At 46.4% G+C, this 56,883-nt stretch carries 59 protein-coding genes and 2 pseudogenes; 25 read left to right on the forward strand and 36 right to left on the reverse strand.

The features are described 5' to 3' along the window. From EHQ17_RS01180 to EHQ17_RS01200, 5 genes are all read right to left on the reverse strand, one after another. On the reverse strand, positions 1-551 hold a 551-nt coding region (locus EHQ17_RS01180), incomplete at its 3' end, for a hypothetical protein (protein WP_135736119.1). A 488-nt stretch (positions 552-1,039) separates the two neighbouring features. Then, positions 1,040-1,750: a FecR family protein gene (locus EHQ17_RS01185; RefSeq protein WP_135593166.1), complete on the reverse strand. Its 711-nt coding sequence runs from the start codon at positions 1,748-1,750 to the stop codon at positions 1,040-1,042. Positions 1,751-2,169: 419 nt separating this feature from the next. Further along, a complete protein-coding gene (locus tag EHQ17_RS01190; RefSeq protein WP_135593164.1) occupies positions 2,170-2,715 on the reverse strand; it encodes a HAMP domain-containing protein in 546 nt (181 codons plus the stop codon). 60 nt (positions 2,716-2,775) lie between these two features. Continuing rightward, a complete protein-coding gene (locus EHQ17_RS01195) occupies positions 2,776-3,879 on the reverse strand; it encodes a FecR family protein (RefSeq protein WP_135593162.1) in 1,104 nt (367 codons plus the stop codon). Between the two features lie 56 nt (positions 3,880-3,935). After that, the gene (locus EHQ17_RS01200; protein ID WP_167881245.1) at positions 3,936-4,436 is read right to left on the reverse strand and encodes an RNA polymerase sigma factor; all 501 of its coding nucleotides are present in this window, start codon (positions 4,434-4,436) and stop codon (positions 3,936-3,938) included. Between the two features lie 561 nt (positions 4,437-4,997). On the opposite strand from EHQ17_RS01200, the gene EHQ17_RS01205 reads away from it, so the two are divergent. Together EHQ17_RS01205 and EHQ17_RS20350 are read left to right on the forward strand one after the other, a co-directional pair. Beyond that, positions 4,998-5,510 carry a hypothetical protein gene (locus EHQ17_RS01205; RefSeq protein ID WP_135593158.1) on the forward strand — a complete coding sequence of 171 codons (513 nt, stop codon included), beginning with the start codon at positions 4,998-5,000 and terminating at the stop codon, positions 5,508-5,510. Between the two features lie 370 nt (positions 5,511-5,880). Further along, positions 5,881-6,075: pseudogene (locus EHQ17_RS20350) on the forward strand (hypothetical protein); the annotation flags it as partial. Positions 6,076-6,273: 198 nt separating this feature from the next. Here EHQ17_RS20350 and EHQ17_RS01215 read toward each other — a convergent pair. The 4 genes from EHQ17_RS01215 to EHQ17_RS01230 form a co-directional block, all read right to left on the reverse strand. Next, a complete protein-coding gene (locus tag EHQ17_RS01215; RefSeq protein WP_135593156.1) occupies positions 6,274-6,555 on the reverse strand; it encodes a TIGR04454 family lipoprotein in 282 nt (93 codons plus the stop codon). Next, positions 6,552-8,516, reverse strand: a complete 1,965-nt coding sequence (locus EHQ17_RS01220; RefSeq protein ID WP_135593154.1) for a glycoside hydrolase family 5 protein — start codon at positions 8,514-8,516, stop codon at positions 6,552-6,554. Before EHQ17_RS01220 ends, EHQ17_RS01215 begins: the two co-directional genes overlap by 4 nt. Before the next feature lie 6 nt (positions 8,517-8,522). After that, the gene (locus tag EHQ17_RS01225; RefSeq protein WP_135593152.1) at positions 8,523-9,404 is read right to left on the reverse strand and encodes a patatin-like phospholipase family protein; all 882 of its coding nucleotides are present in this window, start codon (positions 9,402-9,404) and stop codon (positions 8,523-8,525) included. A 442-nt stretch (positions 9,405-9,846) separates the two neighbouring features. Continuing rightward, on the reverse strand, positions 9,847-11,058 hold the full coding sequence (locus EHQ17_RS01230) for an MFS transporter (RefSeq protein ID WP_135593150.1): 1,212 nt from the start codon (positions 11,056-11,058) through the stop codon (positions 9,847-9,849). Between the two features lie 114 nt (positions 11,059-11,172). On the opposite strand from EHQ17_RS01230, the gene EHQ17_RS01235 reads away from it, so the two are divergent. The 5 genes from EHQ17_RS01235 (at position 11,173) to EHQ17_RS01255 (ending at position 16,284) form a co-directional block, all read left to right on the forward strand. Then, complete coding sequence (locus EHQ17_RS01235; protein ID WP_135593148.1) at positions 11,173-12,450, forward strand: acetyl-CoA hydrolase/transferase family protein; 1,278 nt, start codon at positions 11,173-11,175, stop codon at positions 12,448-12,450. Between the two features lie 98 nt (positions 12,451-12,548). Further along, a complete protein-coding gene (locus EHQ17_RS01240) occupies positions 12,549-13,361 on the forward strand; it encodes a UDP-2,3-diacylglucosamine diphosphatase (protein WP_135593146.1) in 813 nt (270 codons plus the stop codon). A gap of 44 nt (positions 13,362-13,405) precedes the next feature. Then, the gene (locus EHQ17_RS01245; RefSeq protein WP_135593144.1) at positions 13,406-15,010 is read left to right on the forward strand and encodes an FMN-binding glutamate synthase family protein; all 1,605 of its coding nucleotides are present in this window, start codon (positions 13,406-13,408) and stop codon (positions 15,008-15,010) included. Between the two features lie 102 nt (positions 15,011-15,112). Beyond that, positions 15,113-15,841, forward strand: coding sequence for a Yip1 family protein (locus tag EHQ17_RS01250; protein WP_135593142.1), 729 nt, complete (start codon positions 15,113-15,115; stop codon positions 15,839-15,841). A gap of 11 nt (positions 15,842-15,852) precedes the next feature. Next, entirely contained in the window at positions 15,853-16,284 is a 432-nt protein-coding gene (locus EHQ17_RS01255) for an acyl-CoA thioesterase (protein WP_135593140.1), read from the forward strand. Between the two features lie 18 nt (positions 16,285-16,302). Here the strand turns inward: EHQ17_RS01255 and EHQ17_RS01260 are convergent, their stop codons facing one another. Together EHQ17_RS01260 and EHQ17_RS01265 are read right to left on the reverse strand one after the other, a co-directional pair. Next, complete coding sequence (locus EHQ17_RS01260; protein WP_135593138.1) at positions 16,303-17,250, reverse strand: hypothetical protein; 948 nt, start codon at positions 17,248-17,250, stop codon at positions 16,303-16,305. A 50-nt stretch (positions 17,251-17,300) separates the two neighbouring features. Next, the gene (locus tag EHQ17_RS01265; RefSeq protein WP_246057309.1) at positions 17,301-18,368 is read right to left on the reverse strand and encodes an aldehyde dehydrogenase family protein; all 1,068 of its coding nucleotides are present in this window, start codon (positions 18,366-18,368) and stop codon (positions 17,301-17,303) included. 194 nt (positions 18,369-18,562) lie between these two features. Here EHQ17_RS01265 and EHQ17_RS01270 point away from each other — a divergent pair, with 194 nt between their 5' ends. Beyond that, entirely contained in the window at positions 18,563-18,916 is a 354-nt protein-coding gene (locus EHQ17_RS01270) for an LB_289 family protein (RefSeq protein ID WP_135593136.1), read from the forward strand. Positions 18,917-18,977: 61 nt separating this feature from the next. On the opposite strand, the gene EHQ17_RS19670 is transcribed toward EHQ17_RS01270, so the two are convergent. After that, on the reverse strand, positions 18,978-19,154 hold the full coding sequence (locus EHQ17_RS19670) for a hypothetical protein (protein WP_167881246.1): 177 nt from the start codon (positions 19,152-19,154) through the stop codon (positions 18,978-18,980). Positions 19,155-19,508: 354 nt separating this feature from the next. On the opposite strand from EHQ17_RS19670, the gene EHQ17_RS01275 reads away from it, so the two are divergent. Both EHQ17_RS01275 and EHQ17_RS01280 read left to right on the forward strand, forming a co-directional pair. Then, complete coding sequence (locus EHQ17_RS01275) at positions 19,509-20,060, forward strand: PadR family transcriptional regulator (RefSeq protein ID WP_135593134.1); 552 nt, start codon at positions 19,509-19,511, stop codon at positions 20,058-20,060. Positions 20,061-20,139: 79 nt separating this feature from the next. Then, positions 20,140-22,695, forward strand: a complete 2,556-nt coding sequence (locus EHQ17_RS01280) for a histidine kinase N-terminal 7TM domain-containing protein (RefSeq protein ID WP_135593132.1) — start codon at positions 20,140-20,142, stop codon at positions 22,693-22,695. 4 nt (positions 22,696-22,699) lie between these two features. On the opposite strand, the gene EHQ17_RS01285 is transcribed toward EHQ17_RS01280, so the two are convergent. The 4 genes from EHQ17_RS01285 to efp are packed head-to-tail and all read right to left on the reverse strand — an operon-like array spanning position 22,700 to position 25,295. Continuing rightward, positions 22,700-23,398, reverse strand: coding sequence for an SDR family oxidoreductase (locus EHQ17_RS01285; RefSeq protein WP_135593130.1), 699 nt, complete (start codon positions 23,396-23,398; stop codon positions 22,700-22,702). Positions 23,399-23,408: 10 nt separating this feature from the next. Then, on the reverse strand, positions 23,409-24,176 hold the full coding sequence (gene mtnB, locus EHQ17_RS01290; RefSeq protein ID WP_135593128.1) for a methylthioribulose 1-phosphate dehydratase: 768 nt from the start codon (positions 24,174-24,176) through the stop codon (positions 23,409-23,411). A 1-nt stretch (position 24,177) separates the two neighbouring features. Then, positions 24,178-24,711 carry a 1,2-dihydroxy-3-keto-5-methylthiopentene dioxygenase gene (locus tag EHQ17_RS01295; RefSeq protein WP_135593126.1) on the reverse strand — a complete coding sequence of 178 codons (534 nt, stop codon included), beginning with the start codon at positions 24,709-24,711 and terminating at the stop codon, positions 24,178-24,180. A gap of 17 nt (positions 24,712-24,728) precedes the next feature. Next, positions 24,729-25,295: an elongation factor P gene (efp, locus tag EHQ17_RS01300; protein WP_135593124.1), complete on the reverse strand. Its 567-nt coding sequence runs from the start codon at positions 25,293-25,295 to the stop codon at positions 24,729-24,731. 228 nt (positions 25,296-25,523) lie between these two features. On the opposite strand from efp, the gene EHQ17_RS01305 reads away from it, so the two are divergent. From EHQ17_RS01305 to EHQ17_RS01330, 6 genes and pseudogenes are all read left to right on the forward strand, one after another. Beyond that, entirely contained in the window at positions 25,524-26,435 is a 912-nt protein-coding gene (locus tag EHQ17_RS01305) for a phosphate ABC transporter substrate-binding protein (protein ID WP_135593122.1), read from the forward strand. A 66-nt stretch (positions 26,436-26,501) separates the two neighbouring features. Continuing rightward, positions 26,502-26,828: a hypothetical protein gene (locus EHQ17_RS01310; RefSeq protein ID WP_135593120.1), complete on the forward strand. Its 327-nt coding sequence runs from the start codon at positions 26,502-26,504 to the stop codon at positions 26,826-26,828. Positions 26,829-27,119: 291 nt separating this feature from the next. Further along, entirely contained in the window at positions 27,120-28,265 is a 1,146-nt protein-coding gene (locus EHQ17_RS01315) for a KamA family radical SAM protein (protein WP_281276400.1), read from the forward strand. A gap of 145 nt (positions 28,266-28,410) precedes the next feature. Continuing rightward, positions 28,411-28,893, forward strand: a pseudogene (locus EHQ17_RS01320) (hypothetical protein); the annotation flags it as partial. Positions 28,894-28,947: 54 nt separating this feature from the next. Beyond that, positions 28,948-29,154 (forward strand): hypothetical protein, encoded by a 207-nt coding sequence (locus EHQ17_RS01325; RefSeq protein WP_135593118.1) that lies wholly within the window; start codon positions 28,948-28,950, stop codon positions 29,152-29,154. A gap of 11 nt (positions 29,155-29,165) precedes the next feature. Continuing rightward, on the forward strand, positions 29,166-29,921 hold the full coding sequence (locus tag EHQ17_RS01330; RefSeq protein ID WP_135593116.1) for a hypothetical protein: 756 nt from the start codon (positions 29,166-29,168) through the stop codon (positions 29,919-29,921). A gap of 233 nt (positions 29,922-30,154) precedes the next feature. On the opposite strand, the gene EHQ17_RS01335 is transcribed toward EHQ17_RS01330, so the two are convergent. The 7 genes from EHQ17_RS01335 to EHQ17_RS01365 all read right to left on the reverse strand — a co-directional run bounded on the left by EHQ17_RS01335 (position 30,155) and on the right by EHQ17_RS01365 (position 36,674). Next, a complete protein-coding gene (locus EHQ17_RS01335; protein WP_135593114.1) occupies positions 30,155-31,189 on the reverse strand; it encodes an SAM-dependent methyltransferase in 1,035 nt (344 codons plus the stop codon). An 81-nt stretch (positions 31,190-31,270) separates the two neighbouring features. Beyond that, positions 31,271-32,065 carry a DUF1295 domain-containing protein gene (locus EHQ17_RS01340; RefSeq protein ID WP_135593112.1) on the reverse strand — a complete coding sequence of 265 codons (795 nt, stop codon included), beginning with the start codon at positions 32,063-32,065 and terminating at the stop codon, positions 31,271-31,273. Positions 32,066-32,091: 26 nt separating this feature from the next. Further along, complete coding sequence (locus EHQ17_RS01345; RefSeq protein WP_246057331.1) at positions 32,092-32,622, reverse strand: DUF2062 domain-containing protein; 531 nt, start codon at positions 32,620-32,622, stop codon at positions 32,092-32,094. A 35-nt stretch (positions 32,623-32,657) separates the two neighbouring features. Next, positions 32,658-33,839, reverse strand: a complete 1,182-nt coding sequence (locus tag EHQ17_RS01350; protein ID WP_135593325.1) for an SAM-dependent methyltransferase — start codon at positions 33,837-33,839, stop codon at positions 32,658-32,660. A gap of 94 nt (positions 33,840-33,933) precedes the next feature. After that, positions 33,934-34,767: a DUF1365 domain-containing protein gene (locus EHQ17_RS01355; protein WP_135593108.1), complete on the reverse strand. Its 834-nt coding sequence runs from the start codon at positions 34,765-34,767 to the stop codon at positions 33,934-33,936. Further along, positions 34,713-36,023, reverse strand: a complete 1,311-nt coding sequence (locus EHQ17_RS01360) for an NAD(P)/FAD-dependent oxidoreductase (protein ID WP_281276468.1) — start codon at positions 36,021-36,023, stop codon at positions 34,713-34,715. Before EHQ17_RS01360 ends, EHQ17_RS01355 begins: the two co-directional genes overlap by 55 nt. Positions 36,024-36,221: 198 nt before the next feature. Next, positions 36,222-36,674, reverse strand: a complete 453-nt coding sequence (locus EHQ17_RS01365) for a YqaA family protein (protein WP_135593321.1) — start codon at positions 36,672-36,674, stop codon at positions 36,222-36,224. A gap of 356 nt (positions 36,675-37,030) precedes the next feature. On the opposite strand from EHQ17_RS01365, the gene EHQ17_RS01370 reads away from it, so the two are divergent. Next, positions 37,031-37,915: a hypothetical protein gene (locus EHQ17_RS01370; RefSeq protein ID WP_135736120.1), complete on the forward strand. Its 885-nt coding sequence runs from the start codon at positions 37,031-37,033 to the stop codon at positions 37,913-37,915. 32 nt (positions 37,916-37,947) lie between these two features. Here EHQ17_RS01370 and pyrF read toward each other — a convergent pair whose 3' ends face one another. From pyrF to speD, 4 genes are all read right to left on the reverse strand, one after another. After that, positions 37,948-38,763 carry an orotidine-5'-phosphate decarboxylase gene (gene pyrF, locus EHQ17_RS01375; RefSeq protein WP_135591937.1) on the reverse strand — a complete coding sequence of 272 codons (816 nt, stop codon included), beginning with the start codon at positions 38,761-38,763 and terminating at the stop codon, positions 37,948-37,950. 23 nt (positions 38,764-38,786) lie between these two features. Further along, entirely contained in the window at positions 38,787-39,629 is an 843-nt protein-coding gene (speE, locus tag EHQ17_RS01380; RefSeq protein ID WP_135591935.1) for a polyamine aminopropyltransferase, read from the reverse strand. A gap of 9 nt (positions 39,630-39,638) precedes the next feature. Next, positions 39,639-40,505 (reverse strand): S-adenosylmethionine decarboxylase, encoded by an 867-nt coding sequence (locus EHQ17_RS01385; protein ID WP_135591933.1) that lies wholly within the window; start codon positions 40,503-40,505, stop codon positions 39,639-39,641. A gap of 99 nt (positions 40,506-40,604) precedes the next feature. Continuing rightward, positions 40,605-40,991: an adenosylmethionine decarboxylase gene (speD, locus tag EHQ17_RS01390; protein WP_167881247.1), complete on the reverse strand. Its 387-nt coding sequence runs from the start codon at positions 40,989-40,991 to the stop codon at positions 40,605-40,607. Between the two features lie 146 nt (positions 40,992-41,137). Between speD and EHQ17_RS01395 the strand changes: the two genes are divergently transcribed. Then, complete coding sequence (locus EHQ17_RS01395) at positions 41,138-41,686, forward strand: hypothetical protein (RefSeq protein WP_135736121.1); 549 nt, start codon at positions 41,138-41,140, stop codon at positions 41,684-41,686. A gap of 205 nt (positions 41,687-41,891) precedes the next feature. Here the strand turns inward: EHQ17_RS01395 and EHQ17_RS01400 are convergent, their stop codons facing one another. Next, positions 41,892-42,380, reverse strand: a complete 489-nt coding sequence (locus tag EHQ17_RS01400) for a DUF2505 family protein (protein ID WP_135591927.1) — start codon at positions 42,378-42,380, stop codon at positions 41,892-41,894. A gap of 117 nt (positions 42,381-42,497) precedes the next feature. On the opposite strand from EHQ17_RS01400, the gene alr reads away from it, so the two are divergent. The 4 genes from alr (at position 42,498) to EHQ17_RS01420 (ending at position 46,567) form a co-directional block, all read left to right on the forward strand. Further along, positions 42,498-43,637, forward strand: a complete 1,140-nt coding sequence (gene alr / locus EHQ17_RS01405) for an alanine racemase (RefSeq protein WP_135591925.1) — start codon at positions 42,498-42,500, stop codon at positions 43,635-43,637. A 67-nt stretch (positions 43,638-43,704) separates the two neighbouring features. Further along, the gene (locus EHQ17_RS01410; protein ID WP_135591923.1) at positions 43,705-44,847 is read left to right on the forward strand and encodes a 1-acyl-sn-glycerol-3-phosphate acyltransferase; all 1,143 of its coding nucleotides are present in this window, start codon (positions 43,705-43,707) and stop codon (positions 44,845-44,847) included. A 20-nt stretch (positions 44,848-44,867) separates the two neighbouring features. After that, positions 44,868-45,779, forward strand: coding sequence for a hypothetical protein (locus tag EHQ17_RS01415; RefSeq protein ID WP_135591921.1), 912 nt, complete (start codon positions 44,868-44,870; stop codon positions 45,777-45,779). Beyond that, a complete protein-coding gene (locus tag EHQ17_RS01420) occupies positions 45,776-46,567 on the forward strand; it encodes a hypothetical protein (RefSeq protein WP_135591919.1) in 792 nt (263 codons plus the stop codon). The genes EHQ17_RS01415 and EHQ17_RS01420 overlap by 4 nt, the downstream gene beginning before the upstream one ends. Positions 46,568-46,638: 71 nt before the next feature. Here EHQ17_RS01420 and EHQ17_RS01425 read toward each other — a convergent pair whose 3' ends face one another. Continuing rightward, positions 46,639-47,328 carry a Crp/Fnr family transcriptional regulator gene (locus EHQ17_RS01425; protein ID WP_135591917.1) on the reverse strand — a complete coding sequence of 230 codons (690 nt, stop codon included), beginning with the start codon at positions 47,326-47,328 and terminating at the stop codon, positions 46,639-46,641. Between the two features lie 225 nt (positions 47,329-47,553). Here EHQ17_RS01425 and EHQ17_RS01430 point away from each other — a divergent pair, with 225 nt between their 5' ends. Continuing rightward, positions 47,554-47,754, forward strand: coding sequence for a YgaP family membrane protein (locus tag EHQ17_RS01430; RefSeq protein WP_135591915.1), 201 nt, complete (start codon positions 47,554-47,556; stop codon positions 47,752-47,754). Between the two features lie 118 nt (positions 47,755-47,872). Here the strand turns inward: EHQ17_RS01430 and EHQ17_RS01435 are convergent, their stop codons facing one another. From EHQ17_RS01435 to EHQ17_RS01455, 5 genes are all read right to left on the reverse strand, one after another. Beyond that, positions 47,873-48,538, reverse strand: a complete 666-nt coding sequence (locus EHQ17_RS01435) for a dienelactone hydrolase (protein ID WP_135591913.1) — start codon at positions 48,536-48,538, stop codon at positions 47,873-47,875. Between the two features lie 224 nt (positions 48,539-48,762). Next, positions 48,763-49,500, reverse strand: coding sequence for a LytR/AlgR family response regulator transcription factor (locus EHQ17_RS01440; protein WP_135591911.1), 738 nt, complete (start codon positions 49,498-49,500; stop codon positions 48,763-48,765). After that, positions 49,484-51,430 carry a PAS domain S-box protein gene (locus EHQ17_RS01445; RefSeq protein ID WP_135591909.1) on the reverse strand — a complete coding sequence of 649 codons (1,947 nt, stop codon included), beginning with the start codon at positions 51,428-51,430 and terminating at the stop codon, positions 49,484-49,486. The genes EHQ17_RS01440 and EHQ17_RS01445 overlap by 17 nt, the downstream gene beginning before the upstream one ends. 82 nt (positions 51,431-51,512) lie before the next feature. Further along, positions 51,513-52,199 carry an LIC_20245 family lipoprotein gene (locus EHQ17_RS01450; protein ID WP_135591907.1) on the reverse strand — a complete coding sequence of 229 codons (687 nt, stop codon included), beginning with the start codon at positions 52,197-52,199 and terminating at the stop codon, positions 51,513-51,515. Then, positions 52,196-54,493, reverse strand: coding sequence for an ATP-binding protein (locus tag EHQ17_RS01455; RefSeq protein ID WP_167881248.1), 2,298 nt, complete (start codon positions 54,491-54,493; stop codon positions 52,196-52,198). Before EHQ17_RS01455 ends, EHQ17_RS01450 begins: the two co-directional genes overlap by 4 nt. Positions 54,494-54,563: 70 nt before the next feature. Between EHQ17_RS01455 and EHQ17_RS01460 the strand changes: the two genes are divergently transcribed. After that, the gene (locus EHQ17_RS01460; protein ID WP_425460667.1) at positions 54,564-55,214 is read left to right on the forward strand and encodes a lytic transglycosylase domain-containing protein; all 651 of its coding nucleotides are present in this window, start codon (positions 54,564-54,566) and stop codon (positions 55,212-55,214) included. A 15-nt stretch (positions 55,215-55,229) separates the two neighbouring features. Here EHQ17_RS01460 and EHQ17_RS19675 read toward each other — a convergent pair whose 3' ends face one another. Further along, complete coding sequence (locus EHQ17_RS19675) at positions 55,230-55,379, reverse strand: hypothetical protein (RefSeq protein ID WP_167881249.1); 150 nt, start codon at positions 55,377-55,379, stop codon at positions 55,230-55,232. Positions 55,380-55,897: 518 nt separating this feature from the next. Further along, positions 55,898-56,032 (reverse strand): hypothetical protein, encoded by a 135-nt coding sequence (locus EHQ17_RS20235; protein WP_281276414.1) that lies wholly within the window; start codon positions 56,030-56,032, stop codon positions 55,898-55,900. Positions 56,033-56,290: 258 nt separating this feature from the next. Here EHQ17_RS20235 and EHQ17_RS01465 point away from each other — a divergent pair, with 258 nt between their 5' ends. Next, positions 56,291-56,500 carry a hypothetical protein gene (locus EHQ17_RS01465; protein WP_135591901.1) on the forward strand — a complete coding sequence of 70 codons (210 nt, stop codon included), beginning with the start codon at positions 56,291-56,293 and terminating at the stop codon, positions 56,498-56,500. The last annotated feature ends 383 nt before the right edge of the window (positions 56,501-56,883 follow it).

Consider the following 56,883-nt stretch of genomic DNA (forward strand, 5'->3'; position numbering starts at 1 on the left):
ATAATAAATGGATTATTTGCTTTATATTTAATTACAGAAGTATAAGTGTAATTAATAAAAAATTTATCCTGGAGTTTATGAACAAACCTCATAGTAAATTCATGCAATTTGTTTAAATCTTTATTTGGAAAGAATACGCGATTCATATGATTTAACGCATCCTTTTCATCCTTAAAGGGTATAAAAACATTTATACTGAATCCACTATACGAAAGTGTTTTAGCGCCAATGCAATCGGCTATTGAATAAATAAGTTTGAAATTTTTTGTTAGATATTCCCGACATTTAGACCAATCCGATTCCCATCCATTATCAAAATTTGTTACTAAACTTATGTTTGATTGGGCAATGTTCATTAAAGTATGATTTAATTTTGTTTTTGCTTGTATGCGAGGGATCTCTTCAAAAGCCTCATCGGGAATTTGTAGCAAAGTAAAGGGTTTCACAAATTGATCCCCTAACGATTCCTCCAAGGAAAACAATGTTTTTCGTATGGCCGGTATTTTCGGAAAAAACAAAGCAATTTGGCTATTTTCTATCTTAAAATCCATTTTTTTAACTATTATTGTGATTTTTTCCGATCTGTCAAGGCTTCGTTTTCGCCAAATTTCCTCATTAGGACTGAATTTCCTATCTTAGATTATTATTTAAGTTACCATTATCATTGCCTTATCGAAAAGCAAGATTCCCCTGCCTATTTCTCTTTTGACAGAAGTAAGATCCGGCCCTCAGCGAACCCATTTCAAATTATCGAGGGATATTCGAATAAAAATCTGGAGCCTTTCCCCTCTTCCGATAATATGTAATTCTGTCGCGATTCCCACTACCCTTTTGTGTATGTTCTGACACATCGGTAACACTCTAGATCGGAAGACGCGTTTGCAACTTGATGTGGGAACTCTTACATTTTTTGGTTGAAGGGCTTCTTCGTTGTAGTTGTGCTTCCATTTTCCTTTGCTTTCGAGTGTCACGTGCGCACCGCGAAGAAGACGCGGCGGCGCGCAACAAGAGCACATGCGTAACGGTTCCGACTTAAGAATTAGGATTTCGGAAAACCGTTCATCAATTCCTGATTCTTAAGTTTTTGGTCTTTGAGAAGTTTGTAATTTTCCGCCTTGATCGTTTTAAACGTCTGAATGATTTTCATCTTCTCTTTCATGAATTCCTGAAGAGGTCCCAAAAGCAGTTCCTTGCCGTTCCAAGAAGCCTGTTGTCCGGCGTTCACATTTATACTTCCCCCCGAGGAAGAATCCACTGCCACCTGGCCCTCGTTGACGAAAACTCCGTCGGGAATATCGGAATCCTCGTTTTTTGGAGATCCGTTTCCGGTTTCACCGATCACGAATTGTGTACCGCGCACGCCGGCCGTATACGAGGCGGAACTGATCTGCAAGTCCTCCTTCTGGCCGGATTTCTGGACGTTCGCAAACAGTTTTCCGGAAACCAATCGGACCTGCGTGGTGTTCTTCGAACCGTCCGATAAAAGTTCCGCGATTTCAATCTTCGTATAAGGAGCCAGACGAATCACGGCGTTTGCTCCGAGTTGAAGATCCGCTTTTCCGTCCGCGGTTTCCACCTTCGCGGACTTGGTAAGGACGGTATTTTTTTTAAGAGCTTCCGTCTTTGTACCTTGTGTGAACTGAACTTTCCCCGTGACAAAAAGAGCCACCGCAACTTCCTCTCCCGCCGATAACAACGAAGGAAAAGCCGTGACTCCGAATAAAAAAAGGACAGAAACTTGTCGAATCATAGAAAGACGACTAAATCATATTTTTTAAATAAATCCACAATTTATTTCCTACAAATCGACCGCATTCCTACGCGAAAAAAAACGACCGAGACGAAATACGATGATGAAAAAACGGGATGCGAGGAAACGAGCCGCTCTGCCACTCCCAATCTTCTACGAAGTTTTTTCGATTCTTGGAGGACAGTATTTGAGGATCACACAAAGAAACCGAGGCCTTCACTGCAAGTTCCAGATAAGAACATACGGAAAAAGCGAGAGTAAGGAAAAATGACGGACGAGGACAAGACGAGGAAATGTAAAAAAAGATAGGATTGAAGAGATACTCTTTCTCTCGCGCTCACTCACAATGTCATTGGACTTCCACTCCAAGCCGGCGGGCTACGACGAACATGAGTTCGACGAGGTTCTCCTATAAATTCTCAGGTAGGATCGTTCGGATGGATTCTCTTTTCGATCACCTCGTTGAGAAGGTCTGCGAGTTCCTGAAATTCATCTCCCTTGCGAATTTTTATCTTTTTGACGGTTTCTCCCGCGGCCAGTTTTTTGAGATGATTTTTGATGTTGTATACCGGACCGGCCATCTTGTGCGAATAGATCACGGTAAAAACCGCGGTCATTCCCAAAAACAATCCGGACAAAAGGAGAATTCCGTTCACCTGAATCGTAAACATGTCCAGACGATGATCGTAATCCGGCAGAAAAATTTCCCGTTCTACGAACTTTTCCTTTTCTACCCCGTTTTGATCCTCGAACCCTTTTTGATAGACTTTGACGGGATCGTTTCTCAAACGGAAAACCACACCCTTATCAAATTTGGTATAATTCAACCAATACAGAAAACCTACGGTCAGGATTAATCCGAAAACGATCAGAAGGGAATAATTCAATAAAAACTTGAGCTGAAAATCCCGGTCGATGATGTAATTGCTGAAGATTCTTTTTTTACCGGGGTCGTCTTTGATCATACGTGGTCCTCGAGAACTAAACTTCCCGATTTACCGACACGCTGTCAAAGAGAATTTCGATCAATGGATTTGAATCACTTCGGATACGGATTCTCGAGGTACTACGACTTCCTTTTCCAAGGTTTGCACATACATCGATGAATCGTCCATATCGACGATCACACCTTCCACCGATTTACCGTCGATCAGAACGATACGTTCCATTCTTTGAAATTCGTCAAAGAGTTCTTGTTTGCTGGTATACGCCCTGTTTTTATCGCGTGGAATGGATTCCACGGGAAGTTTTTCGAATTCCGCTGAAAGGGTTTCCTTTTCCGATTCGCTCAAAACACTTCTCACAAAACCTTTTTGGCTTACGAGAATACCCTGATTCGGCTCCAAAACCTGTTCTCCCTGTGGAACCGATTTTTGGGTTTCCTCCCGAGGGGTGACTGCAACCCTACCCTCCAAAACGCGGATACGAGTTCCTTCCCCGGTGATATTCTGAAAACTGAAACTTGTTCCACGGACCTCGGCGCGAACCGTTTCGGAGCGGACCGTAAACTCTTCTTTTTTCAGATTTTTATGGATATGCGCGAGAAGTTCCCCTTTCTCCAAATCGATTCCGATCTTATACTGTTCGGAAAGGTCGATCTTACTAAAGAAAATCTCGGAATTGGCCAACACACGAACCGCAATTCCGTCCGAAACCTTGAGATTCAAAATCGCGTTCTCGCCCGTTACCACCCTTTGTCCTTCCAGAATTCGTACGCCGGGTTTCAAAAGAATTTGATCCTTAGAATCGGATGATAGAACAAAGGCCGGGCCTTGGATTTGCGAAATTTCCACTCCACCCCGTTCCGCTCTTGAGGGAGTCTGATCTTTTAAAAAAGTATAATATCCTAATGTAATCGCCAGAATTAGGATCGCCGCGGCGGATAACGCTCCTGTCCATATTCTACCTTGCGACGAACCCGAAAAAAAGAGAACTTTACTTTCGGAGGGCTGGGAAAGGGCGCGGGAATACAAGGTCTCGAAATCGAGCGCTTTCGGAGAATATTCAACCCAAGTGCGATTGAGACTTTCGGAAAGCCAATCCACGGACGCACTGAGTTCGTTCGTCTTGCCTTGGAGCAAGATTGCCTGGATTTTTTCTTCCCTGTCTTTCATTCCCGATTCTTCCAACGTTTGTTCTCGTTCTTTAAATGTTTTTTCGTCTCTCGTCCAAATCTATTTTCATCTTACGGTTTTAAGTTCTTTCTTTCCGCGATTTCCGTGACCTTGGCCGTGGCCTTTACGATCAAACGAGAGGCCGTGGAAACCGAAATATCCATAATTTCCGCAATGGCAGTCAAGTTATAGTCTTCCATAAAACGGAGAATCAACGCATAACGTTCGTCCTCTTCCAATTCGTCCAAACAAACCAGCAGACGTTCTTCCAAATCCTTCAACTCCGCTTTTCGGACAAAAGACAACTTTTGTTCCTGGAAGTCCTGCATCTCCGGATTCCCGCTTTCCTTTACGGTCGAGAATTTGCGGGAATGGTTGATGGACCGATTGCGCGCGATCGTATAAAGTAGACGAATCGCTTGTTCCTTGTCCAGGTCCGAATCGGAATACTTTCTGAAAAAATTCAGAAACGTATCCTGCATCAAATCCATCGCCACATCAGGATTCCCGGAGCTATATTTATAGAGAAAGTCGAAGATCTTTCCGCTGTACTCTCGATAGAGAGCATCCATAAATTCTTTCCGGGAGGTCATTTGGGAACTAAAATGAAGAGGGGAAACCCGATTTCAAGTAAATTCCTCTAACCCTGTCTTCCTTACTATCCTCAGTTAACAGAATGATCCGTTTTTTTTTTCAAAATCTTCGCTTTTTTTTGAACTTTTTCGAATCTTCCTAAAAAACAAACCCAGATCGCTGTTTAGAAAATCATTCTTCTGCGGAGAAAGGAAGCGACGCCGCCCAGGAAGGAACGTTGGAATCGGCTTTGAGAACGGAAAATTGCCGTTAAACGTCTCCCAATCCGATGATTTTTTTTTGAAAGATTCGGGATTTTTCTAAAAGATTCAAAACTTGCGACGAGGTTTCGCGTAACGCCGCAAATCGGTATCGATTCCGCAATCACGAATACGCGCGGGTCTTTCACAAGATCGATTTCCAAACGCCGCCGATCCGGATCGACACGGGAAACGGATTCTGCCGACGTTTGGACGTTTGTCCGGCGTTTTTTTTGAATTCTATTTCGTTTTCCGGTAAGGAATGTATGATCGGTTTGTTATCCCCGCGAGGGGAAAAGGATGCAAATCGTTTATAACGGCACCGCCGGAATTTTGGGTTTAGTCGCGGTAGGAGTTTCGATTCTATTGAGTTTTTTGAATGTTCCTTGGAATCCTTGGGGAATGCTGACCTTCTGTTCGATTCTTGCGATCGCGGGAGGAATCCTTGAAATCACCCTCGGTCAAAAATTTCGACCCCGTTATTTTTATCTGATCCCTGCTTGGCTGACCGGTATTTGCGGGATCGGTCTGATCGTCTGGGAAAGAAACGAGTGGGCAGGATACGCGATTTTCGCGGGAACTTCGATTCCGTTTTATCTTTGGATTCGTGACGAAGTAAAACGTCCCGGTGGAAAATGGGTCTACGGTCTGTTAGGCGGTTTGAGTTCGATCCTACTGATCCAAATCTGGATGCAGGGAAAACCTTCGATTGCAAGTCATGTCCTGAACGTAGGTGCGATTTCGCTTTTTTCGTTCTCCCTTTTCAAAACATGGTGGGAAAGAAAAAAGGCGGTAGGGATCGAATCCGTATGATCGGCAAAACGGAAAACGATCGGCAACGAAGACGTCTTTGAAGTTTGTCTTTTTTCGGTTGGATCGGGACGGCGGGGAAATTTTCCCTCGTTTTCTTCGGTTGATTCTTCGATAAAATTCTTAAGCGATGTTTTTACGACCTAAGATCGATTGTACGGTTTCAGAGAAAAAGAATCCTCCCTCTCCTCTTTCTCTTCGGAGGAGAAGATCGTTTTTCCTCCTACGTTTTCCACGTTCTCTTTTATTCCAGCTTTGTGCCGTATTCTTTTTGTTTTTCGGTTTGCAGGTCTTAGAGAAGATTCCGTTTGCTCCTCGGTTATATTCTCAAACCGAAATCCGAAACGAATCGTTTTCCGAAAAATCTGCGGAATCCAAACCGCTTCTGCGCGTATTTCCCTCGTTTCGAAAAGAGGAATGTGATTGGGCGATCCGCTGGGACGTTTGTCTGCAATGTCTCAAATCGGGAAGGAGATACGCCCAGAAAATCCATTTCTTCGCTTCCGGCCCGTATCGGGAACACGGATGTTATTCGGACGAGGAAGGTTTCTTTTTGATGGAAGATTGAAAGCGGGCCGTTCGAGTTTTCTTCGATCCAGGTCCCGTGCTTTCTTTTGCGACACGTTTTGTCTCGGAAAAAAGAGTTTCAAGAATGGAGAAACGGATTTTAGAATCGAACGAAGGAAACGAAGAGGAACGTGGAAAAAAGCGGGAAGAAAACGAAAAGCGGGAAAGTAAAACCCTCCCCGCTTCTTTGCGAAATATCTTATTTCTTACAAGCCTGAATTGCAGGAATACTTTTTGCGGACTTAAGACAAGTGAGATCGAATTTTCCGGACATACATTCTTTTTGTAATACGGGAACCAAAGTCGCTTTCATAGTGGCGATATTCGCTGTGTCTTCCGCCTTTTGTCCTGCAGTCAGATTGGTAAGCATTTCTTCCACGATAGGCGCACATTCTTCCGCGGTATGTTTCGGTCCACCGCACATTACGGTCATGGAAAGAACCGCCGCGACGCTGAGGGAAATCATAAGTACTTTTTTCATCTAGTCTTCCTCTTTTGAGTATTGGAAACCACTTTAACCCGATCTTGTTCCGTGGAAAGTGATTTTTTAGAAGGTAAAACGGTTATTCCGTAGTGTAGAACTCCTGCTTCTCCTTTGAATTTTAAGATTCTGGTTTTGGGATCGTATCGATACGATCCCGCGCTTACGAGAACCTCTACTCCCTCTTTGTAATGGATTTCGGGAATGAAAATCTCCGTTTCCGGAAATAAATTTCCATCCTGTCGGAAGGAAAATTTGAATAGGGAACGTTCCATATCGAACGACAACGCCGTCGGCAAACCCTTGGTTCGAATCGGATACGGACGACTGAATGCGCGAACCGCACGACCTCCGTCCTCGTCCACCGACACGGGCGTATCCAAAGAATAAATCGAAAGGTCTTCTTCGTTCCAGCGATCCCCCAAACTATGCGTATGATCGGGAGTATAATTCCACAAAGTCAGATGTACGAAATTTTTTTCGACGGCTTTCATCACTCGATCCAATGCCTTGTCCAATACTCCGTAATCTTTTTTGAGATACGCGACCCTTTGGTTGATGTCCATCGGAATTCCGGTTTCGCCGATTACGGTAGGACAATTCCCCATATTCTTTTCGGACATTTCCCGTATCATTCGGATCGTTTCCTCATAGGCCTTATCTATATTCTCTTTTCCGAATACCGGTTTTTGTTTGAAAACGTGGACTCCGAACCAGGGATAATAACGTTTGAGCATAAGCACGGATATGTCGTACCAGTGCGTTGCGTTGACGACCGCGCCGTGATTTTTTTTCTGAGGCTCCTTCCATTCCAATTCGAGATGCGCCGGATCGCTTTCGATGAAGATATGAAACCTACTTTCCACTTTCTGCACTCGATCCTTGAACTTCTTGATAAAAGGCTGCATGAAGTCGGAATAGAAGCGGTATTTCCTTCCGTTTTTCCTATAAAAATATTCCGGTTTGAGCATCATCGGCGCGCCGTTGGGATCGTAATCCCAAACCCCGTGATTTCTCCATATACATTGTTGTCCCCGTTTCCAGAGAGGAACTCCTCCCGCATTGAGTTTCACCTTCCCGAACGGAAGACTCCAAAAGCCGAGCATATACGCCTGCTCCGCGGAAACCGCCCGTCCTTCCGAAAGATACATTTCCTGGAACGGAGAGGTTTTGGTCACTTTGCCGAATCCGAAACCGTCGAACTCTCCCAGATTTTTTTTACCGATCCATCCCGGTGAAGGTTCGTTTAAAGAATCGAAGCCGACCACGTTTTTGTATTTTTTGAGTTTTCGTACGAGTTTTAATACGGACTCGATGTAATGATCCTGCAAAAAATCCTGCACGTTTTTCCCGCCGATCCTCGTATCCGGTGCGAATTCCTTTCCGCCGAAGAACAAGGTGAATAACGTTCCACATGCGTATTTCTGATAGTTGAGCGGCCAGGACATCCTTCTGTAATTTCTACCTTGGTGATGATGGACGATCGCGGTTTCGGAATCCCGGATCTTGGATATATCCATTCCCAATTCCTCCAAGGTCCATCCAGGCGCGCCGTCCCCTCCCGTAAACCGCGACCATACGTCCTGATGCGGATCGATAAACAGATAAAAACCTTTTTTGGAAGCCAAGGACACGATCCGTTCCACGTAGTCCAGATATTCCGTGTCGTATTTTCCCGGACCCTTGTGTTCGATCGCCTCCCACGTTATGAGAAACCGCAAAAAGTTGAATCCCCATTTCTTCAACCGGTCGAAATGTTCCTCGGCCTGATCCTCCTCGAGAGGACGACCTACGAAAGACACGTTCCTGTGGTTGTAGAACGTCAAGGTTTGGTCGAAATGTGTGGTTCCGTCCGGTTTTGTGGGAAGTTTGGCGGATCCGGAGAGATTGACTCCTCGGAGTTGATACACGGCTCCGTCCTTTCCGACGAAATGTCCGTTTTTTACGAATAATTCTTCCATAATATTCTAATATTCTCCGAATTGAATTCTTGCGTCCTCGTAACCTCGGCTGATGAGATAATCCGCCTGAACTTGAGAAAAGTTTAATATACTTCCGAATCCGAGCGAGGTCCTCGGTCCGATCGTCCTGATCTTTAATTCCGGCCGCTCCGCGCTGGGGATGGACAACAAAGAGGAGAGTTTGGATTTTTTCTTTTTACGCATTTTTTTTTCGAAATTGAGATTGGACATCACCGTCTGAAAGGATCCTATCAGAGACAATTCGAACACACGTTCCAAACCTTCGCGTCTGGTTTTAGGAAGCCCCATGTCGATCCCTCCGACGGGTGAAAGAAGTACGACTACGATGTCCGTGGCTCCCCGTTCGACCGCGGGTAAAATCGGAGTGTTGGCCATCACTCCTCCGTCCCAATGCGGCTTGCCGTCCACATACTGCCAAGGAAAGAACATCGGTATGGCCGAAGAGGCCATAACGTGTTCGATGTCTATGTCCTTGTTTCTAAAAAACACGAGTTCCGCGGTGAGAATGTTCACTGCGGTGATGATGATTTCGGTGGGATTTTTTCTCAGGTTGCGGAAGTCCAGATGGGAATACAGAAGGTTTTTCAACGGAGTCGTATCCGTCAAAGGCGAATAACTTTTTACGAAGATATCGACCAGATCGTTCCAAATCGAATAACGCATCACTTTTTTGGCTTCGATGGATTTCCAGAGTTTGGTGATTTCCAACGCGTTCATTCCGCAACCCATGGCCGTAGCAGTGATCGCTCCGACCGATGTTCCGCAGATGATATCCGGTTTGAATTGAATTTCCTCTAAGTACCGCAATACCCCGGCTTGATAGGCTCCACGGGCGCCGCCGCCGGATAAGATGAGAGCGCGTTTCATTCTACCTGAATCCTAGAGATACGAAAAAAAGAGAAGAATTTTCGTTTGTATCGGGAGCGATCCGGAATCAAGGAACAGAAAACGCCCCAAGAGGGAAAGAGGGAAAGAGGGAAAGAGGGAAAGAGGGAAAGAGGGAAAGAGGGAAAGAGGGAAACCTTCTGAGCGACTGCATCGTCTGCGCGGCATCCATCTGCCGAGATCGGAAGCTCGAGAATGACCAGTTCCCGAAACTCAGAAAGGTCAGTGGTCTGATTGGATTGCAATACCCGTACGGCTTACTGCAAAGTGAAACCCTGGCTATTGCTCAGCCACCTCACCGGTCAATTGTTTACTACAACTATCACTCACTAGACCACCTCCTTTTCGTGTGGCAGCAAAATATTCTGTCTCATTAAAATGTCAAGAATAGAGCGAATTTTTTTAAGAATTTCTTTCCGAATTCTTACGAAACCGTTTTCACTCTGGAAATCAAAACGAGTGCGATCAGATTAAACCCGATCGCCAGATATCCGGCGATATCATAATTTTGATACGGTGCCGTAGGACTGGCCGCCACCAGAATACTTCCTCCGATCGTGGCCCCGAGGCCCGACGCAAGATTTTGAAAGGACGAGATTACGGTCATAAATCTTCCTCGATCCTTCGGTTCCGTGCTCGAAGTGATCAACGCCAATGCCGGAATCCATCTGCCGGAAACCAAAATCATAAAGAAAGTGGTAAGAATCAAAACCTCGGTCAAAGTCGATTTTCCGAGATGTGTCATGATCAGAATCGGAACGAAGGACAACGGAACCAACGTGTAGAATACTTTGTGTTTCCCGATTTTGTCGGAAAGGATCCCGATCAAACGGGAGGAAAAAAACGTGACCAATCCTCCGAAAAAATAAATCAATGGAATGTCCTCTTTTGGAATTCCCACGTTACGCTCCATATACGGAGCGATGAATGGAATCACCGTAAAACCTCCGAGGATCACAAACATCATCAACATATACGAAGCGGTGTATTTTTTATAGGTCAAAATCCGCAAAAACTCGAGAACCGGATTGGATCCGGTGGCCTGATACGGAGGGATATGCGGAAGATGATTGTAAGCCAATATAAGAATCGGAAGACTTACCAACGCGATTCCCGCAAAGGACATGTTCCATCCGTAATAGGAAGCGACCTTCAATCCCAAAGGAATTCCGATCACCGAAGCTACGGAAAACGCGCCCATGATCGCTCCGGTCGCCCTTCCCCTTCTTTCCATGGGAATCGCGTCTCCGATAAACGCGAAAACGATCGAACCCAAAACTCCGCCGAAAGCCCCGGACAAAATTCTCGCGGCCATAAGAAGTCGATACGAATCGGCCACGGCACACATAGCCGTTCCGGCGATAAAACCGGAATATAAAAAAACCGCGGCCGTCTTTCTATTGAATCGATCTATGAACAAAGCGCCGACCACTCCCGCAACGAAAGCGCTATATGTATAAGAGGAAATCAGAAGAGAGAATTCCTGAGGATCGATATGAAACGCTTCCTGGAAATAACTTCCCAGAGGCATCATGATCACGAAGTCGAGGATATGAGTGAATTGAATCGAAGCTAAGACGAAAATCAACATCGCTTCGGATTTTACGTAAACGGTTCTGGTGGGCTGGGAGGACATATATATGGATAGCTTGAGAAATGTCAGTTTTCTGTAGATAGAAAAAAGTAAAAAATGGATTGAAGCATTGTTTTCCTTTCCGAAAATCCCTACTGGAATTATTTTATTCACTTTATGAAAACGAACTTCATTTCCGCCATATCGGCGCTTTCCCTAGTCGAATCGGACCAACGAGTTTTCGTTCACAGCGTTGCCGCAGCACCTTCCCTTTTGATCGAGGCTTTAACCCAACGGGGACCCGAGTTGAAAAACGTGGAGATGATTCATCTTCATACGGAAGGACAAGCGCCTTATACCGCGAAGGGATTGGAAAACAGTTTTTTTACGAACGCGTTGTTCGTCGCGGCAAACACGCGTCAGGCGGTCGCAGAAGGTAGAGCGGACTATATTCCGATTTTCTTAAGCGAATGTCCTTCTCTTTTCAGAAAGAATATCCTTCCTTTGGACGTCGCGCTCGTTCAGGTTTCTCCTCCTGACAAACACGGTTTTTGTTCTCTCGGAGTTTCGGTCGATATCAGCAAGGCCGCGGTGGAAACCGCGAAGATCGTAATCGCGCAAGTGAATGAGAACATGCCCCGCACACACGGAGACGGAATCGTACACGTGAGCAGGATTCATTCGTTCGTGGAAGGGAATCTTCCCTTACACGAACACGTTTCCGAAGCTGCTTCGCCGACGGAACTGGCCATCGGTAAAAACGTCGCGTCCTTGGTGGAAGACGGAGCGACCTTACAGATGGGAATCGGCGCGATTCCCAACGCGGTTCTGTCTTGTCTCGCTTCGCACAAGGATTTGGGAATCCATACAGAAATGTTTTCGGACGGAGTGATGGAACTCGTTCAAAAGGGGGTGATCACCGGAATTCATAAGAAAAAACATCCCGGTAAAATCGTTTCGGGTTTCGTGATGGGAACGAAAAAATTATACGACTTCATCGACGACAATCCGCAGGTCGCGATGCTCGATATCGGTTATATCAACGATCCGCACGTGATCCGGAAAAATCCGAAAGTGACCGCCATCAATTCCGCAGTGGAAGTGGATCTCACCGGTCAGGTTTGCGCGGACACGATCGGAACCAAGCAATATTCCGGAGTCGGAGGACAGATGGACTTCATCCGAGGCGCTTCTCTTTCGGAGGGAGGCAAACCGATCATCGCCCTCCCCTCCACAACTTCCAAAGGAGAATCGCGTATCGTGCCGTTTTTAAAACAAGGCGCGGACGTGGTGACGACCCGCGCCCACGTTCACTACGTGATCACAGAATACGGAATCGCCGATCTTTACGGAAAAAATCTCAGACAAAGGGCCAAGGCCCTGATCGGAATCGCTCATCCGGACCACAGGGAAACCCTCGAACGGGATGCGCTGGAGCGGTTTAAGATTCTTTAAAGTGTAATCCAATTTTATTTTTTCGAAAAAAGAACCGGATCGGAATCGTTTGACAGAGCCGCGATCGTTCGTCATATTGATCCTGCGCCGATTCTCCGATGAAGTTCGAACGGAATAAAGTCTACGAAGGAATTTTTCTCTCGGACGTTCATTACCTTCTCAACAAAAAGATAAAATCCCACAAACATAAGGAGCTCTTTCAGTTTCTGGATCATCTCGAAAAAAGAAACGTTCGTTTTCGGACGGTGTATCTCGTTGGAGATATCGTCGAAAATTGGTTCTTCAGCGCTTCCCGGAAACTGAGAAGAAGTAAAAAACGCTTCAACAAACTTTTCGATCGACTGGACGCTCTCGCATCCTCCGGAGGAAACAAGATTTACATCGTGGGCAATCACGATTCCACGTCGTATCTGATGAACCTTCCCCCGAAAATCGAAAGATATCTCAAAGAACGCAACTGGAACGTTTGCGAAAAAGCGGAGAACGAGATCCTGATCGCCTTACACGGACATCAAGGACAATACAACCGTCTCACCTGGATCGGTTCGATTTTTTTATTAAGGATTTTGCATGCGATTGCATTGCTGGTTCCCGATCTGTTCCGCTTTTCCGAGGCGTTCTATCACAAACATCTCAACCGTCAGGATCCGACCACGACCGAAGAAGTATTACGATATTATGAACGTCTTTCGAGGATCGCGCACCAAGGAGACAAGGTTCTGATTTCGGGACACACACACGACTTCCTATGTATCCCCAATCTCCGGATCATAAACACGGGCGACTGGGTGAAAAGCAACAGTTTCGTTCTTCAGGACGGTTTTCATTTCATCGGAGCGCGTATGAACAAACGCGGAGAATTCTCCAAGGAATTCGTTTACGAACACAAGGAAGAATCCAAACCTCAGTAAAAATATTTCTTGCGGAACCTGTTCAAAAGGTGCAGAATTATCGGATGCAAATTTCCGATCCCTCCGCCGTCCTCCGGTATGTTTTGGAACATCCCTGGTTTTCCTTATTGTATGCGTTCGGAATTTATACCTTTTGCGCGCTCGTCCACGACATCGTCCAGAGAAGACACGCGATCAAACACAACTTCCCTTTGGTCGGAAGGATTCGTTATCTGTTCGAAACGATCGGCCCGGAATTGCGTCAATATTGGGTCGCGAACGATAAGGAGGAAATGCCTTTCAATCGCGCGGAACGATCCTGGGTTTACGCGACCGCGAAAAAACAGAACAACAATTTCGGATTCGGCACGACGGAGTTGTTGTATGAAGCCGGTTATCCGATCATCAAACACAGCGCGTTCCCGTTTCCGGAATCCAAAGTCAAACACCTCAAAAACGATTCGTCCATGATTCCTTGTCTGAAAGTGATCGGAGAATTTCATAACCGCAAAAAACCCTTTCGCCCTCCTTCGGTCGTGAATATATCGGCGATGTCCTTCGGTTCTTTGGGTAAAAACGCGGTTTCCGCCTTGAATCTCGGAGCTAAGATGGCCCACTGCTATCAGAACACGGGAGAAGGAGGAATCAGTCCCTATCACCAGTTAGGCGGAGATATCGTCTGGCAAATAGGAACGGGTTATTTCGGAGCGAGGGACGAAGCGGGAAATTTTTCGCTCGATCTGTTTGCGAAAAAGATCCACGAAACTCCCCGCGTACGTATGATCGAAATCAAACTTTCGCAAGGCGCCAAACCGGGAAAAGGAGGAATTCTACCGGGCAAAAAAGTCACGCAGCAAATCGCTAATATCAGGGGAGTTCCCGTCGGGAAGGATTGTGTTTCGCCTAACGCGCATTCGGAATTCGACAACGTAAGCGAACTGATCGATTTTATAGAGCGACTTCACTCCGTGAGCGGACTTCCGGTCGGAATCAAAAGCGCCGTCGGCGAAATTCAATTTTGGAACGAACTGGCGCAAAGGATGAAGGAAACCGGAAAAGGTCCGGACTTTATCACGATAGACGGAGGAGAAGGTGGAACCGGCGCGGCCCCGCTCGCCTTTGCGGACCACGTATCGCTTCCGTTTAAGGTCGGGTTTGCCAGGGTGTATCAGATTTTCCAAAACGAAAAACTCTCCGAAAGGATCGCCTGGATCGGAAGCGGTAAATTAGGTTTTCCTGATAGAGCCATCGTAGCCTTCGCGATGGGTTGCGATCTCATTCATGTCGCTCGGGAAGCGATGATGTCCGTAGGTTGTATTCAAGCGCAAAGATGTCACACCGATCATTGCCCGGCGGGAGTCGCCACTCAGAACCGCTGGCTGCAAGCCGGATTGGACGTCCAACTCAAATCCGAAAGAAACGCCAACTACATCAAGGGTTTGCGAAAGGAGGTTTTGTCCGTCACTCACGCCGCCGGTTACGAACATCCGCTTCAATTTCGGGGAAGCGACATCGAAATCAGCGCAGGTTTGAACATCTTTAAAACGCTGGAAAATATCCTGGGTTACAAACGCGATCCGGTCCATTTTACGAAGATGCTCGATTATACGGATCATACGTATCTCGAGGAATACATGCAGGGAGTTTCGGACACGGAACCTTCCGCTTGATCGAAATTTCTCCGAAAGAGAGATCGTTTCTTATAGGTTCGAAATTCTTTTCCTCTTGCCGTACCGCTTTCCGTAAAAATCCTATGCGAAAGCGGAGAAGCTATGTCCGATTTTTCCTATTCCTTTCCAAACGTAATGAACGAGGCAAAAGACGTCCTTTTAAAACCGAGGACGTTTTTCCACTCTCTTTCTAAAACGAAATTGCCGTTGATCCAATTGTATTACAGAGCGGTAACGTATCTGGCCTTATTGTATCTTTCCGCCGTCGCAGGGATGACGTTATTTTCCCCTCGAAGCGATTTTTCCGCGCCCCCTGCTTCGTTTCTTTTTTTCGAAATGCCGGTCGCGTATTTTCTTTCCAGTTTCATCGTGTTCCCCGCGATCGGTTTCGTTTATATGTTTTTTTCCTGGGTTTGCGGAGGGATTCTGAATTGGAACCGAAATTTTCGGGCGGCAACGGCGACCATGGGAATTTTGTGGATGGTAGTCATTCTACAGAGTTTCGGCGGATTGATCCACTTTTACATAGGACTCGCGTTAGCGGTGCTTTTCACGGCATACTTCCCGTACTTGTTTTTTCTTGCGTTGACCTCTTACCTGGAAGCTCCCCTCAAAAGAACCGCGATCCTACTTTCCCTTTTCACCTTATTGCTGTTATACGCGCAATACTCGCGTTTGTCGGCGTTCCTGGAAGACTATAAGCTGATGGAAACGATGGATTCTCAGAAACCCTTATCCAGAGAAGAAGAGGAACAAGGGGAAAAGGCCGCCGAGGAAATCATCCGTAGAGCGATGGAAAAAGCGAAATCGGAAGGACATCAAACTCAGTAAGAGGAATCGATATGGCCAGAATTCAACTGGAACTCCCACAAAAATTCGTATGGTCCGTGGATTTGGACGTACGGATTTACGACGTTAATTTCGCGGATCATCTGGCCCACGATCGTGTGATTTCCTTACTCCACGAAGCGAGAGCGAGATTTTTTTTAGAACACAATTATTCGGAACTGAACGTGGACGGACTCGGTATCATCATGACGGATATCGCTGTCGTTTACAAGGCGGAGGCTTTTTTCCGCGATAAAATCCGTGTCGAAATCACCGCGGGCGATTTTAATCCGAGAGGATGCGACGTGTATTACAGAATGTCCCACGCCGGCGGCCCCGGCAACGGCAAAACGATCTGCGAGGCGAAAACGGGAATCGTATTTATGGACTATAAAACGAGGACTCTCGGAAATTTGCCGGAAGGATTTCGAAGAATTTTCCCTTAAAGACGCATAACGCGCTTTTTAGATACGAATCCCGAACGATATCTGAACGTTAGGCTCCGAAAATCGATACGAGATATCCGGGTTCGATAAAAGAACGTTCCTATATTGAAACGTCAAATCGGCGAAAACGGAACTGCCGTTCCAACGGATTCCGGAGCCGAAAAGCAACGTACCCTGAAGAAATTGGTTCGTATACATTCCACTCCGATAACTTCTCCCCAAACCGAAACCGAACTGCAAAAACCAGGAGAAATGCCTGTTTTCCAAGAGATAATATCTCATTCCGGGCAAAAAGGAAAGCGTATCGATCCGAAACGAATTCCGAATGCGGAACGGTTCGTAAGCCCCTTCCGAAAACGAAGACAAGCCTATTAAAAAATTTGAAGATTCATTTTTTTGAATATTGTCGCCCGACAACAGCAAAAAAGCGGACGGATTGGAGAGGAAATTCGAATCACTTTTAAAACCGAAACTGGAGTGTTCGAAACCCAGTGTGATTCCGTATTTGCCTTCGAATCTAGTTTCGACTTGAAGCAGGACCGACTGCACTTGAACCGAAAAATTTCCGATCCGATCCGGTTCTCCCGCTTCGGTACTCCAATAGGAAATTCCGGAAGAATACGAAATTTTTCCGGAATCGGCGGCGGGATCCCCATTCTTGAAATCGCCCCCTTTTTTGTTCCCGGAATTTTTTCCTGGAAGAGGTTGTTTTTCCGTTTGCAGGAGGTCTTCGGAAGTTTGGACTTCCGCCATCACGATTTTTTTGACGAGCTTAGTTTCAATTTTTCTAATATTCCCCGCCTCGTCCTCGACGATCAATTCGTCGCCGCCCATTTTCGTTCTAACGTTCCGGAGCACGTTTCCATCCTTGAGGAGAATCGTATCCGCAAAAAGGGAAAACGGAATCGTAAACAAAATCGAAGATACGAGAAGCGGAAGAAATAGGATTCTTTTTTGAACTGGCATAATCGGCCGACGTATCTCCCCTTTGATCGAACACGATTCTGCGTTCGAGATCAAACCTTCCAAGAAGGTTTCATTCTTCCGAGCATAAAGACCGTAATTCGGAGTCGGTCGGTAATCCATGATATCGGATTTCTGGTGAAGTTGGATCGCCGCGCAGCCGAAATCGCCCCGTAAGAAGTTTTGTCGAACGGGTACCACCCTATGTTCCGTTTGGTCGGGATGAGGTCCCGATTCACGAGTTTAGGTTGTGTCATCTCGACCGGACTCTTTCCAACCGCCCCACGGAATTTCCGATTGGCCGTGTGTGTATAGATGATCTTTGATCGTAGTCGCGTCGAATCGTCGGCTAATTCCACGGCCTCTTCGACGGTTTCGAATTTCATCAGCGGGATCACCGAACCGAAATTTTCTTCCCGCATCAATTCCATTCGATGATTTACGTCCACGATCAGAGCGGCGGGGTAAAAGTATCCGTTCGTATTTTTCTTAGGTTTGGACTGCACCGGAATTTTAGCTCCGTTTTTCGCAGCATCGTCTACTCGGCGTTTGGCGGTGTTCAGATGTACTTCGGTGGTCATCGAACCAAGATCGAGGTCGAAGTTACGATCCGAGGAAGTCCGCATCATCTCTGTTTTCCCCGAGAATAAGTTTATAAATTTATAATATATTTTTTCCTGCACGTAAACGCGGTGCAACTCGTCCCTCTTATCGAAGAATAAGAACTTGGCACTAGGAAGTCTCTCCGGTCCGAGATGAGGTCCGGCGTTTTTTGTGTACCAATCCGCGGCCGGTGAGGACGGAAGAACTTTCGTCGCAAGGGCGTCCTTTCTCGATTTACCGTTGCCTTTGTTTACGATTGCGGCCAATTCCTCCGAGGGATCCACTCCATAATCCCGCACTTTCAGAATGTGTTTTTTTCGACCGGAGAATTTCGTTCGAGCCCATAATTTTTGAGCCTCTCTCGCTTTTTGCAAAATCGCAGAAATCGTTTGCAAATCCGTATTCGAAATCTTTCCGATTTCTTCCAGAATCGCCGGATTTTGGGCAGTCTGGGATCCGCTTGTGGAATGAACTCGGCCCGGTTTGACGTTGGATTGTGTTGCAGTTCCGACGGACATAGAAAATTCTCCCTTCCCCTCCGAGACGAACCCTTTGTATGGCCGTAACGTTCGTTCGGTCCGTCTATAGTACAAATAGAACAGATTTTATAACAAGCGTTTTTGCAAATGGTCTCGGGGGCAGCCCGGGAATCTCCTATACAGGAAAAGCCCCCGTAAAAAACTGACAGACAATTGTATTAGAGGGTTTTTCTATGAAACGCACCGAACTGGAAAGAAGAGAAAGAGACCTCCGCAAGGCAGAAAAAAAGACACAACTCCAAGAGAAGAGACTCGCCTCCGGAAAAGGAAACAGCGTAGGGGATTACATCGACGAATTGGCGGCGCTCTTCCGTTACGATGCGACCGAAATTTTCAATACCGGGGACGATATTGCCGTTTTAGAGTTGTTGGAGGACATACAAGCGAATCTTCCTCCGAAACAATGGGAAAACGTCCTTCGCAAAGCGATCAAAAAAACGGGGGTTCAGGAAAAAGACAAAGCCTATTCCGAACTCAAGGAGTTGATGCAGGAAGATGAAACCGAAGAAGAGGAAGTCGGGGTTTAATCCCGACTTTTTTCCATTCGTATAAATCGTTTTCCTTCCTTTTCCTTCCCGGACTTCTTTTTCACCTTCCGACTGTCGCTCCCTCCAACGCCGCGCTTTCTTTTCCGCTCCATCTTTTTTTGCTGGACGCTTCGACCGACCCACCCTTGTCCCTGAGGTGATCGCGTTTGGGCCGAGTGATCTTTTTTTGTGTGAGTTCCCGCACAAGTTTGTCGGAAAAATCAACCAAGAGAACCACACAACGAAACTCCAAGTTACTCCGAAAACCGGGTCTCGTTTTCCTATCGTGTGAGTTCCCACATCCCACTCTCCTTAGAAGAAATTGTCCTTCTCCGCGGAAAACTCATTCTGCGACAACCGTGTGAGTTCCCACATTTTGCCGCACCTCCCGAGAAGGAGCAAGAGAACGAAAATCAAATAATGCTTGATCTATCTCTCAGATAGTATCTAACAGATATATAACCCGAGAAAGAAAATCCTCGTAGATCGCAAGACCGATTTTTGAATCCGATGACCTATCCTCATAAAACGAAACGACTCTTCTTGAAAGGAACGGCTGCAGCACACTTTCGATTCGGAGAGAAATTCTGAAATGGCGAGACTCAACAAAACACGTTATGCGCTCTTAGGAATTCTTGCGAACCGTTCGATGAACGCCTATGAAATCAAAAAGAGCATAGAACAAAGTATCGGTTTTTTTTGGCAGGAAAGTTTCGGTCAGATATATCCCATTCTGAAACAACTCGAAAAGGAAGAATGCCTCAAGTCCTATAAAACGCGAAAAGGTTCCGGTGCCGAAACGACGGTATATAAGATCACATCCAACGGTAAAAAGGAATTGAAAGAATGGTTGGAACGACCCGTTGAAAAAACCCCGTACCGGAACGAACTTCTTCTAAAACTGTTCTTCGGGAACCATGTCTCGAAAGAAGTATTAATGCGACATCTACAGAATACGAAAGAAGAAGTCACACGTCTTATGGAAATTTACGAAAACATCCGTCAAGTCGTGGAAACCTCGGAAGTTCCGGAAATCAATCGAACGCTCGGATTGGTCACCTTGGATTTCGGAATCACCTCGGTAAAAAACTTTCTCGTTTGGACCGAAGAATCCCAGGAAAAGATAAAAAGATCCGATTTTTAATTCCGTATAATTTTTCTTCTTTGCGGTTTCCGAAACAAGGCATATCCTAAGTCCTATTTCGAAAACCCAGAACGAAAACATGAACCTTCCTCCTCTACGTCAATCCATGGAACTCGCCTGGTCCCCGTTTGCGTTCTATTCCGGGTTCGCTTTCGTAATCTTTATCGTAAACCTATATATAACCTATAAAAATCTGAAAGTTCAAGGAAGCCGCGAATTCTTTTTCGTGATCTTCGGTTTGGCCGTTTATTCCTTCGGAAGTTTTTTCGAGATCCTTTCGAGAAACGAAAGCTGGATCGTGTTTTGGGACGACTTCCAATTCATAGGAAACGACATCATAGTAGTCGCGATCTGCTTTTTCATTCCGCGTATCACCTCTCTAACGTCCGTATTCAGATTCCCGCTTTCTTTGCTTCTCGTTGTTTTTCCCGTAATTAATGAAATACTAATATGGTCGGGGATTCATTCGGAATGGGTCCGCGTCAACGTAAGATTTTCCGCCGAAACATCTTGGAAAGCGTTGGTCTACGACTACGGTCCTTGGATGAAAATATTCGTAACGTATTACCTCTGTGCGCAGGCACTCATCGTGACCATTCTGATCTGGAAATTCGTCACACTCAAAGGATTCAGAAAAGCGCAGATGTTTTTGGTCCTCATAGGAATCCTAATCCCTTTTATAGGCGGACTGATGACCGTAGCCGGAGTTTTTCCGTTCATCAATCCGCACTTGGACGTCTTTCCGATCACGGGTTCGGCCACTGCGCTCGTATGGGTTTACGGACTTTTTTATTTCAGAATGATGGACCTCATACCGGTTGCGCGGGACAAGGTGTTCAATCTCATTCAGGACGTAATTTTAATATTAGATAAAAATAATATAATTTTGGATTACAACGAAGCGGCTTTTTCCGTATTTTTAAACCGGCTGGGTTCGCCCGGAGTTTCGTTAAAGGAAGTATATCCGGACCTGGAATATCTGATCGAAAAATTCAAAAGGAACGAAACCGATTCGATTCCGGATCTTAGACTTTTTATAGAAGGAGAATTAAGATATTACGAAGTGATTCTGCCCAATTTCGCGGGTCAATCGGAACAAAGCGGCTTTTGGATTTTGTCCTTAAGGAATATCACCGAACGGAAGTTAGGCGAAGAACGCGCCATCGAGGAGAAAAACTTCCTGAATATGATCCTGGATTCGACGAGGGTTCTTTTTGTGGCGCTGGATCGGGGAGGAAGAATTCTTCGTTTTAACAAGGCCTGCGAAAATGCGTTCGGCTATCGGTCCGAAGAGGTAAAGGGCCATTCTTTCTGGGAGATCTTCGCGGAGCCGCACAAAAAGGATCAGATCCGAAAAGTATATCTGCGAATGGTAAAGGGAAAATTTCTACCTAAAACGCAGGAGCATTGGATCGGCAAATTCAAAGAACGGAAACTGATCCAGTGGGAAAATCGGGAAATCAAGGATCGTAACGGAAGAACCAACTTCATCATATCCGCAGGCGCGGACTTAACGGACGTGCACGAGGCGGAAAACGAAATCGCGAATCTGAAATCCGCAAACGAAGAGATCACCCAAAAAAACCGTCTGATCGAAGAGCAAAAAAAGGAATTGGAACGAACGATAGAAACGCTCAAAAAAACGCAGGCCCAGCTCGTACAAACCGCGAAACTGGCAGACTTGGGCCAACTTGTATCCGGAATAGCCCACGAAATCAACAACCCGTTAGGCGCCATTCAAGCCTCGAATCAGAATATACAACATTACACGAAATCCTTCCGTCAAAAGTCCAAAAACTACTTCGAATTGTTAAACGAACTTCCTCGACATATACGTAATATGATCGCGACGTTGATCGAAAATTCCGCGGATCATTCCGACTTGGTACTCGGCCTGGAACGTAGAAAAAGAATAAAGGAAGTCCGGGTTCGTTTGGAAACATTAGGGATTTCTAATCCTCCGAACGAAATGTGCGAGTTCGTCGTGGAATGTGGGATTTTCGGAAGAGAGGAATTTTTTAGGGACCTATTAAAACAGGAAAATTCTCTTCGGATTTTGGAAATGATCACCGACCTTCTGGGTCCGGAACGCAATTCTAAAACGATTCAAGCCGCAGTCGAGCGATCGTCGAAAATCCTTTATGCGCTCAAAAGCCTGGCACACTTCGAAAGCAATAGCGTGCTCGAAAAATCCGCATTAAAGGAAAACGTGGAAATCGTTCTCGCCTTGTATCAGAATCTATTCCGTCACGGAGTGGAACTTTCCGTACATTTCGACGAACTTCCAAAAATTCCGATCTATAGGGACGATCTTCTTCATCTTTGGACGAACCTGATCATGAACGCAGTACAAGCAATGAACTATTCGGGAAAATTAACGATCAACGGGAAAAAGGAAAACGGGTTCGCAGTCGTGGAAATCAGCGATTCGGGTCCGGGAATTCCCGAGTCGTTAAGGGAAAAAATTTTCGATCCATTTTTCACGACCAAACCGCCGGGAGAAGGGAGCGGACTGGGATTGGACATCTGCCAAAAAATCGTCCAGAAACACAGAGGTAGGATTTCGTATAATTCGGAGCCGGGCAAAACCGTCTTCAAAGTCGAGCTGCCGATAGAACAGGAAAACATAATTTAAAATTTTATAATATTCCTTTTCTAGGAAGCAATCGAATCTCGTCCGGATAAACCGCGTCCGGAAGCGTGGATAACGTAGCCAGCCATTTCCCGAAATCGTCCACGGGGATCATATCGTCCTGATCGAAACCTTCCCTTCCCTTCCAGATGTCGGTGTAAACTGCTCCCGGATAAACCGTGATCACTCGGATTCCTTCCGATTTTAGTTCTTCCCGAAGAGCCTTTGCGAATCCGGCGATCGCGTGTCTACTCGCGCAATACGCGCTCGATTCCGGAAAACCCTGATAACCCGCCGTCGAAGATAGATAACACAAAAACGAACCGGGAGACAACAGAGGAAGGATTTCCTTGGTAAGCAGAAAGAGAGAATTGAGATTGAGCACAAAATGCGCGTTCCATTCTTCCAGACTGATCTTTTCCACCGGTTTGAACAATCCGCTTCCGAACGTAAAATAAACGCCGGCTAACGAAGAACAATACGATCTCAACGAAGAAACGAATTCCGTAATTTCGCTGGGGCGCGCCAGGTTACAACGGAAATTCCTGCCGAACTGAAACGGATCTTCCCGTTTCCATTCGGATCCGGTCCTGGAAATTCCGACGGCGTCCTTATTTAGTAAATTCAAATTTTCTAATACTGATTTTCCGATTCCGGAACCCGCGCCGGCGACTAAGATGGGTCGATTTTGCGAAGTCGAAGCCACGCCGTTTTTCTCAGGAAAAAGAAGCCGGGTAAACGGGGAATTCGGTGGAAAATACCTCTTCCCGATCCAATTCCGCGGCGGCCGACGGATCCGCGTTTCCGACGGGAAGAACGTTCTTTTTTTCTCCGGGATACGAAAACGATTTCCAGGAAACCATGTATTTGAGGATAAAATCCGCCGCCTCGAGATTCCTATTTGCTTGAACCGAGTCCTTTCCCCATACGGTAATCCCGTGTTTTTCGATGATACAAAACGGAACGGCGGGTTTGTACACCTTGAGATAACGCTCCAGACAATCGGATATATCCTGAACATTCGAAAAATTGTATATTATAGGAACGTAAACTTTTGGATTTTCCTCCCAAATTCCGTAGGCTTTGAGAATTTCGATATTCGGAAGTTCCAAAAGTGCGATCGGTTCCGCGGAAGAAGTTCCCGCCCCGATCAAATTGGATTCCAAACTATGGACGTGCAGACCACAACCAGCGGTTTCCAAAGAGCGATAAACGGCTCGATGGATGGACGATTCCGCGCTCGGTTTAAGCCCTTTTTCGGTTTTGGAATTACGAGACGGATCCGGTTTACCCGTCTCCAAGTCGATATAAAGAAAATTACGTTTATTTAATAGATTTTTGTCCAGCCCGCTTCCGCTCACCCAAAAACCGGATTCTCCCGGAATACGGACGGAAAGGTTCCCCGCGGTACCGGGCATCCAACCGTTTTTGTGATACGAGGCTCCCAACGCGGCGAGCCTCTCCAGTTGTTTTTTGACGGACATATCAGTCCAACGAGTTGGTTTCTTCCACGTAGTTCGGCACCCAGCCGCTCATATCCTGGAAGTAACGAACCGCCTTGATCCTTTTTTTGTCGTCGAGATAAAACCAATGATTGGTGTTTCTCGGTACGGAAATGAAGTCGTCCTTTACCACGTGAACGAGAAACTTCTCCCCCTTGAGGGCAAAACCGAAAACACCCGACCCGTCCACGATATAACGCACTTCTTCGTCCGTGTGATAGTGAACCCTGTCGAACTTGGCGAGCATTTCGTTCAAACCGGAAACGTTCGGATGAAGTACGATCAAGTCTCTGGATTGATATCCTTCTTTTTGTTTGAGGGTTTCGAAACGATCGTCCAATTTTTTGAGCAGATCCTCTTTTTCGAGGTCGGCCAAAACTTCCTTATCGGTGAGAGAAGTCGCGTGATCCGGAACCTTCCAGTGGTCGTAGTCGATTCCCCTTTCTTTTAAGAAGGATTTTACTTCGTTCGTTTCCTTGATTTCGGGAAGGCCTTTTTGTCTTACGATCGTTGCCATGATTGTCTCCGCAGATGTTATTTGCTGACCCTTTCTACGTAAGTGAGATCCCGCAGGTCTATTTTTATGACGTCGCCCTGCTTGACGAAAATAGGAACGTTGATTTCTCCACCGGTCTCCACGGTGACCCGTTTTTGCGCGGTGCCGGAAGTGTCCCCTTTGAGACCTTCTTCCGCATACGTAACCTGTAAAACGGAAAAGTTGGGAGGAATGACTCCGATCGGTTTGCCCTCGTAAAAGGTGACTTCCATCGGAGTTTCCTCTTTGAGAAACGGAAGGATGTCCTCCACGTATTCCTTGGATACGGGCATCTGTTCGAAGTCGTTCGAATCCATAAAGATGATGTCATCGCCTTCGGTGTAGCAGATGGTCATGTTTCTTTTTTCCAATTCCACGCTCTCCAGCTTTTCGGCCGCCTTGAAGGTCCGTTCGATCGAACTGTTTCGGGTGAGGTTTTTCAGTTTGGTTCTGATAAAGGCGGAACCTTTTCCGGGGTTGACGAATTCGCTTTTGACGACCGAATACAGTTCCCCTTCCACTTTGAGAACCATTCCTTTTTTTACTTCTGTGATGCCGAGGGTCATGGATTTTCCTAAGAATAAAATACGCTCCTTCTATTTGTTTTCCAAAGGGCGCCCTGTCAAGAAAAAGAACCCGCAACTCCCTTCCACAAAGCCCGTGGAACGCCGTTTTCGGCCGATTCGAACGAATGTGGTAATTTGTAATAATTCGAGCTCGAATTGTAATAGACTTTTTCGGGACCCCGAGCACGATCCCGGGAAGTTTACGCAGGAACAAAAAATCAAGACCGTATGAAATCGAAGTTTATCATTTTACCCGCGATCCTCGCGGCGGTTCTTCTCGGCGGGAATTGTAAGCCGAAAGAAACGATTACGATCACCGGGTCCGAAACCATGCACGTGATGTTGCAGATGATCGGTTTGGAATACTCCCGCAGACATTCGGGAATCCAAGTGGCCGTCCATGGAGGCGGCTCGATCGAGGGAATCGAAAAATTATTCCAGGCAAAAACCGACATCGCGGCGGCGAGCCGTCCTTTGACCGAATCCGAATGGAAGGGACTCGATTCCAAAGGGAAGTTCGAATCCTTGGCCGTCGCGTATGACGGAATCGCGATCGTGGTTCATCCTTCGAATAAGATCCAAAAGATCGATTTAGAAACCGCGTCCCGAGTGTTTTCGGGAGAAATTTCCGATTGGTCCCAATTAGGGGGAAAATCCGGAAAAATATCCGTTGTAATTCGAAACGATAAATCGGGAACGGCGTCTTATTTCGAAACCCACGTACTTCGACAAAAGGACTTGGGAACCAAAAATTACGAAGCCAGAAAAAACCTGGATTATTCCAAAGATGCCAAGGTCGTAGCGGACAATGATTCGATGGCGGCCGCGATCGAAACCGATCCGAATTCGATCGGGTTTATGGGAATGGGAAGCGCTCTTTACGAAAACAAAGGAAGGGTTCGCGCCTTGGAATATTCCCGTTCCAAAACTGGATCGTACGTAACACCGAGCATCGAAAACGTTTACAATCGCAAATACGAACTTTCCCGAGGTCTATATCTGTTTTATCTTTCCGATCACGGACAAAAGATAGACGATTTCGTCACGTTCGTAACCAGCGAAGACGGACAAAAGATTATACTCAAAAGCGGTTATCTCCGCGGAAGTCTTCCGACGGTGGAAGTAGAAGCGCAAAAATAAACGAGATCCCGGGATTTTTTCGAGGAAAAAGATTGATTTCCCAAAATCCCGGGGTCTAATCCACGTATGAGCCGCTTCCTGCTTGCCATCTTCTCCGTGGGAATCTCCGTCTGTTTTCTCGCGGACGCTTTTGCGGAAAGCAGATTAGAATCTTACAAACCCGTCGTGGCACGGACCAAGGCTCCCTCCAGAACGATCTCTCAGATTTCGAATCCGTTTAGCAAAGGAATCAACACGTCCTCGGACGACGACAAAGGGCATGTTTCCTTTTTGCAGTTCGATTGTTTCTCGGGAACGTTTTTACCTACTTTCAAATCCTACAAATTCGAACTCTTTTCCGGGAAGGTTTCGCTTTCGTTTCGATATCTTTCCTTACCACCTCCGGCTGTTTAAGGTCGCATTCAATTCTGTAATTCGGGAGTAAGTCTCCCCGTTACGGAGGACTCGGCTTCTTGGGCAAAGGAAACCGTTTCCTTCGGACGCAAACAGAATCTCTCGATTGGAAATATTCTCATTCTTGTCCTGAATCTCCTAAACGTGAGAATCCCCAGCGGAAGATGCAAAAAAAAATCGATGAGTCTAGGCCGGAAGCAGGTTTCGAAAGTCCTCTCTTCCGGCTTTTTTTTAATCAATGAGAAACTACTTCTTGGTTGACGGAACGTGGAGCCGTTTCGACGCTTTCCGTTGAACCTCCGGAGCGATCCACTGTCCACTTCCCCGTTTCATAAGACACAAACAAAAACCGATTTCCACTCGACCGAAACGGAACGTACGTCGGATTGGAAATGGCAACTTCAACATAGAATCAAAACGAAAGAGGAACTTTCCTCCAAACTCAGTTTGACCGAAGAGGAAATCTCCTCATTCGACGCATGTTCCGAATCTTTCGAATTTTCGGTGACGCCGTATTATCTCGGGCTCGCGGATCCGAACGATCCGCATTGTCCGATCCGTCTGCAAATCGTACCGCGCGGAGAGGAACTGATCCGCGGCCCTCTCGAAAGACAGGATCCTCTCGCGGAAGAATCGTTTATGCCCGTCAAAGGAGTGACACATCGTTATCCGGATCGGGCCATTTGGTATCTTTCGCACGTATGCGCCGTGTATTGCAGATTCTGCACCCGCAAACGGAAGGTCAGCAAATCCTTTCATACTCCCGGCAAAGAAGAATGGGAACAAGCGTTGGAATATTTTAGAACGCGCTCCGAAATTCGGGAAGTGATCCTTTCCGGAGGTGATCCGCTCAATCTCTCCAACGAAAAACTGGATTTCCTCTTAGGAGAATTGAAATCGATCCCGCATATCAATCAGGTAAGGATCCATTCCCGTTATCCGGTGACTCTACCGATGAGGATCGATTCAGAACTCTGTGCTATATTCAAAAAACATTATCCTTTGTATCTCGTTACCCACTTTAATCACGCCAAAGAGATCACTCCCTTGGTCAAAGAAAAAACCGCACAACTGGCTCTGGAAGGAGGAGTTACGATCCTCAACCAAGGAGTTTTATTAAAAGGAATCAACGATTCCGTAGAAACGTTGACCGAACTTTTTTACGGCCTGACGTCGATCGGAATCAAACCTTATTATCTACATCAGTGCGACGAGGTTTGGGGAAGCGTAGGATTTCGTGTGGAGATCGAAAAAGGTGTGGAGATTATGAAGCGGATTCGCGGTAAAATTTCCGGGATTTCCGTCCCCTTATACGTGGTCGATCTTACCGGCGGAGGTGGCAAGGTCCCCTTACCCGGAGATTATTTGGTGGAAAAAAAAGAACGTTCTTACGTGTTCCGAAACTATCGGGAGGATTTGTATGAAATCGGATATTGATACTGGTTCCATCGCCTTCGCGATCCGTTCCGACTCCGAAGAAGTCGCCGAGCGGCCCCGAAAACGTAGGGGAACATCGATCCCCCTGCGGATCGTTCCCTTTCTCCTCCCCGTCGCTTGTTGCGTAGCAATTCTTCTTTTTGCACGATGCAAAACACAAGAAAGCAAAGGAACGTCCGTAGCGGCGGAAACTCCCCGGTATCTTCGGTTGAATTACGACGTCGTTTATGATACAAGCGAAGGAGCGACTTTATTCGGTTCGGGAAAGTTGTTCGCCCGCGGCCTTTTTTACGATTTTCAGATTCATTCCTCGAAGAACAAATTCGAACGTATACGAGCCTCGTCGTATACGGAAGACAATCAAATCGACTTTAAATATATCTTAAACACCGACGAGCTGGGTTCGCTTAAGAATAAGCAATATCAATATTTTTCCATGCCGAACGATTCCCGGGCCGGGGTAATGACCGGACTTCACGAAGGAAATTGTTACATCCGCTGGGAATGGCAAAAGGAATCCTTCGTTTTCGTATTCGAAACCGACGTCAAAAACGAATCCGGCGAATCGCAAGCGGCTCTCGGCAAGGAATTTCATGAAAATATCCGCAAAGGTTTAAGAATTTTTTAGTCTTCTTGACCAATTCCGTACAGGTCCGTATCCTATCCACTGCAAGGATCTGAAATGTGGCTGAAGCTGGGAGATTCGGAAGTTATCAATCTGGATTACGTATCCACTATTAAAAAAAATCCCTCTTCCAATTCCATCGAGATCATTTACAACGATCTCAATCATATCAAATCCCTGCCGTTCCGAAATTCGGAAGAAAGAGACAGGGCCTACGACGCGATCCTGGAAAATCTATCGAGAATGAAATTATTTTTTGAATGATCGGAGGAAAGATGGAGTCGATCAAAGAGAATCTACAAACCGTGTTTTCTCTCAAGCCGTTCGAAATCGTGTATTACGGATCCAGACAAAGGGGAGATTTCCACGACGGTTCCGATTTCAATTTTTTTCTTTTGGCGGACCCGAGCGATCAGCTCAAGAGCACGTTCCTTCGGGAAATCAACGCGGTTCTCAGTCCTTTGGAAAAAACCGGACCGGTTCATCTGATCACGGCGGACACCGATTCTTTCGCCGCAAGACTCCGAGTATTCGAACCGTCGGCGGTTCATCTCTGCGAATTGGGCGAACCTTTCTTCGCAGAGGAAAATTTTCCGGCCCTCCTTCAGGAATGGAACCAGATCAAAACACAGAAGATAGACGCCACCTTAACCGGAAGACATCTCAGAAAACGATATCGTTTTTATAAAAGTATTTCTCCCAGAAATACCAAAGAAGAAATCATGAGAATGGAACGGCTCGTCGCTCTTTATCTTCAAACGTGGATTTTCCGAGAAATCGAAGACGTAAGTTGGATCGAGGTAGTTTATTCCGATATTCCGAGTAGATTGATTTCCATGATCCGCGAATTGTATAAAAAAGAAGTCCCGGACTTCATCCTGGAAATTCTGGATCTTTATGAGGAAATTCTAAAGTTAAAATTAGAGATAAGAAATCAACGCAACCCGTTTTCCGCGGAACGATTTCAAACGCTCAAAGAAACGATCCGTTTCGAAGAAAAAGAAATCAAAATTCTAAAATTGAATTACTGATATAGTACAAAATCAGCCCTGAACGAACACGTCCAAATTCCACACTCGACGAAGATCGTTCCGGAGCCGTACATCGATCCACGTCGTCTGCCGATTCTATTCGTACGTTGTGACGGCCTCCGTTTCGTAGACCAACTCAGTTTCATAGTTCCCTATGCCGGAGAACACTCGACGGAACTTTAATAAATCCGGTTCTCCGAGGCGGGATGTTTCGTTCGGGATAAAGGTTTCGTCTAACGTTTCTCGAAAAGATAATGCGAAACGATCCACTCTTCCCCTCGTTTGAATTTCCAGAGTTCGGCGCAGGCCATAAAAAACACCTTCCAATACACGAACCACTTCAGGGAAGCCTCCGATCCGTAAACTTCCTCGAAAACTTTTAGGACATCCGCGCGATTCCGATACATATTCTGCAACCACGCCTCGGAAGTGCGCGCATAGTGGGTTCCTTCCACGACCCATTGATTTAAGATCAGAAAATCCTTCTGGAAATACAAAAACAAATCGTGAGAAGGCATTTGCCCGCCGGTGAAAAAATATTTGGACATCCAATCCGTATCGTCTACGACTTCGAACGCGTACGGAAAGGAACGATGCGAAAATATATGAACGAAAAAAAGTCCCTTCGGTTTGAGGAAACTCGAAAATCGTTCGAACAGTTTTTCATAGTTTTTCATATGCTCCAACATCTCCACGGAAACGAGTCTGTCGAATTTTTTGTCGATCCGAAACACGTTCATGTCCGCAGTCACTATGGTGAGATTTTTCAATCCCCTCTTTTTTGCCTCACCGTCTATGAATTTTTTCTGACTCTTAGAGTTCGAGACGCCGGTAATCTTCGATTTAGGAAATCGTTCCGCTAAATATAGCGAAAGCGAACCCCAACCACATCCCAGGTCCAACACGCTCATCCCGTCGTCGATCCTCGCCCTTTGACAGGTGATCTCCAACATTCTGCGCTCCGATTCGTCAAAGGTTGTATCTTTGCTTTCCCAATAACCGGAACTGTATTTCATGTGTTTTCCCATCACCAATCGAAAAAAATCGGCCGGAACTTCATAGTGCTGTTCATTGGCGGCGTCGGTACGGACCGCGATCGGGGAATTTTTCAGATTTTGAACGTACTCGATTTTGTGCGTTTGATTTTTTTCAAGGGAACCTTTGTTTTCCTGTTTCAACCGTTGACGCAGCAGGTTCCGTATACGGAGACGGATCAGCCAATCCGGGAAAACGTCCTTTTCCAGAAGATCGTATATAAAATCGCCCATTATTTCACACCTTTTGAATATTCATTTTACTTAATTTACTAAACAATTAGGAACGCACACCCGAAATTTCGAAGAAGAAATTCAAACCTTTTTCGGAAACCAAGGGAAAAACGCGTTCGTTTTACGGGCGTATTCCCGATAGAGTTCCCCTTTCGATTTTAATTGCCCCACTTCGTTTAGAGGAATTCCCGTCACCTTGGTCAACAAAACGAACATCGCAATCGGAGACAACAACCCGAGCCATCCGTAGGGAGAACCGAGAGAATAGATTCCGAACGCGACCCAGATCAACCATTCGAAAAAATAATTCGGATGTCTGGAGTATCTCCATAAGCCGACATCGCATACTTTTCCTTTGTTTTCGGTTTTTTTTCGGAATTCGTTCAACTGAAAATCTGCGATCGATTCGCCTAACAACGATAAGACGAATAGTAGTATTCCCGCCGTTTCGAAAGGATTGTCGTTCGGATTATCGTTTAGATTGGGGAAAACGAACGGCAAACTCAGTAAAACCGCCAATATTCCCTGAAGCTGGAAAACGTTCACGAAAAACTTTCTGTCAACCTGATCCCCGTATTCCGCTCGAAACGCCGTATAACGCGGATCTTCGTGTCCGGAAAAGGCGCGTGTCACGAGTATAAACAAGGACAATCTCCATCCCCAGATCGCTACCAATGCGGTGATCCATGCGGAACGCAAAGGATATCCATCGCTTAAATTATAGTAAACGACCGCGGCCGCCGAAATACAAAGACCCCAACCGACGTCCACGATCGAATAATTTCCGGATCGTTTGCCTATCCACCATAAAATGGTCATCAGAACGGACACAACGGCCCAAGCCGAAACCATGAAAAAAATAGTTCGTAACAACATACTCGACCACCGATATTATATTCAATTTATTGAATTTTATTTTTTTCTAATATTCTACCAGCCCTTCTTACGAAAGGTAGCAGAACCCAATACGCCACGAAGGAAACCGCTGGCGTCCACAAAAGCCATCCCAATACGGCGAAACCGGCCACATCGAAGATTCCCCGAACCACCTGGGATAAGTTATCGGCCGAGATATGCGTCGCCCAATCCAGATCCAAAGAAACACCCGATACGAACGAACCCGTTTTTAAAAACGGGAATATCAACAGAATCTGCAACGGATATACCAGATAATTGGCGAGCTGGATCGAAACGGGATTCAAGCGCAACAAGAGTCCCAAAATTCCGCAGATCGTCATCGTCGTTCCGATCAACGGAAAAACGCCCACACCGGCTCCTATAACGACGCTTAACGTTAGTTTTTCGGGTGTCGTGCCCGATTTCAGTTCCCGCTTTACGATCTCTAGGATGTTCTTCGGAGAAAAACGTTTCAAAAAACGGAAGGAAGCTCCTCCGTGCTCGGAGGAACCGCCGGTTTCTATCGAATTCTTTATTTCCACTTTGTGATTTTCCGAAACGATCCCGTTTTTTAAAAGTTTAAATTGTTCGGTCTGATATAAACCGCCTGGACGACGCTGATGTTTCGGGTTGCGAAAGCCGCAGCGCAGTAAGAAAAATAATATCTCCATTTGCGCAGAAAAGATTCGTCGAAGCCCATATCCCGAACGAGTTCTATGTTCGAATCGAACCGTTTCAACCAAGTCATTAGAGTGCGATCGTAATTCGTTCCCATATCCTCGAGATCGAATAGGTGGAAATTTCCGGTCCGATTGATCGCTTCGTTGATTCTTCCGATGGAAGGCAGTAAGGATCCGGGGAAGATATGTTTCTGGATAAAGTCAACCCCGTTACGGAACGATTCGTATCTCGAATCCGGAGATGTGATGATCTGATGCGCCATAACACCGTCCTTCTTCAAAACCCGATTACACATCTCGAAAAAAGATTCAAAGTATTCGTGCCCGACAGCTTCCAACATTTCCACCGTTACCAGCTTGTCGTAGCTGCCACTCACGTTTCTATAGTCGTCCTTTCTTACTTCGACCTTATCGGAAAGACCTTCTTCCTTTATTTTGTTTTGTGCGTAACGGAATTGTTCCTCCGAAATCGTATAAGTCGTTACCTTACATCCGTATTCTTTAGCGGCATAGGTCGAAAGCCCTCCCCATCCGGTTCCGATTTCCAAAAGGTGATCGTCGGGTTTCAATCGTAACTTTTTAGAAAGAAGATCCAGTTTCGCGATTTGGGCCGCTTCCAAGGATTGATCGTTCGCGCTGAAATACGCGCAGGAATACGTCATCGTTGCATCGAGAAACTTCTTATAAAAGTCGTTTCCGAGATCGTAATGTTCGACTATGTTCTTCTTACTTCCTCGCAACGAATTTCTCCGGAAGAGATGTAAGAGACGGTTTCCGAGGTTCATTAAACTCAAATGAGCAAAACGATTCGCGCTTCCGCTGATAGAAGGAGAAGTTTCGACATTGTAGATAAACCACGAAATCACTGCACGTATATCGTCCGTGTCCCAATCCCCGTCCATATAAGATTCCGCAAAACCCAAGTCTCCGTTGAGAACGGATTTTTTAAAGAACACGGGGTTACGGACTTGTATGACCGCTTTGTGGAATTCCTCCGGATCCGTACTTTCAGGATTTCCAAGATACGTTTTTTCTCCGTTCGGCAAATACAATCGTACGGAACCCTTCTTCATCCGTCCGAGGGCCTTTAGGAATATTTTCCGATAAAAACCGAACGATTCCCCCTCCGACGACGGGACTTCGATTTCAGGTTCGCTGATCTTTACGTTAGAATCGGTGATTCTTTCCAAAGTGAACTCCTTTTTGCAGATCCATATTTTCGTTTTTTCTAATAAACGGAAGACCTTTCAGATATAACTTCAAGGCCTGCCAATGAATGAGAGCTATGACGCGCAACGTAACCAAGGGATAATAAAAAAACATCAAAAAAAGGTTTAAGTCGTTCAACGGAATTCGACTTCCCGTGTAAACGGTGGTCATCACCTTCCGATCGTTTTCGAATGCGTCGATACGTATATGAAGCCGATCCTCCGGCGATCCTAGGACGAATTCGAACTCGGAGTTTAGATCCAAAAAGGGAGAAACGTAGAAGAATTTTCCCGTCCGCATTCGAAAGGCTCCGTTTTCCCAAGTTGCCCTTCCCAAAAAATACGGCTTCCTTTCTCCGAACGTATTTCCGACTTCGGCAACGGCGCAGAGCGGCCGGTCCGCCTCGTCGTAAAAGAAATAAAACGAAACCGGATTAAAAACGTATCCCAATACTCGTATATTCGTAATTAATAATATTCTTTTGAAAGATTCGGAAATTCCGTTTTTCCGAAGATACTCCGTAATATTTTCACGGACCGAGGATTTACCGTAATCCAGGTGATCTTCCCTCGCAAAACGAAAAACCGCCCTCCGATCCGATCCGAAAAGTTTTAGTTCGGAATCGAGCCGTTCTAATTCGTCCAAATCCAGACAAAACGTATAGATCCCGTATCGGAACCGGTTTTTTTTGGGAAACGTACGATCGTGTATTACGTTCGCACGGAAGATACATGAATTCAACGCAGGACCTCTTTCTCCAGTAGGCTTTGCGAGAGGTTTTTCGCGGACCATAAACCGTCCTCGTGAAATCCGTTCCTAAAATAAGCTCCGCAAAAATGTATATTCCCCTCTTTATTGAGTTCGTCCAATCTGGACTGCGCTTTTAAAGAACCTACAGTAAACAAAGGATGGTCATATTCAATTTCTTGAATAATCTTTTTACGGTCCAAAACACCCGGATCGTTTATCGAAACGAAATAATCCTTTTTCTGCGAGACGTTCTGTAGGGAATTCATCCAATAAACGGTAGAAGAGGCAGTTTTACCGCGCATTTCTTCGATACGGTAATTCCAAGAAGACCAACAAGACTTGGTCTTAGGCATACAAGAGGAATCGGTATGGAGTGTGGCTATGTTTTTCTGATATTCGAATTCCCGCAGAAGCTCTTTTTGCAACGGAGTGGGTTTTTTCAAAAGTTTTACGGATATATCCGCGTGGGTGGCTAAAACGACCTTATCGAAAAGATTCGACTCTCCGTTTTTTAATACGACACGTACTTTACCGTTTTCCGGTTCTACCGAGGTTACGGCGGTCTTCAATCGAATCCGATCGCGGAAAGGGGCCGTCAATCGTCTGACGTATTCGCGGGAACCTCCGTCCACCGTATACCACTGGTGTTGCGTGTTTAAACCCAAAAATCCGTGATTGAGAAAGAATCGAACCAAGGCATATGCCGGGAATTCAGACATCTTATCGTCCGGAGTGGACCAAACGGCGGAACTCATCGGAATCAGATAATCTTCGAGAAGATCCGGATGATATCCCGCCTCATCGACGTAGTCTCTTAGAGTGAGATTTAGATATTTAGGATTTTCTAATATTCTCGGCGCTTCCTCGTTGAATCTATTTATGTTGTAGAGAAGCCGGAAAAATTTCGGATTGAACCAATTCCTTTTTTGGGCGAATAATCCCCCGATTCCCGAACCGCAGAATTCCAATCCTCTCGGGACGTTTTGTACGCTGAAGGACATAGACGACTTTTTGGTGGGGACGTCCAATTCTTCGAAAAGTTTTTTTAGATTCGGATACGTTGCGTGATTGAATACGATAAAACCCGTATCGATCGGAATCGAAGTCCCGTCCTCGTCCACATCCACCGTATTGCTGTGTCCTCCGATATAGGATCCTTTTTCATAAACCGTGAGATCGTAACGATCCTTTAAAAAATGAGCGCAACCCATTCCCGAGATTCCCGTTCCGATTACGGCGAGTTTCTTTTTTCCGGACTCGGTTTTCGTCTTTGAAACGGATTTTTTTTTTGTGTCGATCGGTTCAACGGAACGTTTAGAGCTTACCTTTCTCTTTAAAACCTTATTCAAAAAATCACTTCCTTTTGTTCGTGTATCTATAGACGGTGTGCGGTAATTTAGATGCAAAAAAAAATCTTACGGAACGATTACGATTTCGTTTCACTTGTAAGCACCTACGATACAAGTTTTGCCGATTTAGGAAATAATTTGTATAACTTACGAGAAGCCTACGGCAAGGACGATGTAGCGTACGATACGAAGAGTGAATACCGTCGCGATAAAGATCGAAATCCGTTGTCCGAAAAATCCGGAGAGAATTGTTATCGGATCGCCAACAACGGGCAAAAAGGAAAAAAGAAGAATCGCATGTCCCCCCGTTTTCATTTTTTCCGCGATGCGCGAGTACATCGGGGATTCTTTGATCCGACTTTCCACCTTCGAACGAAACCAAACCCCGAAAGAATAATTGAACATACAAGCGCAACAATTACCGAAAGAGGCCCACAAAACGGCTTCCCTCACGGGCATTCCCGAAACCACGGCGAAAACCAAGGCCGCTTCGGAACTAAACGGGAGAATCGTCGCCGCAAGAAAGGAAACGATCGCCAATCCGACCCCTCCGTAAAGCGAGACCAACTTCTCCAGTAATTCCCATACTCCGTGTTCCAAAAAACGAACTCCCGTTTCGCGTTTAAACGATTCCCTTTTCTTTTCCAATTTCGATTCCAAAGGTTGGAATTCCACTCGGAAAAATTTTCACAACAAGCAGGAACCGATTTTTTTACTCTTCGGTCCCATCCTCGAGTCGCGGCAACAAATCCTTCCCACGCTGCATATCATTGTCCGCAGGGGAATGAATCCAGATTTAATTATAGAAAATTATAATATTCTCAATAGTGCTATCTTTCTAGAATTTAGAAATACTCATTTATATTTCGATCCTGCTAAAACGAAGTCCATGCCGATTCGACGAACCTCTTCCGCAAAACCGTAGGTCCTAGGTCGCGAATAAGAGGTAAAGACTTTTGAAAAAAGAATATTTTATTTTACTAATATGTTCGGTTCTTTCGGCGACACCGGCGGTTTCGACTTACGCGGACGCGAATAAGGACACCACGTATTCCCAATTTGCACCTTGGACTTTGAAGGCGGGCGGAGGAATCGGGCGCGCGCAAGAAACGAATTTCGGCGAAAACAAGGGCAAGACCAACGTTTATCGACTTTCGGCGGAATACAATCCCCGTTATTTCGGATTCGAATTCGGAGTCACGCGCTCCTATTTCAAAATGGATTTCGAACCGAAGGATCGACACATCGAAGAATACGCGGTCGCGCAATATCTCGGCAGCGGAACTTTTTTGAGGGAAACCGTTTTTCGCGGCGATTTTTCGCAGCAAACGATCGAGGCGAGAGATCGTTTCGATCTTACGTTTTTGGATTTGGGTCCCACGTTCCACTTTCGTCCCGGCAGAACCTTCGACCCGTATCTTTCGATCGGTGCGGGAACGACCGGTTTCGACGCGAGAGCTTCGTATCGAGGTTTTGGTCGTCTAGGGTTGCGTTTGAACTTCGATCGATTTTACGTCTTTACGGAGGCGGAAGGAAGTGCGATCAACCGTTATAACGCGAGAGATATCCGGACGCATTACAACGAATATTCCGGGATGGTGGGCGTAGGCTTTTACTTCGGAGGAAACGGACCGGCGGAAGTAAAACCAGAGCAGCCGGATTCCGTGAACGCAGAGGAAAAGCGAAACGTTTCCGAAGAGATCAAGGAAACGTCGAGCGAAGAAACGAAGACAATCACCACCGAAAAGGAAAAAGAGACCGAGGCTGAGGAGGAAACGAAACTCCCGACCGAGGAGAAAAAAGAACCCCCCGCTCCGATGAACGAGGAAAAACCGTTATAAGACGACGTAAGGCAGGCGCAGAACGAAGTATATTATAAATTACTAAACTGCGCTTGCATCTGACGGTGGATTTTTTCCGCTTCCTGCCCCGCCCTCGAAGCGAAATCGGAACCGTTCGAAGCGAAGTGAATTCCCCGAGAGGAATTAATCAGGGACAAAGGACCGCATACCGGCAACAGATCCTCCAACTTCGCCCCTTGCGCTCCGAATCCCGGGATCAAAAAGATACGATCTGGATTTTGTTTTCGAAGAGTATCAAGTTCTCCCGGATTCGTTGCTCCGACTACGAACCCTAAGTTCTGCGGAGAAACCGTTCGTGATACGTAAGCGACTTCTTCGTATAGGGTTCTGCCGGTTTCCGAAAAACGTTTTTTCTGAAACTGCGACGCATCCGGGTTGGAAGTGAGACAGAGCCAGAATATTAGATGATCTTGATATTCTAAAAAAGGACGCGCGGAATCAAGCCCCATATAAGGGGAAAGAGTGACGCTGTCCACGCGCAAGTCGCCGAAATAGTAACGTGCGTACTGCCTCGCCGTATTATCGAGGTCTCCGCGTTTTACGTCGGCTACGATCGGTATATTAGGATAATTGCTTTTTAGATGTCCGATCGTTTTTTCGAACTGACGGATTCCCGAAGATCCGAACACTTCGAAGAACGCGATATTCGGCTTATAAGCCACCGCGTAGGGAGCGGTCGCATCTATGATTTCTCTACAAAAATGAAAGAGCGGTTCCGGACTTCGTTTTACGATTTCGGGTAGTTTGGAATCGTCCGGATCGAGTCCGACACAAAGGAGAGAGCGCAACTCTCTGCTCCGGGTAAGGAACTTACTTTGGAAACTCATCATTCCTCCCCGGACGAAAGTATTTATTTACGGACGATATGTTTCTGCGCAAACTGAGGAAGCACGAAGGCAGCCTTGTGCATTTCGGCAGAATAATATTTCAGACCTTGCGGAACCCGTTTCGGATCGGGGACTACCGTATACGGATCGGGACCTTTCGAACAATACGTAAACCCGATGATTCCGGAAGGATAGGTCGGAACCACGGTGTAATAATAACCGCAGTGATTGAAGATCTCGGGAATGAAGTTGAACAACTCGCGAATGATCGGTCCGTGATAGTAAAAACTTTCTCCTTGTGTAGTGCAGATCCCGCCTTCTTTCAAACAATTGGCCATCGTTTCGTAGAAAGGTCGTTTAAAAAGAACTTCCGCAGGACCCACCGGATCGGAAGAATCAACCATGATACAATCGAAATAATTCTGATAATCTTTTACGTATTTTGCGCCGTCTTCGTAGGCGTGTTTTACGCGAGGATCCTTCATCGCGTTCGCGATTTCGGGAAAGTATTCGTAACAAACGTCGATCACACCTTTGTCGATTTCGCAGAGGTGAACTTCCTTTACGGAAGGATGTTTGAGCACTTCACGGACCGTTCCCCCGTCTCCTCCTCCGATCACCAAAACCTTTTCCGGGTTCGGGTGACTCATCATAGGAACGTGAACGATCATCTCGTGATACGCAAACTCATCGGCTTCGGTCATCATGACCACTCCGTCCAGAGTGAACATTCTTCCGAAACCTTCGGATTCGAATACGTCGATCTTTTGAAAAGGAGTCGTTCTGGAATGCAGAAACTCCTTTACCTTGATCTTGAGTGCGCGGCCGTTTTTAAGTTCTAATGCTTCGTCTAACCAGAGTTCCATCAATTTTCCTTAGAAGCGGTTGGTCACGGTGAGTCTCATCGCGCCGCCCTGGAAAAATGTACGGGTAAACTCGGAAGCCACTTTCGGATCGTAAGACTTACAAGAGAAAATATCGATGTACGAAGTATTGGTATCGTTTGCAAAGTGCGCCGAAATACAGGACGTTTCGATCAACTGAAACATAGAATAACCCGCCACTCTTTCGTCTTCCCCGAAGTGAACCACTACGGTTTCGCCGAAACGTTTCATTTCGATCAGATCACAAAGTTCTATCACGTACCGTTTGATCGCGTCCGCGTCTCGGATTAAACCCGGATCGCAGTTTTCGAGATCGATGGAAGTCAACAGTCCCCAAGCGCCGTTTACAAAGGCCGGGTGAACTTTCAATTCTTCGTTTGTGTCGATCTGCGACTGAATGTAGGTCGGGAAGTGCTTGTGAAAACGGGAGCGAAATCCGTCCGCCGCATTTCCGGAAGACAAAGCGAGTTCTTCGGAGTGCATCGCCGGATGAAAGGAAATTTCCTCACCCGCAGAGATGTCCCGCAGAGCGACCAAGGTGATATCCCCTTGATACCCGCAATTTGCGTCCTCTTTTTGACGGATTAAATTGATGGAATCGATTCCGTCATCGTGCAACGGAGACACGAGATAAAAGTCCCGGTTGACTCGGTGCGGAGTCGCCAATCCGGAAAGTCCGGCCAGTTCGTTTTTATGAACCGCCTTTCCTCCCCAAACGGCTACGACCTCGCCGGCAGGAATCCGTTCTCTGGTAGAGAGGTACGTTTCTCCTGAATCGGAGGTTTGAATCTCAAGAGAACTTCTGAGATAAGAAAAACGGGTTACTAATTTTTGGGATTCTCTGGTTTTCAGACTCATCGTCTTTACCTCTCTCTGCTAATAAAATAAGGGTGTTCTCCGCCCGAGAGCGAAGAAATGGATCCGCTTATAAACATTTGGGATTTTTGGGTGGAGACTTTAATTCCCAACTGGCTTGTGATGAAGGTCTACGCCTAAGTTCAATACACCACGTTTCATTTCCACGACGGAAATGCTCTTCGAGCCAAATTTCTCTTTCAGATAATCCAGGGCTGCCTGGTTATCGATGAGATCCCCACAGGTAAACACGTCCACGGCACAGTAGCCGTATTCGGGCCAGGTATGAATCGCAAAATGGGACTCACTAACAACAACCACGCCGCTCACTCCAAACGGACTGAACCTATGAAAAACCGACTTAATCGTCGTGGCACCTGACAGGTCTACGGACTTTAACATGATGTCCTCAACTAACTCGTGGTTGTTAATGGTTTCGTAATCGCAGTCGTAAAACTCGGCGATCACATGTTTTCCCAATGCGTTCAACTCCTCGGCACCTCCAGAAGAACAATTAGATTAAGAATCGAGAATGATTTTTACTATATTTTTTTGTCAACCCTGACTGTAAATTTTATTTTATTTTTTTGGAATTGTTTCCGAACAAAGAGGGCCGTTTTAGAATCGGATTATTTTTGACGAAAGAAGAATCCCCTTCTTTCGTTTCCTCTGTAACAAAAATGATACAAAGAAAGATCCATATTCCCCTCAAGATCGCCTTACTTTCTTCGTTTGTCTTGTTGGTCGCCGTTTGGTCCACTCTACGTCGAATCGGTTCCGCGGAATCGTCGCCGGAAAGCCCTTGGTTGACGATTCCGGAATCTTCTTTGATCGAACGGGCGGAAACGGAAGGTAAGCGGATCCTTTTTCTTGTGGAGCCGTCCTTTTGTTCGGATTGTGAATCGATCCGGAAGAAGTTCGAATCCTCGGCTACGATCCAAGATCGTTTTCTTTTTACACGAATCGAAGAAACAACGCAAAAAGAGCGTTATGAGGCCGTTCTTCTGGACGATCGCTTGAGCGAGAAAATTCCACTGCTTTCGGCTGGAAAAGGTTTTTGGGGAATTCGAAACGCTTCGGACGAGATTCTGTTTCTTTCCCAGGGGGTTTTCGGGGAAACGGAAGAACGGCTTCTCCTGGAATCCGCACAAAACAAAAAATCCGACTCCGGCTCGGTTCGATAGAATCGTTTGGAACCGATTTGACTTTCAGCGAAAAGGTCGGAATCGGCTTGGTCTGCGTTTTGCGAGGCCGGTTGTCCGATCGTTCCCGCAAAACTTGCTTCGGAAACGGTCGGATTTTGAAAACGTGGGAACTCCCCCGTTTCCGGTCGTCTTCGAGATGAGCCAAGCCGTCTTCGGGTTGCGTCGTAGAGCTTGCGACGACCCGTTAGGATTGATACGAATTGAGAAATTCCGAAATGGAATGTTTGTCCTTTTCCAAAGAATGTTTGTGCACTTCTTCAATGACCGCTTCGATCGCGGCGCCCATCAAAAACACTCCGGATTTGACCTCCACGTCGTAACTTCTTTCCGATTGATCCGGACCCAGTTCCTTGTACACGGAAACTCCGCGGATCGTGACGATGTTTTCGTTGCCGGGTGGCGCAAGGGTGAACTCGTGAGTATTGGTTTCCAAATCGAATGTGGAGTTTTCCAATAAGGACGGATCGGACAACAAAGCGGCCAAGACCTTCGGCATGGATTCAGCGAGTTTTACCTTGCGCTTTTGATAGATAAACTTGCCGTCCTTTTTTTCTTCGAGCAGCTCCACGTTTTTCAACTCGGGGAACTTATCCAGATATTTGTATCGATCTTCTCTGGCCTTCAATAGATCTTTTAAAGGAACGGGAAATTGTTGTACTACCTTGTATTTCATTCGGGCCTCTGGTAAGTTGTGTTCGAAGAACGTCGGTTTTCCAATCCAGTAAATAAAAAACTATGGGAAGAATTTGCAAGACTTTAATTCTGGGCGCAAGGTCTTCGGTGGTATTCGATGAAAGAAATTGCCTCTTCCTGGGTGGAAATCTCCAAACGGGCGCTTCGCACAAATCTGAATAGTTTTCGGTCCGTCCTCCGTTCGGGTTCGGTTCTTACGGCCGTTCTCAAATCGAACGCGTACGGTCACGGTTTGGAGACGATGGCTCGTCTTTGTGTCGCCGAAGGTGTTACCCGTTTCGGCGTCAATTCCCTCGAAGAGGCTTTACGGATTCGTAATCTATTCCCTTCGATCGAAATCCTGATTATGGGAGAAATCCAAAATCCTTCCGAACACAAGGACACGTTAGCCGATTCCGCGTTTCACGTCGTTTTCTCCAGAATCGAAACGGCGAGAATTCTTTCCTCCTTAGTCCCCGCTCCGAAACTTCATCTCAAAGTGGACACGGGTATGGGTAGACTGGGCACACACGACGATTCGCTGCGCGCCGTTTTATCGGAGTTAAAGGATTCGGGAATCGTTCCCGATGGAATCTGCACACACTTTGCGAGCACCGAAGACGTTTTAGAACATAAGTATTCCCTAATGCAAATCCGTAAGTTCGAAGAAGCGGTAGTGACGGCAGGAGCCTTCGGGTTCAAAAATTTAATCCGACACGCGTGCGCCTCCGCTTCGACGATGTTGTTTCCGGACGCGCACTACGAAATGACGCGGATCGGGATCTCCCTTTACGGTCTTTGGCCGAGTATGCAGACGAGACTTTCGCTTCATCTTTCGGGCAATAAGGACTTTCGGTTGGATCCGGTTTTGAGTTGGAAAACCAGAATCGTACACGTACAAAATCATCCGGCGAACAGTTTTATTGGCTACGGCTCCACGTTCCAGACGACGTATCCCACGAAGGTCGCCGTCGTACCGATCGGTTACTACGAGGGCCTGGATCGGAAACTTTCGAGCAACGGAGATATGTTGGTTCTAGGAAAACGGGCGCGGATTTTGGGAAGGATCTGCATGAATATGAGCATGCTCGACGTCACTCACATTCCCGGTGCGGAAGTGGGAAGTGTCGTCACCGTTTTAGGCAAAGACGGGGAGGAATCCGTAACCGCGGACGATATGGCGGATCGCACGCACACGATCAATTACGAAACGGTAACGCGGATCAGCGAATCGATTCCTCGGATTGTGGTAGACTAGAAACTCTCTCTTTCTTAGTCTTACTTGTATTCGAAATTCTTCTTAAAACCAACAGCACAAGGCCAGCATGTCCGAGACATCTTCCACTTCCGAATCTTCCCTTCCGACAAACATCGTTTATTCCACGAAAACCTACGATCGATTGATCGACCTCGTTTATAAAACTCGTGGAATTCTTTTCGATTCGATCGAGGAATATTTTTCCGATTCCAATCGAGACAAAATCCTTCGCGCTCCGTATCCCACCGTTATCATAGGAAACCACGTCGAAGAAGGCGACGTTCCCGCGCTCGCCGCGATTCATAAAAACGTTCATCCTAAAATCAAGTTCGCGATTCCGGCGCGCGAGGATATCCTTCAAAAAAACTTTCTCGTGAAGGAATTCCGACCCAAAGGAATGCTCAAATTCATCCTTCATCTGATCGACAAATCCAACGTCATTCCGGTCTTTCTCGATTACATCGGTTGTTTTCCGGTGAAACGTCCCTTCCGCGACAACGCGCGCGAACTTTTGAAAAAAGGGGAACTTAGAAATATGGTGGATCAGGAATGGTCCGCGCTTGTGGAACGGGTGCGTTCCGGTCGGAATCTTTTTATGTTTCCGGAAGGCACGTTCAATCACGACGGTTATCTCAATCAGATAAAAAAGGGGGTTTATTTTATCCGAACTAAAATTCGGGACGTACATTTCATCTCCTTCACTTTGACCTACGACTATCTTTCCGCCAAAAAAACCCAGCTTCATATCGCGTACGGAGACAACTTCGACGTCTCCGAAACGGCGGAAAGCGACGAGGTCGCCAACATCGTCAAGGAAAGATTGGGTAAAAACTACGTCGCCACTTCGGGCAATCTTCTTTCCGCGATTCTTCTTCAACTCGGTTCGGAAACCTCGACCAGCAAGGAGATTCTTTTCAAACGTCTTCAAATCGTCGCGGAAGAACTTAAGAAAAAAGGGAAAGACATCCATGTCTCCGGCAAACTTTTTTCCTCCCATATCGAGGAAGCGTTTCAGAATATTATAAAAAAAGGATTAGATCACAAACTTCTCCGTCTGGACGGAAACGGAAACGTATTAGGAACCGATAAACTGAAACACAAGGAAGGGGACGTCAAAAATCTGATCAAAAAGAACACGTTCCAATATCACGCGAATCAACTAACGTTCCACAAAACAGAATTGGACAAAATCCTTCTTACGCTCTCTTGAACAAGGATTAAGAATCGCTCATGGGACTCTGGAACAGTTTTTTTTCCCCTAAAAAACGATACACTTCCGCGGCAAAAACCTGGCTCGAAGACCCGGCAAAAATTCGAACAAGCGCGGCGAGAATTTTGGATTTTTTATTCGATTCCACGCTCAAGGAATTATTGCCGGATAAAATCTCGATTTCCCTCGAACCGATCGCGGGAATCCGACTCCCCGAGGATAAACTACGTCATATCGTAGACGGTTTGGATCCGAAGTCGATCCTCCCCTTCTCTTCGGTTTCGGAGGCGATGAGCGTGGAAACTCAGGAAGCGCTCCTGGAATTGGCCTCCGGTTCGATCGCGGCGCCTTCCAAAATTTTTCTGATGAAGATCCTGAATCAAAAGGAAATCCAGGGGATGTTTTCCGGAGGTTTGGAAAAACTCCTGGTCGAATTCAATAAAAAATTGAATCCTCTCGCGGGCGTGTTTCAAGCCGCCGGTTTCGAAAAACAGATCTCCGGTTTTTTATCCGCGTTCCTTCCCGGCTTTACGGAACGGATGGCGGAAGTGCTTCAGTCCTCTTCCGAAAGCGAAGCGGGCAAAACGTTGATCCACAACACGTTACGGATTCTTTTTAATTCCGGTTTCGGAGATTTAGGTCATTGGGAAACGACCGATTTGAGGAAACGACTGGAGAAATTGAGGGACGCGGTTTCCAAAGATCCGCTCCTGGAAAAAAGTCTGGAGACGTTTTACGGCAACTTCCGCGATTCCGTTTTGAACGAATATCCCGGAGAGACGTTGAAGGAATTTTTCGGTTATTCCGAAGAGGAATATCGAAGTCTTCGCGATTCGATTTCGCATAACGTCGCGCAAAACGTCCTCGCGATCCACAGACAAAAACCGCTGACCGGGCTTTTATCCGGTTTACTCGAGGACGTGCTTGAATGAAAAAAGTGATCAATCAGATCGGAAAGGCTCTCGAATATCTCGATAAACTGGGTACGGGAAAATCCTTTCAGCTGTTTCGGTCCTTAGGTTACGAAAAACTGTATTCTCTTTCGGAAAAGGTGGATCACAAAACCCTCCTTTTTATCAGCCAGAATCTGGACGAAAAGACTATTATAGAATTCTTAAATAGAATTCCCGAAGAAATTCTCGTGACACTTTTGTCCACAGTCAAACCGCAGGACGTCGCTTATTTCGCAAACAGCATTCCGATGGACGATCTGGTTCTACTTTCCACGTCGATCGCGGCCTCGGACATCGCGGAAATGTCCCTGAAAACCGGAAGGGAAAATTCCGCGGAGCTTCTCAAGAACATTGGAGCGCTAAAAGCCGTAGATTTGTTAAACGAAGTGGGAGTACAGAATTTCGTCGAACTTTCGCTCCGTGTCCCGCCGACGGAACTGATTCCGGTGGTTCGGGAATTGACTCCGCAACAAGCGGGGATTTGGATCCGAAAACGAGGCGTGGGGGAAATTCCGCGTTTGATCGAAGCGTTCGGCGTACGGAACCTTCTTACGTTTCTGAGGGCTTTAGGGTTCGAGAAAAATCTCCATATCATGGAGGTTTTAGGTTTGGAGGAACTGATCGAACTCGCGTATACGGTCTCAGGTATGGAACTCCCCGGTCTCAAACGAAAATCCTCCGCTAAAAAATCCTCTCCGAAAAAAAAGAAGATCGCAAAAAAAGGAAAGGCGAAAGCCAAGAAAAAAACTAAAAGGCTCAAACGTTAGCCGAAATCGAAACGGCTTTTCCTTCGATTCCCGCCGTAATAAACCGACATAGACACTCTATCGCGTTGCGTTTAATCCAATAACCTCGCCAGAGAATCGGGATCGCGCACGCTGATCCTTTTTTTATCGATTTCGATCCAGCCCCTGCACTTCAAATCGGATAGGGTTCGTACGAGAGTTTCCGTGGTGACGCCGATGATCGACGCCATCACTTCTCGGGTGAAAGGAAGTTCGATCTCGGAGCCTTCTTCCCGCATACGCTCCAATAGATATTCGGAAACCTGCGCGTGCACGTGACGCGTTCCCATAGAATAGATCTTATTCTCCGCTTCCCTACTTTCCGTCGCCATTTTGTCGAATGCGAGATTTCTAAATTCGGAATCGGTTTGTAACAAAAGACGGAATTCGGATTCGGACACGAACTGAACCTCCGTGTCTTCGAGCGCGACCGCGTTGTGAAGGTAGGTTCCTCCCCCGATGGAATCGCGCAGTCCGACCCAACTGCCTTCATAATGAATTCTGAATGTTTGTTGCTTGTCGGCGGTTTTGGAAGCGCGGTAAGATCGTACGGAACCTTTTACGACGACGTAAAATCCGGGCGAAGTTTCCCCTTCCTGAAACAAGATCTGTCCTTTTTGATAGAATCCGTTTTTTTTATCCTGAAACGGTAAACCCGAGGACGGCACCAAACGCAACGGTTCCTTTTGTTCCGTTCTTGTTGTTTTCGAAATCGGCGCGATGGTCTTTTTTAGGGCTGTCATTGGGTTTCTCCTTCCTTTAGGAATTGTATTATTCTTATCCCAATCCTCCCCTTTCGTCAATGGGTGAAGGGATTTGCGGCGGATTGGGCAGGTTTTCTGCGGATTTAGAGGAGAAAAATCGAGAACAATCGGGAGATGATAAAAATCAGTTTTCGATTTCCGCGAAATCGGTTGTGAATCGCATCGTTTTTAGGTTCCAATATAAGAATAAAAGGAGTTAGTAATATGCAAGTAAACGAAGGAACAATCGATAGAATTTTGAGAGTTGCGGCGGGAGTCGGACTGATGGTTTTCGGTTATTGGACTGGCGGAGGATTTGGCACCGGTATGATGATCTTCGGTCTTATTCCGTTGGCGACGGGCCTTTTGGGTTGGTGCCCTCTGTATACCGTTTTAGGAATCAGCACTTGTCCGATTAAAAAATAAACGTATAAACCGAAGCCGGGACTTTCACAGTCCCGGTCGATCCTTTTCGACTTCGGCTCCCACAACTTCGATCGTTCCGATCACGATCCCGTCCGGGACGAGTCGATGAAATATTCCTTCATTCCGCGAACTCCAGAATTCTCCTTTTTGGATCCGCAAACCAACGTAACACCGCGTCCGAAACAAGGCCCCATTTCTGCGGTTCGTCGAAGTGACTGGGCGATCCCGGTATTTGATACAAACGTTTTAACGGAGTATCCATCCGATTCAGAATGATTCGGTTGGTTTCGATTCCGCGGAAATCCAACGCTCCTAGGATATTCAACACGGACACGTCGCTGAAGACGATGTTCAAAGGCAACAATCCGTCTCCGATCAAAGCGATACTTTCGATTTCGCCCTTTAAAGACGAGGCGGCCCGAAATATTCTTTCCGCTATATTCGATAATCCTAAATAAGCGAATTTTAATTCCTTCGTTTCGGGATTTGATCGCAGTTGACGAGTGATTCCTATCAATCGATCCGCCAATAAGGATTCGTCGAAACGGTTGGCGGAAATCCTCCTTTCGTCCCCGGTCAACAACTCGGATAATACGAAAGTGGCGATTCCGTTTTCGTTTAGGTTCGCTCCCAGTCGATCGAAACGTTCCAGATATTTTTCGTTGTTCTCCCCCACAACCAGGATGACGAGCAAGGTCGCACTTTCGGGGAGGCTCAGATTGCCCTTGATATCCACGCGGTTCACACGAACGGCCAATGTTTTGGTTACAATTTCTCTTTTCATCGCGACGAACCGACCTTCCGTTTTTAAACGGAGGATCCGCAGCTTACTTCGGATCGGACGGAAAACATACTAACCCGGGGTCGGAAACCGGTCAATCGGCGACGGGGGATATTGCGAACGTATGGGGTTTTCGGTAAACTGAAAGGGTGAAAATGAAGGAGCGGCGTTTTTCTTTTTTCGCTTACAGTGCGTTAGGCGAAATGGGAAGGATTTCGTTACTTAAGTCACAAAAGCTCCTTCATCTTGGAGATGTATTTTCTTCCTACGGGCAACTGTGTTTCGTCTTCGTCCTTGAGATAAACGGTGTAGTTTCCCATGTTGTCGCTGTGGAGGTGCGATAACTTCTCGAGATTGATGATGTATTGTTTATAGATACGCAGAAAACGAGTGGGAGGAAGTTTCGTTTCCAGACTCTTTAAGGATTTATACGTTACGTATTCCCTCGAATCCGTATGAATGAGGCTGAAATTGTCCCTCGACGAGATGTAGTTTATCTCCTTATACGGAATGAGAAAATGATTCTCCTTTTCGAGGATAAAAAGCCCGTGTTCGTTAAACACGTTTTTGACGGTCGGCTCTTCGGTTTTACGATCCAAAAACTGAACGGCTCGATCGACGGCCTTATAAAATCTGTCCTTGGAAAACGGCTTTAAAAGATAATCGATCGCTCCCATTTCGAACGCGTCGATGGCTTTGTCCCTAAGCGCGGTAATGAAGATGACGTATGGTGGAGTTTCCAGTCGTTCCAAAATTTCCAGCCCGGACAACAGAGGAAGATTGATGTCGAAAAAAGCCAGATCCACCTCTTCGTTGAGAAGATATTCCAATGCGTCCTCTCCGTCCTTTGCGACCTTGACTAGTTTCAACTCGGGACGCGAAAGACAGAAGTTGACGAGAAGCTCGCGAGTGGGCGCCTCGTCTTCCACGATGAAGGTTTTCCATTCCTTAATTGTTTCGGTCATAATTCTGGAGATCCGGCAATTCCTCGTTTTTACGATTGTCGAAGGTAACGGTCACTACCGCTCCTCCTTCCGGATGATTTTCGATCTTCACTTCCGATTCGTAAAGATAAAATTTCAATCGTTCGGATATATTCATAAGAGTTCTTGAATGTATATTTTCGTCCTTTAATCCGACTCCGTCGTCGCGAACTACGATGAACGTTTTAGTCCCTTCCAAGAACGCACGAACCCAGATAGTCCCCTTTCCTTTTTTGTTTCTCAATCCGTGAAGATAGGAATTTTCCACGATGGGTTGCAACGTCAACGGCGGCAGCGTACACTTGGAGAAATTTCCGATCTTTTCGACACGCACATCCAGAAAATCGGAGAATCTGAGTTTGAGAAGTTGAAGATAGTTCTCCATAAATTCCCATTCCACGTCGAAGGACACGAGTTGTTTGTTGGCGTGATCCGTCAAAAAACGATAGTTGTCCGCGAGCATCAGGATCGCGGAATCCGCCATAGAAGGATTGGTCTGAAGATAGGAATGAATGATGCTCAACGTGTTGAAAAGAAAATGAGGACTCATACGATCCTGCAATGTTTTGAGGTTGTTTTCAGCGTGTCTCGCCTTCTCTTCCGTTTCCTTTCGTTCGGTGATATCGTTGCGGATCGCCAAATACTGATACGGTTTTCCGTTTTCATCCAGGATCGGAGAAATCGTCGTATCGACCCAATAGAATCTTCCGTCTTTGGCCTTGTTCTTGATCTCTCCCTTCCATATTTTTCCTTTGGAGATCGTACTCCAAAGTTCCCGGAAGAACTCCTTGGAATGATAACCGGAGTTGATGATCCGATGATTCTGTCCCAGAAGTTCGTCGCGGGAATATCCGCTGATATTACAAAAATTCTGATTCACGTATATGATCGTTCCGGCGCGGTCCGTAAACGCGACGATCGAAACGGCGTTTAACGCGGTTTGAAAATCCGAAAGCTCCTTGAGCGATCCCTTCAACTCGCGTTCTATCTCCTTCGTGTGAGTGATGTCAACTCCTACGAACCACTTCTCCCAGCCGGGCAAAGGAAACTCGGAAGATAGATTGGAGAGAAATATCGTCTTCGTTTTTCCGTCTTTGGCGAGAAGTTCCAATTCCCAGTTTTTAAAATCGGAATCGAAGATCGTGGCATCCATTTTGCGTGCGGCGGAAACTCCCGACTCGCGGAATAATTTTTCCCTTAGGAAATCATCTTTCCCGATGACTTCCGCCTGCGAATATCCCATAACTCGTTCGCATTCGTGATTCCAAGACACGAGACGAAAGGATTCGTCCACCGCCATAAAAAGTATGGGCATGTTTTCGAGGACCTTCCTCATTCTACTTTCGCTTTCGCGTAAGGAACGTCTCGTATTCTTTTCGGCGATCAAACTTCCCAGATGACGTACGACACAATCGAGATACGCCCCGAGGGTTTCCACTTCCTCGGGAGAATCGGACGAAGAATACAACAACAACGTTCCTATGTGCGAGTTGTCCGCGAGAATGGGAACCGTCAACACGGAACGGATACGATCCGCCGCGAGGGGAGGCACCGCATAATCGTCGTTATAGGATGATTTCCATACGATACGTTCGATCGTCCGTATTGCCAATAGGGAAGCGGACGAAGGAGCGGATCGGTTTCCTTTTTCCTCGTTCGGACCTTCGGTTTTTAAAACGGATGCGGATACTTCTTCGTAGAATATACGATCGGTTTCCAGAAAAAAACCGCCGGAAGCGGGACGATGAATCCAGGCCTGTCCGTATATACTCGCGGACTGCTTGGACAATTTTCCCAAGACCTCGGAGAGAGCGCGTTCTAAGGTGATGTCGTCTCCGTACAAACGGGAGAACAATTCCAGACAATCCGCCAGAACCTTCACCCGTTCGAGTTCCTTTTCGATTTCGTTCATAACAGATCTTTTTCCGGGTGATTGGAGCGCGTTATGCGACACCGCTTTGACACCTTTCGTTTTCTACGATACGTAGTTTCCGTTACGGAGTTTGTTCCAGATTCTTTTTGGCCGAAAGAAGTTCGTCTTTACTTTTTTGCAGGGAAGACAGACGTTCTTCGATCGTCGTCAAGGAAGCGGCCGGATAATTGTTCCGAGGATTTTCCTTAAAAAGTTTGAGACCGTACGACAGAATTTCGGTCATATCGTCCGATCGTTTGATTTTCGTTTCCAGATAAAATGACATCTCCGATTTGGGAACTTCGCGTCCTTCCAACAATGCGGCACGGATTTCTCCCATCCGTTCCTCTTCTTTTTTCCGTTTTTCTTCCTGTTCCTTGCCGAGTTCACGAGGGATGAGAGCGTTGTTCGGGAACCGTTCCGCAAGAGGTTTGGCTCTTTGGATCATCTCTTTTCTGAGTTTCTCCTTTTCTTCCGGAGAAAGTCCCTGGATTCCGCCGACTTTCCTTTTTTCCGAATCCGCGTCCGAGTTTGCGTCCGTTTCGTTTTGCGCGGTGGTTTCCGGTTCCGCCGATCCGGAAAAATCCAGAAAGGTTCCGGATTCGAACATGGATTCCTCTTCAAGAACTACGGTTCGTTTGCTCAAACCGCTTCGTAAGGTTTCGTCTTCCCGGTTTTTGGAAGAAACGATATCGTCGCCGAAGAAAACGAAATACAAAAGCGAAGTCAATACGACTGCGATCGGTGCGAAGATAAAAATGCGTTTCATGTAGTTTGTAAGGGTAAAAAAATCCTGAAATTGCTTCCACCATTTACACGCGATTCCAATCGAATTTCTCCGTTCATCTTATGAAGAATGGTCCGCGAGATGGGCAAACCCAATCCAGTGCCTCCGATCCGTTTGTTGCGATCGTCTGGAATCCGGAAAAAACGTTCGAACACCTTTTCGATGTATTTCGGGTCGATTCCCACACCCGTATCCTGGATCTGTATTTCGAGTTTTCCGGAATCGGAATCGATCATTCTGATTTCTATACTTCCCTTTTCGGTATATTTGATCGCGTTTACGAAAAGATTGGTGATCACCTGCGAAAATTCGAATCGTATTCCGCGCACTTTCAATTTTTTGACGAGAGACAACTTCACCTCCAATCCCTTTTCCTTAGCGGAAGGTCCGTTCGAATAGACCACCTCTTCGATGACGGAAGCCGGATCGAAATTTTCGATCAGACCCGAATTGTCTTCTCCGCGCACTTCCTCGAACTTGAGTAGGTTTTCGATGAGATGATTGAGACGTTTGATGTTCTTTTCGATCACGTCCAACATACTTTCCTGTTCTCCGGTCAGACTGGAGTTCAGTTCGGTCCGGATGAGTTCGAAATATCCCTGTATGTTCGTCATCGGAGAACGGAGTTCGTGACTGATATTGGAAATGAATTCGTGTTTGGCCTGTTCGATTTCCTTCTTTTCGGAATCGTAGAGGATATGGACGAGATAGTTTTTTCTCGCGCGTTCGAACAATGCGGTGATGCTCAAAGAAACCTCCATCTCCGATTTATCGCGCAATCGCATCCTGGCCTGATCGACACGCAACATCGTCTCCGCGGTTTTGGAGGAAGAAGACCATTCGCTCATTTCGTTGAGTCCCTGAAAAAGGTCCTCCAAACGGAGATCGGTCACGCTGTCCTTGCTGTATCCGGTAAGACTTCGGAAATTATAATTCCCTGCGATCAATGTTCCGGACACGGAATCCAAAAGAATTACCGGAATCGGGGAAAATTCGAACAGATAATTGAACCGGTCCTCGGAAAACTGGAGTTCCATCCGGATTTTGTCCATTTCCAATTCCTGCATCATCATGACGTTTTCGATCGCGACGGTATGCAGTTCCTTATAACGGATCTCCTGAAACAGATAATCCAAGATGGAATTGACTCCGCTTCGGATCGCGGATGCGTTTCCCTTCAACGGAAGGGAAGCGAGGCGTAACGTTTTTTTGGAATTGTATATGTTGAGAAGGAGGTTTTGCAGATCGGAAACCAAATCCCCCATTTCCTTTCTTTCCCCGGCTTTTTGCAGAAGTTTGGCCGACTCGTCCTTACTCGCAAACTGTTCCTCCATCAGAGCGGTTTTTCTGGCTCCGAACGCGGACGGATATTCCGGGATCGGTTCCCGGGCCGCCAGTTGCAACGCTTCGGACAAGACGGCGGGAGGATCGGAAAAATGATCCATCGATCTCCAGTAAATTTTACCGAGATATTCCAACTCCTCCGGATCGGCTTGAGCGGACAACATCTCCCGGAGATCCTGCGACGGTTGTTTGAAGAAATAGTGGAGTTGATCCGCTTCTATCTTGAACTCCGGAACGGTTTCCTGAATGGCGTGTTCGGTGGAACCGCTCGTGTTCTCGATGAGGGATTGAATGGCACGGGTCAACGCGGATTGGATCTTGTTGACTCGGTCCGGATTCGTACGGGTGAACTTTCCGGAAAACGCGAGCATATTTACGGGAAGACGATACGGCGGCAGATCCCTTCCCTCCGAGATGCGAAACCCGTTGTTGAGAAAATGAGATTCCTGCACGGAACCGATCAAACCCAGCGTACTCGTCTGGGAGAATTCGTATTCGAGAAGCGTCGGTCTTGAAAGTATGAAGGAATACGTGATCTTTTTGCGGAACCGATTGGAACGAAGGAATTCCGTCGCGAGCAGTTTATCCACGGAATTGTTTTGTAATACGGGTATGAGATACGGAGTTCCGTCCAAAATGGAATCCGTACTCGAGTTGAATCGAGAATAGAAGGAATGGATCATCCTCGAAAGGATCATTCCCCGGTAGATCGACTTGTTCGGTGCCGTTTTTTTGAGATGAAGATCGAGCCATGTGGTGAACGGAATCTCTCCCGCTTCCATTTTGCCCGTCGTCAAAAACGCGAGAATCGCGTCGTAACTTTCCAAAATTCGGATTTGAACCGCCAGTCCTTCCTTTTCAAAAAAGCCTCTCGATTTCGCGTAAACGATCGGGAACGCGGAAATTCTGGAAGTTACTGCGATTTCGATCACAGGGAGCAGTATTTAGAAAGCCACGGATTTTTCAAGAATCCCTTGTTTTGGACAAAAAGAAAAAAGATTCATCCATTTCCGGATTTATGCCGAGAGACATAATATGAAGATCGAAGAGTTAGAAACCGTACAAACGATCCTGCGAAGAATCCGGGAAATCGAACGACTTCCCGAACGATTCGCTCCGGAAACGTCTTCTTCGCCCGCCGCGAAACCCGCCTCCGAGTTCGATTCGATCCTTCAATCCGCAAAAGACCGCGCCTCTTCCACAAAGGAAACTTCGCACGAAACATTCGATTGGTCCGGGAACCGTAATTCAAGAGGGGAACTCAAAGGTGTGGAACCTACGTTAGCCGAAATCATTCGCAAAGAATCGGAAAAAAATCGGCTCGATCCAGCGCTCGTTCAAAGCGTGATCAAGGCGGAATCCGGTTTTAAAACGGACGCGGTTTCTCCCAAAGGAGCGATCGGTCTTATGCAGTTGATGCCTTCCACTGCGGATTTGTTGGGAGTGGACGATCCTTCCGACCCGGCCGAAAACGTCGCGGGCGGAACCAAGTTTCTGAGCGACCTTTTGCACAAGTATAAAAATCTGGATCATGCCCTCGCCGCATACAACGCCGGACCGGGAGCCGTAGATCGTTACGGCGGAATTCCTCCCTACAAGGAAACGCAGAAATACGTGGAAAAGGTAAAACGATTCTACAAACAGGTTCAATAGTTCAGTAGTATTTTTTCAATCCGCCTTCGAGTACATCGGACCAAACACGGTTTTGCAGGTTGCGATTTCGATTCCGTTCGAACACGCCCGCACTTTGTCGAAACGTTTTCTGAATCCGTGCAGGCTGGAATTCTCCGATCTTCCCGTTTGTTCCGCCACCGCCATTCCCGGGAACATCTCCGTTAACCATCCGGTAGTTTCGTACAATATTTCAGTCGAATCCCATTCGATTCGGACGAATAGAACGTTTCGTTCTTTCGAGAGATCCGTCCGTATTTGACCGCGATCACAACCGCGGCGAATATTAGAATACCGTAAATCGGCGCGCTTCGGATCAGTCAAAGTGCGGTTCGGCTCATCATCGTGTTTCGATTTCGGGTCTTTTTCAAAAAGAACACGGCGATTTTTTCGGCTTCGGCGAAGGCCGGATCGGGATCCGATCCTTTCGACCGGTAAAATTAATTCTATCGCACCAACCCTGATACATTCGTATTTCACGATATTCTAAATTTATTTTCCGGATATCCCAGGGATTTGCGGAGATCACACAGAGATTCCTACTCTCGCGCTTTTCTCCCGTCCTATGCACGTCCGGCAGATCGATCGAAGGAATCAATTCCATCCGGAGATAGAACATACAACCGCTCCCCGGGACAAGAATTAGAATTATCTTATACAAGATCTTATTTTTTTCGGGTCATCCGAAACGCGCCGATCAGATTTGCGAATACGACCCGGTAAACTTCGTCCCAAGCCTCCCGCCCGGTACGGAAATCCAGATTCATTTTCCCGTGCCTTAACACGATCGAAAGGATCATAAGAAAAATAAAATTCCTCGAAAGCGGACCCGTTAGAGATTCCGGATCCTTACGCGAATAACATAATCCGACACCGATGAACGCCAGAGGAATGAGCGGTAGAATATAATAATTATCTTTTCTGTTGGGAAAATCGAGTATCAATGTTACGGTTAACGCTGAAAAAAGATGCCCCTGCCCGTCATCCCTCCGAATCCATAATAAATTTTGAATATCGATTTCGACATCGTCTCGAGCAGGAACGGATGACGCTATAAAGTGAAACAGAAATTGATCCGAGATCATTCTATAAAATCGTTTTTGCCCGGCCCTTCCCCGGAGGTCAGAAATTGGAACGCATGGACGAACGCCCAGTTAGCGAGGACCGTCCCGGAATACACTTGGAACAACGGACCCTTTACCATACATGCGATTTCCGATACCAAGGCGGCCGCGATGATAAACGATCGGTTTCGATTCTTAAAATAAACGAGCAATAGAAAGACGGATAACGTAAGAGGAAGGTCATCATCGCTTCCATCATTACCAATCTTGCGAACTTGATTTCCCCGAGCGTAAGTAAATATCCCGACGCCGTCATCGCGGAATAGAACGTCCCGATTCGGGAGAGGCGCAACGCGAAATAGATCAGTATTTCGGTACCGGCAAACAACAATAAAGAGGAAGTCTCTCCGCGGAGAGACTCATTCCGAATGCGAGATCAGACGAGATTCGCGCCCAGAACAGAAGCGGCGGTTTGTATAAATTCTTAAACCCTTCGGAACCTGGGAAAAAGTATTTCTCCTGTTTGAATACTCTCGCGGATCGTCCGATGTGCATCTCTTCGTCTCCGTGCGAAAGCACCTCCCTGG

The organism is Leptospira gomenensis, from assembly GCF_004770155.1.
Classification (GTDB): domain Bacteria; phylum Spirochaetota; class Leptospiria; order Leptospirales; family Leptospiraceae; genus Leptospira; species Leptospira gomenensis.

Bases quoted from the DNA above. Each gene is read 5' to 3' on its own strand.
- efp (WP_135593124.1), bottom strand. From the start codon at position 25,295: ATGACCCTCGGCATCACAGAAGTAAAAAAAGGAATGGTTCTCAAAGTG.
- EHQ17_RS01255 (WP_135593140.1), top strand. From the start codon at position 15,853: ATGGCCAGAATTCAACTGGAACTCCCACAAAAATTCGTATGGTCCGTG.
- alr (WP_135591925.1), top strand. From the start codon at position 42,498: ATGAAAGAAATTGCCTCTTCCTGGGTGGAAATCTCCAAACGGGCGCTT.
- EHQ17_RS01305 (WP_135593122.1), top strand. From the start codon at position 25,524: ATGAAATCGAAGTTTATCATTTTACCCGCGATCCTCGCGGCGGTTCTT.
- EHQ17_RS01200 (WP_167881245.1), bottom strand. From the start codon at position 4,436: ATGGATGCTCTCTATCGAGAGTACAGCGGAAAGATCTTCGACTTTCTC.
- EHQ17_RS19675 (WP_167881249.1), bottom strand. From the start codon at position 55,379: ATGGCGGTGGCGGAACAAACGGGAAGATCGGAGAATTCCAGCCTGCAC.
- EHQ17_RS01325 (WP_135593118.1), top strand. From the start codon at position 28,948: ATGTGGCTGAAGCTGGGAGATTCGGAAGTTATCAATCTGGATTACGTA.
- EHQ17_RS01230 (WP_135593150.1), bottom strand. From the start codon at position 11,058: ATGTCCTCCCAGCCCACCAGAACCGTTTACGTAAAATCCGAAGCGATG.
- EHQ17_RS01355 (WP_135593108.1), bottom strand. From the start codon at position 34,767: ATGGTCCGCGAAAAACCTCTCGCAAAGCCTACTGGAGAAAGAGGTCCT.
- mtnB (WP_135593128.1), bottom strand. From the start codon at position 24,176: ATGTCCGTCAAAAAACAACTGGAGAGGCTCGCCGCGTTGGGAGCCTCG.
- EHQ17_RS01430 (WP_135591915.1), top strand. From the start codon at position 47,554: ATGCAAGTAAACGAAGGAACAATCGATAGAATTTTGAGAGTTGCGGCG.
- EHQ17_RS01420 (WP_135591919.1), top strand. From the start codon at position 45,776: ATGAAAAAAGTGATCAATCAGATCGGAAAGGCTCTCGAATATCTCGAT.
- EHQ17_RS01235 (WP_135593148.1), top strand. From the start codon at position 11,173: ATGAAAACGAACTTCATTTCCGCCATATCGGCGCTTTCCCTAGTCGAA.
- EHQ17_RS01425 (WP_135591917.1), bottom strand. From the start codon at position 47,328: ATGACAGCCCTAAAAAAGACCATCGCGCCGATTTCGAAAACAACAAGA.
- EHQ17_RS01265 (WP_246057309.1), bottom strand. From the start codon at position 18,368: ATGTCCGTCGGAACTGCAACACAATCCAACGTCAAACCGGGCCGAGTT.
- EHQ17_RS01385 (WP_135591933.1), bottom strand. From the start codon at position 40,505: ATGAGTCTGAAAACCAGAGAATCCCAAAAATTAGTAACCCGTTTTTCT.
- EHQ17_RS01250 (WP_135593142.1), top strand. From the start codon at position 15,113: ATGTCCGATTTTTCCTATTCCTTTCCAAACGTAATGAACGAGGCAAAA.
- EHQ17_RS01335 (WP_135593114.1), bottom strand. From the start codon at position 31,189: ATGGGCGATTTTATATACGATCTTCTGGAAAAGGACGTTTTCCCGGAT.
- EHQ17_RS01275 (WP_135593134.1), top strand. From the start codon at position 19,509: ATGGCGAGACTCAACAAAACACGTTATGCGCTCTTAGGAATTCTTGCG.
- EHQ17_RS01340 (WP_135593112.1), bottom strand. From the start codon at position 32,065: ATGTTGTTACGAACTATTTTTTTCATGGTTTCGGCTTGGGCCGTTGTG.
- EHQ17_RS01245 (WP_135593144.1), top strand. From the start codon at position 13,406: ATGCAAATTTCCGATCCCTCCGCCGTCCTCCGGTATGTTTTGGAACAT.
- EHQ17_RS01400 (WP_135591927.1), bottom strand. From the start codon at position 42,380: ATGAAATACAAGGTAGTACAACAATTTCCCGTTCCTTTAAAAGATCTA.
- EHQ17_RS01240 (WP_135593146.1), top strand. From the start codon at position 12,549: ATGAAGTTCGAACGGAATAAAGTCTACGAAGGAATTTTTCTCTCGGAC.
- EHQ17_RS01225 (WP_135593152.1), bottom strand. From the start codon at position 9,404: ATGAAACGCGCTCTCATCTTATCCGGCGGCGGCGCCCGTGGAGCCTAT.
- EHQ17_RS01260 (WP_135593138.1), bottom strand. From the start codon at position 17,250: ATGCCAGTTCAAAAAAGAATCCTATTTCTTCCGCTTCTCGTATCTTCG.
- EHQ17_RS01205 (WP_135593158.1), top strand. From the start codon at position 4,998: ATGCAAATCGTTTATAACGGCACCGCCGGAATTTTGGGTTTAGTCGCG.
- EHQ17_RS01445 (WP_135591909.1), bottom strand. From the start codon at position 51,430: ATGAACGAAATCGAAAAGGAACTCGAACGGGTGAAGGTTCTGGCGGAT.
- EHQ17_RS01220 (WP_135593154.1), bottom strand. From the start codon at position 8,516: ATGGAAGAATTATTCGTAAAAAACGGACATTTCGTCGGAAAGGACGGA.
- EHQ17_RS01410 (WP_135591923.1), top strand. From the start codon at position 43,705: ATGTCCGAGACATCTTCCACTTCCGAATCTTCCCTTCCGACAAACATC.
- EHQ17_RS01295 (WP_135593126.1), bottom strand. From the start codon at position 24,711: ATGGCAACGATCGTAAGACAAAAAGGCCTTCCCGAAATCAAGGAAACG.
- EHQ17_RS01270 (WP_135593136.1), top strand. From the start codon at position 18,563: ATGAAACGCACCGAACTGGAAAGAAGAGAAAGAGACCTCCGCAAGGCA.
- EHQ17_RS01190 (WP_135593164.1), bottom strand. From the start codon at position 2,715: ATGATCAAAGACGACCCCGGTAAAAAAAGAATCTTCAGCAATTACATC.
- EHQ17_RS01450 (WP_135591907.1), bottom strand. From the start codon at position 52,199: ATGAAACGCATTTTTATCTTCGCACCGATCGCAGTCGTATTGACTTCG.
- EHQ17_RS01440 (WP_135591911.1), bottom strand. From the start codon at position 49,500: ATGACCGAAACAATTAAGGAATGGAAAACCTTCATCGTGGAAGACGAG.
- EHQ17_RS01280 (WP_135593132.1), top strand. From the start codon at position 20,140: ATGAACCTTCCTCCTCTACGTCAATCCATGGAACTCGCCTGGTCCCCG.
- EHQ17_RS01185 (WP_135593166.1), bottom strand. From the start codon at position 1,750: ATGATTCGACAAGTTTCTGTCCTTTTTTTATTCGGAGTCACGGCTTTT.
- EHQ17_RS01310 (WP_135593120.1), top strand. From the start codon at position 26,502: ATGAGCCGCTTCCTGCTTGCCATCTTCTCCGTGGGAATCTCCGTCTGT.
- EHQ17_RS01435 (WP_135591913.1), bottom strand. From the start codon at position 48,538: ATGAAAAGAGAAATTGTAACCAAAACATTGGCCGTTCGTGTGAACCGC.
- EHQ17_RS01350 (WP_135593325.1), bottom strand. From the start codon at position 33,839: ATGAAGAAGGGTTCCGTACGATTGTATTTGCCGAACGGAGAAAAAACG.
- EHQ17_RS01215 (WP_135593156.1), bottom strand. From the start codon at position 6,555: ATGAAAAAAGTACTTATGATTTCCCTCAGCGTCGCGGCGGTTCTTTCC.
- EHQ17_RS01330 (WP_135593116.1), top strand. From the start codon at position 29,166: ATGGAGTCGATCAAAGAGAATCTACAAACCGTGTTTTCTCTCAAGCCG.
- EHQ17_RS20235 (WP_281276414.1), bottom strand. From the start codon at position 56,032: ATGATCCTTTCGATCGTGTTAAGGCACGGGAAAATGAATCTGGATTTC.
- EHQ17_RS01415 (WP_135591921.1), top strand. From the start codon at position 44,868: ATGGGACTCTGGAACAGTTTTTTTTCCCCTAAAAAACGATACACTTCC.
- speE (WP_135591935.1), bottom strand. From the start codon at position 39,629: ATGGAACTCTGGTTAGACGAAGCATTAGAACTTAAAAACGGCCGCGCA.
- pyrF (WP_135591937.1), bottom strand. From the start codon at position 38,763: ATGAGTTTCCAAAGTAAGTTCCTTACCCGGAGCAGAGAGTTGCGCTCT.